The sequence below is a fragment of the Clostridium sp. CAG:221 genome (genome assembly GCA_000435835.1).
Lineage (GTDB): Bacteria > Bacillota > Clostridia > Clostridiales > Clostridiaceae > Clostridium.
On sequence record FR883421.1, the window covers coordinates 1 to 57,671 of the forward strand.

Here is a 57,671-nt window from a genome sequence, read left to right on the forward strand (position 1 = left end):
TTTCATCATTAATTCATAATTCGTAATTCATCATTCATCATTAAAATTGCACAGCAATTTTTAGGGGGTTTTTATGGATGAATTTTATATGGAAAGAGCAATAGAGCTAGCAAAAAGGGGGCAGGGAATGGTTAGTCCCAATCCTATGGTAGGGGCAATTATTGTTAAAGAGGGCAAGATAATAGGTGAAGGATATCATATGTGTTATGGAGAGGCTCATGCAGAAGTTAATGCTTTTAATAATGCTAAAGAAGATACAAAGGGAGCTTGTCTTTATGTAACTTTAGAACCATGTTCACATTATGGCAAGACTCCTCCATGCGTAGATATGGTTATTAAAAAAGGAATAAGTAGAGTAGTTATAGGTTCATTGGATCCTAATCCATTAGTGGCAGGAAGAGGAATAAGAAAGCTTAAAGAAAATGGTATTGAAGTAAAGATAGGAGTTTTAGAAGATAAATGTAAAGAAATGAACAAGGTATTTATGAAATACATAACTAGCCAACGGCCTTATGTAGTATTAAAAAGTGCCATGACCATAGATGGAAAGATATCTACAGCTATTGGAAAGTCTAAGTGGATTACAGGTAAAGAAGCAAGATTAGAAGGCCATAAGCTTAGAAATGAGTTAAAAGGGATAATGGTGGGGGTAAATACTATTATAGCTGATAATCCAGAGCTCACCTGCAGGATAGATAAGGGGAGAAATCCCATAAGGATAGTGGTTGATAGTAAGCTAAGGATTCCATTAGATGCAAAGGTAGTAAATGATCAGTTTAAAAATAAAACCATAATAGCCACCACAGAAATGGCTCATAAGGGAAAGCTTAAGCTTCTTAAGGATAGAGGAATAGATGTGATTATATTAGAAGCCAAGAATAATAAAGTAGATTTAGATAGATTAATGGTATCTTTAGCTGAAAGAAAGATAGATAGCATACTGTTAGAAGGTGGTGCAGAATTAAATTATAGTGCTTTAGCAGAAGGGATTGTTGATGAAGTAAATATATTTATTGCCCCTAAAATTATAGGTGGGAGAGAGGCAAAGTCTGCCATAGCAGGTGATGGTGTTAAAGAATTAAGCCAAGCCTTTAAGTTGGAAAAAATGTCAGTGGAGTTTATTGGAGAAGATATATGGATTAAGGGAAAAGTGAAGAGAGGTGAATAGTGTTTGTTTACAGGCATAATTGAGGAAATAGGAGTAATTAAAAAAATAACTAAGGGAGTTAACTCTGAAAAACTTTTGATACAGTGCAATAAGGTGCTAGAAGAAACTAAATTAGGAGATAGCATATGTACCAATGGTGTATGTTTAACAGTTACAGATATTAATGATCATAGCTTTCAAGCTGATGTAATGACAGAAACATTATTACGTAGCAATTTAGGAAACCTTACTTTAGGAAGTGAAGTTAATTTAGAGAGAGCACTAACTTTAAGTTCAAGGCTAGGAGGGCATATAGTAAGTGGTCATATTGATGGAGTAGGAAAGATAGTTAGTCTTAAAAGGATAGATAATTCCATAGAAGTAACCATTGAGGCAAAACTTTCAATTTTAAAATATATCATTGAAAAAGGTTCAATTACAATTGATGGAATAAGCCTTACAGTAACTTATGTAGATAATAAAGCTTTTAAGGTATGTATAATTCCTCATACTGGAGAGAATACAATATTACTTAAAAAGAAGGTAGGGGAGAGCGTAAATTTAGAATGCGACATTTTAGGAAAATATGTTGAAAGGTTATTAAGCTTTAAGGAAGAGGAGAAGAAAAAAAGTAATATAAGTGAAGACTTTTTAAGGGAAAATGGATTTATTTAAAGGGGGAATAAATATGTTTAAATTTAATGATATAGAAGATGCAGTGGCAGATATTAGAGCGGGAAAGATAATAATTGTCATAGATGATGAGGACAGAGAAAATGAGGGCGATTTAGTGATGGCAGCAGAAAAAGTCACTGGAGAAGCGATAAATTTTATGGCCACTTATGGAAAAGGACTTATATGCACACCTATGGAAGAAGAAATATTAAAGGAATTACAGATAAATTCAATGGTAGAAAACAATACAGATAACCATGAGACAGCTTTTACTGTTTCAGTTGATTATAAAGATACTACTACAGGAATATCAGCTTATGAAAGAGCATTAACTATCTCTAAGCTTCTAGAGAATGGTGTTAAGCCAGAAGATTTTAGAAGACCAGGTCATGTATTTCCATTAGCAGCAAAGAAAAATGGTGTGCTAGAAAGAACTGGACACACAGAAGCAGCTGTGGATTTAGCTAAGTTAGCTGGGTTAAAGGGTGCAGGAGTAATATGTGAAGTCATGAAAGAAGATGGGCACATGGCTAGAACAGAAGATTTAATTAAAATGGCAAAAGAGCATAATTTAAAGATAATAACAGTAAAAAGTTTACTAGAGTATAGAAAAGCCAATGAAAAGATAATAGAAAGAGTAGCAGAAGCAAAAATGCCTACCAGGTATGGAGATTTTATGATGTATGGCTTTGTTAATAAGCTTAATGGTGAGCATCATGTGGCGTTAGTAAAGGGACAGATAAATACAGATGAAGCTGTATTAACAAGAGTTCATTCAGAGTGCCTTACAGGAGATGCCTTAGGTTCAAGAAGATGTGATTGTGGTGAGCAATATGATGCAGCCATGAAGAGAATTTCAGAAGAAGGCCAAGGAGTACTTGTTTATTTAAGACAAGAGGGTAGAGGCATAGGTCTTATAAATAAGATAAAAGCTTATGCTTTGCAGGATCAGGGATATGATACGGTAGAAGCAAATATAAAGTTAGGTTTTCCAGCAGATATGAGGGATTATACTGTAGGAGTTCAAATATTGGAGGATTTAGGTGTTAACAAAATTAGGCTTATGACTAATAATCCAAGTAAGATTGAAGGATTAGAAGAGTATGGCTTAGAAGTAGTGGAAAGAGTGCCAATTCAAATGGCCAGCAATCCAAATGATGAGTTTTATTTAAAGACTAAACAAGAAAAAATGAATCATATGGTAAGTTATTAAAATATTAAGGGGGATTAAGAAATGAAAGTATTAGAAGGAAATTTAGTAGCAGAAGGATTAAAAATAGGAATAGTGGCAGCTAGGTTTAATGAATTCATAGTTTCTAAGTTAATAGGAGGAGCAGAAGATGCTTTAAAGAGACATGGTGTTAGGGAAGATGATATAGAACTTGCTTGGGTACCAGGAGCTTTTGAAATTCCATTAATAGCTCAAAAAATGGCTCATAGTAAAAAATATGATGCAGTAATATGTTTAGGGGCGGTGATAAAGGGGGCAACTTCACATTATGATTATGTATGTGCAGAAGTGTCAAAAGGAATTGCTACAGTATCATTAAATAGTAATATTCCAGTGATGTTTGGTGTTTTAACTACAGATTCAATTGAACAAGCTATAGAAAGAGCAGGCACTAAGGCTGGCAATAAGGGCTTTGATGTAGCTGTAAGTGCCATAGAAATGTGTAATGTTATAAAGACTTTAGAAAACAATTAAATATAAATAAAAACTCTCGGTTAAATAGCCGAGAGTTTTATATTATTGTGTTACAGATTCTTCAATAGGAGCTAGTTCACTATTTTCATCTAATATCTCACCATAAACGTATGGTTCAGATTTACTTAAAGTAAAGTTTGTAACTGTAACTTGATCTACCCTTATAGAGTCTGAATCACTTAGCTCTGTATCTTCAAGCATTAGAAGATTTGGAGATATAAAGGTAGTTGATTTTTCATGACCATTTATAGCAATTCTACTGAAGGTAGTGAAGTTTTCGCCTTCTACAAATACCTGACCATCTTGTTCATAGACATTAGATATTGTTATTGGTACAACACCCATTTGTAGTTTAGTTCTTTCAAATGGATTAATTCCACCATATATATATTGATTACCATAAAGCATATCATATTGAAGAAGCTTTAAGTTAGTTTGATAATCTTCATCTTCTGAATGATTTTGATGGAAGTTTATTAAAGTTCCAGCAGTTAGGTGAAGCCTATCAAGAGTGTATGAAGTTAATTGGTAAGCATATAAGTTTTTATCTTCCTTAGGTAAGTTAAAGTTAGACCACATTACATAAGGAGTTTCAAAGTTATTATCATAAGTAAGGTTCTCATTTTCAATACCTAAGCTTGGTAAGTGATCACCATACATAACTAATACTACATCTTCTTCATAATTAGATAATGCTTCAATTAATTCACCAATGAAGTTATCCATTTCATGAATTTCATTAGTATAGTATTCATATGAGTAACGAATACCTTCATCTTCAATTCCACCAACAGTTATTGCTGGATTTTCAAGGACTTCATATTCAGGATAATCACCATGGCCTTGAACAGAAATAGTGTAAATAAAATCATGTTGATCCACAGTAGAATCAAGTGCTTTAATTATTTCCTCAGTAAGGACGCCATCTTTTGCCCATCCTAAAGGTGTATATTCAAGGTCGTTCATATATTCAATAGATGTAAAAGTATCAAAACCTAATCTTGAAAATACTCTATGTCTTGTATAGAAAGTACCTTTATTATTGTGGATTGCATGAGAGCTATATCCTAAATCCTTTAAAGAATAAGCAGCACTTTCAACTGGCTTTTCTTTTAAGATCGATTTATAAGGATATTCTCCAGGTCCAAAGTAATCTAAGCTCATTCCTGAAATAATTTCAAATTCAGTATTAGCAGTACCAGCTCCAATGGATGGAACTTCTAATAATCCAGAAGAATAATTTTCTGATAAGCTTCTGAAGTTAGCAATTGGATCTTTTGAGAAAGTTAATCCTTTAACTTGAGTAATATCAAAGAATGATTCTAATTGTAAGAAGATAATATTTGGAGTTCCGTATTGTTCATTTGCAAGGGAGCTTGTACTAGCTAATACAGATATGTTATCTTCATCAGCACCAACATGTGTATCTTCTGCAAAGATATTATTGATTGCTTGTTCTGAGTAGTTAACAGGCTTATCTATTCCTGTATTTAATAATGTATTACCAAAGCAATAAGGGAATCCATAATCTAAATAAGCAAAAGCTATATTTCCAAAGTAATCAGTAATAATATTAGCCTTTAAAGCAACCTTTGTTACTCCAAAGAAAGAAAAGAACAGTAATAAAAATGCTGGAATATTTCTGCTATACTTAATTTTACCTTGATATTTTGGTGCAAATATAAAGAATAAAACAAGACCAATTAATGCAAGTATTAATCCACCACCAATTAAAAGTAATTGGAAATTATTAAAATAAGTATGCAATAATGAAAAAGCATTTTTTATCATTGTAAAATCAACAGCTGTAAAAGGGGTAACCCTACTACTTAATATAATACCGTTGGTTATTCCAAAGCCAAGCCATATAGTACAAATTACTGCATAAACGAAAACACGTCTTTTAAATAAGAATATAAGTGCTAATGATATACATATAATGAAAGAGTTATATAAGAACACAAGTGGACTTCCAGTCATGTATTTAAAGCCTTCGACAAATGATCTCCTACTAAAAACTTCTATTGCTAAGTTTAAAAACATTGATGTTAATATACAAATGACAATAGTGTTTTTAAAAGGGTTTTTATTAAAAACTTTCATTTTTACCTCCTATAATTTGCATACAAAGTATTCTAATTTGTTAAATAAAGTTAATACTCCAAGAGTAATTTTAGCACTTTTTTAACATAAGTAAATACTTTAAAGTAAAATGTAATAAATTTGTAATTAGTATACGTTTTCTAAAGTGTTAAGTTTGAATATTTATTTAATAAAAGAAAGGTGATTTTACTCACCTTTCTTAAGAAAATAGTCTAACGATAAATATACATATAGGAATTACATAGAAAATAAAAAGTATTAATGCTAAAAGCATATAATATAAGTAATAAGAAATTGACAGCAACATAGTATTAATTTTATATCCATTTTTAACCCAGTATAAGAAAATAAAAAGGATTATTGTAAGTGTTAATAAGCTTGTTATTGTACCAAACTTAAATCCTTTAGGATAATAAGCCAGCTCAATGTAGTTATAGCCTTCAATTAAGGGAATTCCAATAAATCCATCAAAAATACTTTCTATAGGCTGACGGTTACCATTAATTGTACAAATCCACCCTTCATCATATGGAATAGTTAGAAATAGCATTTGATTATTATCATTGGTACTTGCCTGATAAATTAAATTGTTATCATAAGTAATGAGATCAGAATAGCTAGCTGTTTTAGTAGAAACAAATTGTTCAAATTTATCAATATTCATACTGCCCACAGATAATTCTGTGATATCAAAATCTCTTAAGACTTCAAGTTTTATGGTCACATCTTCAGCAGAGTAACTTCCTAAATCTAAGAGACCATTATTAAATGTTGAAGGAAATGTACCATCAGTATTTTCATAAAATCTATTAGATAATTTACAGTTAAGTAGTTGATCATTAATATAAACCTTAAAGCAATTGAATATTTCAATATTTTTACTATTATCTAAGCTCTTTAAGCAATTTAAGTATAATTGATTGTTAAAGCAATTTACTGTTAGCTCTAAATAAGCAGGAGAAGACTTATCTACTATTTCATAGGAATAAGAGTCTTTTTTGTTTGTAACCCTTAAATTAGTAAGCTTGAAGGAGTTATATTCATTAAAAAGATTTTCTTCATCATTACTTAAAATCTTATAAAGATTGTTTTGTGCTTCAAAAACAGATTTTGAGTTCATTATTACGTCAGTATTAATATCTTTTGATATCATTAATCCATTATTAATGAAATAATTATTTTTATAGATATAAAATGAATCCATAGAATCTAAGTAACTATAGTATTTTGAAGATAACTCTCTATCAGTTATGGCATATTTTATATTAAATAAGCTATCGCTAAATATAGTTCCTCCAACATCAGAAGTCCTCATCCACACAGAACTATAACCTAGTCTTTTCATAATATTCATATGATTCTTATCAGTTAGTGATGAAAAATGAGATAAATTATTCTTATTAGAGATATAGGAACTATTAAAATTAAATAAATTAAAAGTATCTTTTATTCTAAAGTAGCTTTCATCATTAAAATCATATGAGTATAGGGAATTTAATACATCATATTCTTGGCTAATATAAGGGCTATAACTATCTATACCTATATATATTAAGCCGTTAAATAGTACTTGGATAAAGAAACAAATACTTAAGGTAATATATAATAATTTTCCTTTGGCAATAAGGAATAATAGCATATAACAAATAAAGCAAACCATAAACAAGGCAAATAGTATTAAGAAAACTTTCTTATTAGAATGTAATGTAAGTGTTCTTATGGTATCTTGAATTTCAAGATAGTAATTCTTATAAACATAATAAATTGCACTTACAAATATAAAGGTTATAGGAACAATAGAAATACATTTAAGATAATTTTTGTTTTTGTTATCATATTTATTAATATAGTATGCTGCCATTATTATTAAGATAAAAGTTGGTATAAAGGCAAAGCTTAATGAAAAGCTTGAATAGCATCCCATGTACCATAATTTATTAATACCATCAATTATTACTTGTATGGTAGTAAAAGCAACGGTACTTAAAGTTAAGATAATGAACTTTCTATTTTCTTTATATTTAATCAGTAACATTATGATAAAAGGTAATATGGCACCAATTAAAAAGAAATAAGAAATTTTATCTAAAATATATGAAAATGGTGATCCACTTAAAATAGTTGTAATGGATTCAGGAACTCTATTAGATTTTAAAATCTGTATGGTTGATGGCAATGTTAATGGTAGTACTATAAGTTGTGAAAAAAACGTACTACATAATATTTTAAATATCCTATCCTTTATGAATTCCTTAGGATAATAAAGCTTTAAATAAATAAAGGATGCAAAAATTATAAATAAAAATAACATAAAGCCCACATAAAAGTTACAGGCAGCTGATATGGTAAATAGCGTTATATAATAAGCTGGATTACCATCATCGTATAATCTTCTCAAGGCTAAAAGTAGTAAAGGGAAGATTATAAGGAAATCAAGATAACCAATCAGTTGATACATTATAAATGTATAGCTGCATAAGCCATAGCATATTGAAAAGAAGTACATCCACCATTTTGATAGATTCTTAAATGTTTTTTGGAAGAAAAACATAGAAGAAACTGTTATTAAGCATACTTTAAGTACAAGTAATATATTCATAAAGTTGGCAATAAAGTTTCTTGGTATTAAAATAGTTAACAATGAAAAAGGACTTATTAAATAATAAGCAGAGATACCTAGAAAGTTTTGCCCCATACCGCTGGAGAAATCATAAAATATGCTGTGATCAGTACGCAATATATCAGATAATTTATAAAATAAAGGTATCTGCTGCTCATACATATCTGCCCAGGCAATACTGCCATTACCAAAGGGAAATAGCCCTTTTAAATAATAAATTATGCCAAATATAATGAGTACGAAAAAAGACGGTATTAAATATATAATTATGTTTTTAAATTTCGTATTCAAAAGTATCCTCCTTTTTCTTTAAAGATAAAAAGTTTATATAAAAAAGAATATCATTAAATTATTATTATTGGAAATAATTTTTAAAATATACAAAAGAAGTTGCACTAAAATTTATAAGTAGTATAATTTAATTAAGTAATTACTTAATTAAATTATATAAGGAGCATTTAATGAAGGATATAGTTAAAATTTTCAAAGCATTATCAGATGAAAGCAGAATAAAGATATTGAATATAATTTCTAATAATAATGTATGTTCAAAGAGAATTGCTAGAGAAGTTGAAATTAGTGAAGCAGCAGTATCACAGCATATAAAGATATTAAAGGAAGCTCATTTGATAAGCGGATATAAACGAGGCTATCATATGATTTTTCAGATTAATCCACATGCTTTAGAAATATTAAAAAACTATCTTCATTCATTAAGTACACAAAAGGAAATAGTTTCATTTAAATGTACGAAGGAGTGTAAGAATAAAGGGTGTTATTGTAAAAAAGGATTTAAGGAGGATTCAAAAATGAAAATATGTTTTCCAGTAAGTAATAATTTAGGATTAGAAAGTGTGCCTTATGGACATTTTGGTACTGCACCTATGTTTGTGGTATGTGATTTAGTTAGTAATGAAGTTAGAGTAATAAATAATGGTGATTTAAATCATGTTCATGGAAATTGTAGTCCTATTAAAGCCATAAAAGGTGAAGATATTGATATTGTAGTAGTAAATGGCATAGGACAAGGAGCAATAAATGGTTTAAACAATAATGGTATTAAGGTGTTTAAAGCTGTAGAAGGAACTATCGGTGAAAACTTAAAAGCATATAGTGAAGGTAGACTTGTAGAGTTTTCAAGGAAAAATGCATGTAACCATGAAGGATGTAGTCATTAATAGATAGATGATAAAAGATATGGTATTATATTATACTATATCTCTTATTTTTTTATATGGTATAAATAAACTTTTACAAAATCTTAATATAATGTATAATATAAATATAAATAATAAAAGGGGAAGTGTTAATGAAGTATGAAAAAGTAATTAATAAAGAAAATATCAAAAAGCAAACTATAACGTTTGTTTTCATAATAGCTTTTATAATGGGCTTCAAAAGTATTTTTGGTGATAAAAATACATTAATAGGAGTAACCACTATCACAGCTATGTTGATGTTTACAAATGTGGATCTAACTATGTCACCTCTAAAGAATTTGATGCAGCTTATAGCTTTAAATATAATAACAGGTGTTGGAGCTTATATTGCATTATTAAATCCTTGGATAGGTATTCCTATAAATTTTGCCATAATTTTTATAATTAATTATAGACTATATTTTAATTTAAAAGAGCCTTTATATGTTCCGTTTACGTTACAATATGCTTTTATTTTAGCAACACCTGTAACATTGAAGGAAATGCCAATTAGATTAGCTTCGTTACTTGTGGCACCTATAGCTATAATGATTTTTCAAATGCTTTTCAATAGACAAAAAATCTTTAAAAAAGGTAATAGGATCATTGAAAACATATGTAGCAAGATAATAGAAAAAATAGATATTATACTAGATGAAGATATAGCTCCAAAAGACAATTCTAATATTGATAAAGATATCAGAAAATATATAGATGAATTTAGAGCTATTGTTTATGATAATAGGAAAGAAAATTTTTATATAACAGAGGAAGCAAGAATTAAGGTAAATATTTTATCTGCCCTTGAAAAGATATCTATAAATTTAAATAAAATTAATAATGTTGAAGAGCTTAAAGGGATAATAATAGGTCTAAGACAATGTATGAAAAGGCTTAATGTAGTACTAGGTGAAGATAATAATATAAAAGAATTAGAAGATTATATAGATAGTGTTATTGATAATCATAAAGATATACAAGCTAGTAGAATACATGCTATACAAATTTTAAATTCTTTAGAAATACTAAAGGTTGCTCTTACAGAATTGAGAGTGTTAGGTAAAGAAAATTATAATAATATTAAATTTACAGAAACTGATTATCCTACTCAATTGCAATCAATAAATAAGAAGAGATTTATTATGAATTCAGTAAAACTTTCTTTTGCAATAAGATCAGCTATTGGAATTTCTTTAGCAGCTTTTGTTAGTGATTACTTTAATTTATCAGAAGGAAGATGGATTATATTTACTATGGTTTCATTGGTAGTTCCTATATATGAGGCTTCCATAAAGAAGGCTAAGGATAGATTTATAGCTACCATAATAGGAGCAGTTATAATAGTAATAGTATTTAGTATTTTTAAAAGCGTTGCCATAAGAAGTATAATTCTTATTGTTGCTGGATATGTAAACTCATACTTAAGTGAATATAAGCATAAGACAATATGTACTACAGTATCTGCCATAGGAGCTGCAGCTTTATTAGGAAATACTACTGTTTTAACTTTAAGAAGAATAATATTTGTTGCAATTGGTGTTGTATTAGCAATAATTATAAATAGATTTATCTTACCAAGAAAAATTGAAGACTATACCAGAGAGTTAGAAGGTATGTATTTAGAGGCAGTAAAAGCAATGCTTAAGAAGGTATATTTATCACCAACAGAAAACAATATGCATGGTATGAATAATTTATTTATTATTACATCATTAATTGAAAGTAGATTGGAGAATAATAAAGAGTTTCTTAATAAGAGAGCAATAAAGTCTATCAGTCAAAACAGGCTTTTAATATTAAATATTCATGAATTATATATTTTATTTAGTAATGATAAATTTAAAAATATAGATTCAAAATATATAGTGGAAGATATGAAGATGATTACTTCATTTACAGATCAAAATATCAAGGAGCTATTAGACAAAATAGAAGACCATATTAAGAAATCAGACAACATCTACAATAAGATGATGCTTGAAAATATAAGAGAAGTTTATAAAGAAATATACAAAATAAACAAATACGTTTCATAATTATGAATTAATTATGAAATCATTACAGAGTTTATTTATTGTCAGTATTAAAACTATGTAACATAAAGAAAGCCTCCTTCATATATTATAGGGAAAAGATAATATATGAAGGGGGATTTTTAATGAAGAGATAATAGCCTCTATTTTGTATAAATTATTAGATGGACAAGATATAGTATCTGAAATGTCTAAGATAGCAATTATTGCACCAGAGGCAGTAATAAGTGGATTATATTTATTTGAAATAGCAGCTTTATAAATAAGAAAAAAGTAGAGGAATCCAAAACAATAATTTTGGATTCCTTTTACTATTTTATGAATATTGATGCAATTATATTGATAATGTCTTTTATAGTTTCATAGTTTGAAAGAAAGTTATCCTTAGCAACAATAGCCTCAGCAGTTGCTTCTGTAGCTACATCTGTAATTCCCTTTACATTATCAGTTATATCAATTGCATTTTTAGAAATAGTAGGAAGATTACTACAAGCCTTAGTTATATTATTTTTATTGCTATCAATTAATGAGTTTATATTATTAACAAGCTTTAAAACTTTTAATATAAGTATAATAAATAATATAAGTGCAGCTATTCCTAATGAACCTAAGATGACATTTAATAATAGCGATAAGCTTATGTACATATTAATCTCCTATTAAACTTCTTCAGTTAACTCTTCTTCTGTTATTTCTTCATCAACTTCTGTATCAGCTAAAGCTAATTCTTCAACTACATCACAAGCTTCTTGCTTTTGACCTTTTTTAGAAGCTAAGTATTCAGAAATTTTTTCTTTAGCAGTAGAAACATCTTTTTTACCTTCACTAACTTTTTTGCTTATAGCAGCTTTAGTTGCTTTAGTTTTTTCAACTAACTTATCTTTAGTTTCAGAAGATTTATTAGCAATATTTTCTCTAGTTTCTTTTCCAGACTTAGGTGCAAATAACACTCCTGCAGTAGCACCAGCAGTAACTCCTAGAGCAGCAGTTAAAGTAGCTGTTTTTACCATTTTAGCTTTTTGTTTTTTCTTCTTTTTATTTATTAAATCATAGATACTCATAATTTCCCTCCAATAGTTTATTTTTATTAATTATACTGGGCGGTATAAAGAATAACAAGTTAAAAAAAGCAATTTTTTCATAAAAAAGTAATAAAAGGTGGTGGCGTATAAAAATAAATTTTCTTTATAGTAAAATAATTAAAATTTTACTGATGATTAATTCTAAAAATACAATAAAAAAAAACTAAAAATATTTAAAATGTATAGAAAATTACTATGATATCTTAAAGTATATAAATGAAAATAATTATCATTTAAAAGGGAGAAAATTATGACAAGAATAGAAAGAGAAAAACAAACCATAAAGCTTATGGTAGAAATATATTGTAAAAAGAAACATGGCACTAAAGGTGAACTTTGTGTGGAATGTCAGGAGTTCTTAGAATATGCTCATAAGAGATTAAGTTTTTGTAAATTTGGAGAAGAAAAATCAACCTGTTCAAGATGTCCAATTCACTGTTACAAGAAGGATATGAAAGAAAAAGCAAAAGAGGTAATGAAATTTTCAGGACCAAGAATGTTATTATACAAACCTTCAGAAGTAGTAAGACATGCATTAAATAAATAAGGAGATTTGAGATATGAGTAAGGTTAAAAAAGGTATTTATATATGCATTGGTTTGGTAGCGTTTGCTTTAGGTGCAATAGGTGTAATTTTACCAATTCTACCAACAACGCCATTTCTATTATTAGCATCATTTTGTTTTGCTAAGGGATCAGAAAGATTTAATACTTGGTTTATAAACACTAAAGTATATAAAAAGCACTTAGAATCATTTGTTAAGGAAAGAGCAATGACATTAAAGCAAAAGGTGATTTTATTAGCATTTGCAGATACCATGATAGCAATTCCACTAATAACTGTAGATGTATTGCCTATGAGAATAACCTTAATAGCATTAATATTATTTAAGCTATACTATTTTATATTTAAAATCAAAACTATTACACCAGAAGAAAAGGCTGCTAGAGATGCTGCAAGAGCAACAGCTACTAGTTAAATATAGCTAAGGATGAAATAAAAAATGGAAAGAATATCATCATTATTATTTTGCTTATCATTATTAGTTTATTATATACCAAAATTATTTAAGGTTAAGAAAAAAGTTTATGTTAAAGCTCATATGTTTTTAGGTGCAATATCAGTTCTTGCAATGATAGCAGCAGTAGTCTTAAAATTTGGACAGGCTGATTTTATTAAGTACATTGGATTTGCCAGCATAATGATAGCAATAGGTATAACAGGAACTATTATGAAGAAAAATTATAAACTGTACAGAGTACTTCATATAGTATTTACTATTTCATTTTTTGTATATCTTCCTTTAGCAATTAAATTCATGTAATAAATTAATTTAAAAAAGAAATAGATATTATAAAAAGACTGCAAGTTATGAAATTTGCAGTCTTTTTATAATATCTGAAAAAATACAAATACTAAAGTCATGAAAAAATGAGGAAGGAGATTTTTTTATGGCTTATAGGAAAGAAATAGAACAAGTTTTTAAAGAGCTGGACACTAGCAAAAATGGGCTTAGCAGCAGTGATGCAGCTTCAAGGCTAAAGGCTGATGGATATAATGAACTTACAGAAGGTAAAAAGACACCTTTATGGAAGATGTTTTTAGAAAATTTAGCAGATCCATTAGTAATAATTCTTATAGCGGCAGCAGTAGTACAAATTTTTTTAGGTGAATTAGTAGAATCAATAATAATATTGATTGTTGTTATTTTAAATGCAATTTTAGGAGTAACTCAATCTAGGAAAGCAGAAAGTTCATTAGATAGTTTAAAGAAATTATCAGCTCCTAATGCCAAGGTAATAAGGGATGGTAAAAAAGTTACCATTCAAGTAAGAGAACTTGTGGCAGGAGATATAGTTCTTTTAGAAGCTGGAGATTATATTCCTGCAGATGGTAGGCTTATTGAAGCTGAGAGTCTTAAGGTTGTTGAGGGGATGCTTACAGGTGAATCAGAACCAGTACTTAAACATACAGATAAAATTGAGGATGAAGTGGTTATAGGAGATAGAAGGAATTCGGTTTTTAGTGGAGCAACTGTAGTTTATGGTAGAGGCACCATGATAGTAACAGCCACAGGTATGAATACGGAAGTTGGTAAAGTGGCAACGCTTCTTGAAAGTGCAGGTACAAAGCAAACTCCTTTACAGGTTAAACTAGATAATTTTGGAAAGAAATTAGGAATTATAATAATGATAATTGCCGCTGTTATCTTTAGTGTTGAAGTTTTTAGAGGATATAGAGTAGGTGGAAATTTAAAAGATTTAATCTTTAGTTCATTTATGTTTGCAATTGCAGTGGCAGTGGCAGCCATACCAGAAGCATTATCTTCAATAGTAACTATAGTGCTTTCAGTTGGAACAAAGGAAATGGCAGAAAAACAAGCTATCATTAGAAAGCTTCCAGCAGTTGAGACTTTAGGTTCTACCAGTATCATATGTACTGATAAAACAGGAACACTTACTGAAAATAAAATGACAGTGGTAGATTTCTTTATGTATGGTATAAAGAAAAAGAATATAGATACAGATACAACTTTAGAAAGTCAAGATGGAGCAATGAATTTAAGCTCAACTTTATGTAATGATTCAGAAATTGCTGAAGGTGGAGTTGAAATAGGAGATCCAACAGAAGTTGCGTTTTTAAGATATGCAGAAAAGCGAGGTCTTGATTATAAGGAAATAAGAGAAAAATATGATAGGTTAAATGAAATTCCTTTTGATTCAGATAGAAAGCTTATGTCTACTGTAAATTCCATTGGTGGCAATGCAATCATGTTTGTTAAAGGAGCACCAGATATAGTACTACAAAGGTCAACTAAGGCATTAAATGATGGTGATGAAGTTCCAATGACAGAAGAAATATTAAATAAGTATAAGCAAATTAATGAAGAATTTTCTGACAGAGCATTGAGGGTATTAGCTTTTTCTATTAAAGATGTTCCAGATGAAAATTTTGTGCCTGCCATAGAAGATGAAGTAGATCTTACTTTTGTAGGACTTATGGCAATGATTAATCCACCAAGAAAAGAAGTCTTTGGAGCTGTGAAAGAAGCTATTAGTGCTGGTATAAAGACAATTATGATAACAGGTGATCATAAGACTACAGCAGCAGCCATTGCTAAAGAACTTGGCATAATGTCTAAAGGTGATAAGGCATTAACAGGTCAAGAATTAGATGCTTTAAGCGAAAAGGAATTAAGTGAACAGTTAGAACATATTACTGTGTATGCAAGAGTTTCACCAGAAAATAAGATAAGGATAGTGAAGGCATGGCAGGAAAAAGGTAAGGTTACAGCCATGACTGGTGATGGAGTTAATGATGCGCCAGCACTTAAACAGGCCAATATAGGTATTGGTATGGGAAGTGGAACTGATGTTGCCAAGGATGCAGCAGCGATGGTATTAACTGATGATAACTTTGCAACCATTGTCAATGCTATAGAAATAGGAAGAACAGTATATAGTAATATAAAAAAATCTATTACCTATCTTTTAGCAGGAAACCTTGCAGCCATTATAGCAATAGTATTTGCTGTAGTGATGAATTGGGAAAATCCATTTACTACTTTACAGCTTTTATTCATTAATCTTATTAATGACTCTTTACCAGCTATTGCATTAGCTTTTGAAGCTGCAGAGCCTGATACTATGAATAAACCACCAAGAGATATTAATGAAGGAATATTGCAGGGAGGAACTAGTGCAGTTATTTTGATAAGAGGAATAATAATAAGCATTGCTGTTATTTTCTCACAATACTTAGGTAATAAAGTTTCACCTGCATTAGGTGCAGCTATGGCATTTTCAACTATTACCTTAAGTAGAATATTTCAAACATTACCAGCAAGATCAGATAATGTTTCAATCTTTAAGATTGGTGTAGTAAAGAATAAACATGTTTTAGGAGCAATATTCATATGTCTTGTATTATATTTCATAGTACTGCTTCCAGGATTAAGAGAAATCTTTTCAATACCTAATTATTTTGGACTAAGGGAATTTGCTATATGTATATTACTTGCTTTAATATCGACAGTATTGATGGAGTTGGTAAAAATATTTAAAAAATAATATTTAAGATGATATAATATAAAATGTCTTATAGAATAAGGATGGAGGGCAAAAATGAAAGATATTGTATCGTTAGAAAGGATGTTAGAAAAACTATATGAATGGGTAATCACTAGAGGGGTAAATGTGTTTTTTGGAATTATATTTCTATCCATAGGATGGAAGGTTATTAATAAAACATTAAAAAGAATTAGAAGGATACTGGAAAGTAAAAATGCAGATCAAACAATTACTAGATTCCTTGATAATGTAATGAATGTTACCTTAAAAACAGTGCTTATTATAATAATACTTCAATACATTGGAGTGAACTTAACTGGGCTTACTACTATAGTAGCATCAGCAGGAGTAGCTCTGAGTCTTGCTTTAAAAGGAAGTTTAGCAAACTTGGCTGGAGGAGTTATCATTCTTGTAGCTAGACCTTTTAATGTAGGAGATTTTATAGAGACAACAGAGCATTCAGGTGTTGTTGAAAAAATAAGCATATTTTATACATATTTAGTTACCTTTGATAATAAGCAAATATTAATTCCTAATGGAACATTAACAGATGGAAGTATAGTAAACTATTCTTCAAAAGAAACAAGAAGAGTAGACCTTACTTTTAGTGTGGCTTATGAAGAAGATGTAATTAGAGTAAAAAATGTACTTATAAATATATTGAAAAAGAATGAATTAGTACTAGAAGAACCAGAATTTTTTGTTGGAATATCAATGCATGGTGATAGTGCTATAAATTTTATTGTTAAAGCGTGGTGTAAAACAGAAGATTATTGGACTGTATATTATGATCTTCTTGAAACAGTAAAAATTAAGTTTGATGAAGAGGGAATATCAATACCATATCCTCAAATGGATCTTCATGTAAAGAAAAATATAATTATAGATTAATATGTATGAGCCTTAAGTAACTTTCCTAAGTAACTGAGAATAAATTAATAATATAGGAAAGGATATAAGGTGATTTAATTATGGATAAGGGAATTAATATTAGAAGTGTACTATTGCTGAAAAAAGCAGTTGAAATATTAGACTACTTAGGTACTAAATATGATATTGAGAAATTAAGAAAGAGACCGGATATATGCAAAGAAATAATCAATAAATTTAAAGATGAATATATATTATAAATTGTATAAAAAAAGGCTGTCATTTAATATGACAGCCTTATATTTTAAAGTGAGTTGTTATTTACATGAGTTGTTGACAATTTTATTTTAATAAAATATATCCAATTACTCTCCAAGAATTGAATTTATTTCGTTCTTGTAGCCGTCTGCTTTTGCTCCGAAAATAGCTTGAATTCCGTTTCCTACTTCCACAACACCAGCAGCACCTAATGCTTTAAGTTCATCTTTTTGAACTTTAGCCTTATCCTTAACTTCTACTCTTAATCTAGTGATACAAGCATCAACACTTACTATGTTTTCAGCTCCACCTAAAGCAGCTAATACAGCAGGTGCTTTTTCAGCTATTTCACCTTTTCCAGAAGTAGCAGCAGGTTGTTCTTTATCATTTCCATTTTTAGCTTGGAAATCAGCTTTTGTGAATAACTTAGTTTCACCTTCGTTTTCATCTCTACCTGGTGTCTTTAAGTTGAACTTAGTAATTAAGAAGTAGAATAAGAAGTAGTAAACTACTGCATAAACTAAACCTACTAAGATAACGTATAACCAGTTAGTTTTAACACCAGCACCAGCAGGTAATAAACCAAATAAAGCAAAGTCAATTACACCACCAGAGAATGTCATACCAATGAATACTTTAAGCATTGCCATAATCATATAAGAGAAACCAGCAAGTACACAGTGAACTGCATATAAAGCAGGTGCTACGAATAAAAATGTAAATTCTAATGGTTCAGTTATACCAGTTAAGAATGAAGTAACGGCAGCTGAAACTAATAATGAACCTACAACTTTCTTTTTGCTTGGAGCAGCAGCTTTATACATAGCAAATGCAGCAGCAGGTAAACCAAACATCATGAATGGGAATTTACCAGTCATGAAAGCAGTTGTACTGTTTACTATAGTACCCATAGTTGATGCAGAAGCTCCAACTAATGCTCCCATATTAGATAATTGTACGAAGTATGCAGTGTTAGCACCAGCAACTGTAGTGAATGTTCCAACAGAACCATTTAGAAGAACTTGACCTTCAACAAATGAACTATACCAGAATGGTGTATAGAATACGTGGTGTAATCCAAATGGAATTAAAGCTCTTTCAATTAATCCGTATAAGAATACCCCAATTGATCCTGAAGTTCTAACTAAGTTTGCAACTATTGAAATACCATCTTGAACAACTGGCCAAGCAAAAGCAAGTACTCCACCAACTAAAGCCATAACTAATGAAGTTATTATTGGTACAAATCTTGATCCTGAGAAGAATCCAAGTACCGGTGGCATTTGAATTGTATGGAATTTATTGTGTAATGCAGCAGTAACTAAACCAGTGATAATTCCACCGAAAACTGACATATTTAATGTGAATATACCTAAGTTTGTTGTAACATAAGTTCCGTATTTACCAACGTTATCAGGTGTTAATACGCCTAATTGAGTAGCTCCTAAAGCTAAAAGTGAAGAAATTGTTTGGTTCATTACTAAGAAACCAAATACAGCAGCTAAAGCAGCAGTACCTTTATCTTTCTTAGCAAGACCTACAGCAACACCAACAGCAAATAATACTGGTAGGTTACCAAAAACAATATCTCCTATGTTTTTCATAACTGTTAATACAGCATGAACAGCAGGAATAGATATAAAAGCAAGTAATGGTTGATAAATAGCAGGCGCATTTTCTAACCCTGCGATTCCTAAGAATGCACCACCAACACCAAGTAATATACCTGCAATTGGAAGAGCAGCTATTGGAAGCATTACAGCTTTACCAATTCTTTGTAAAAATTGTAGCATAATATTAATCCTCCTAAAACTATTTTTAATTCTTAAGTTAATTATTGTATTTACATAGCGTAAAAATTTTTGAAGCTGGCCAGCTTATTTAAGTTAAACAAAAAAGGCTTAAATATCTACAAATTATATAATTCCACCAAGGTGAAGGAATTATTACAATTCACACATATTTAAGCCTTGCCTGCATAACCAGTAACACGCTAAAGTATTTAATTTATGTTTAAATGTTATCATAAAAATGTTTACATGTAAAGATTCATTTTTAAAAATTTTTAAAATTTAAACATTTATAAAAATTTTTAGAATTTTTGTTGTATAGTTGTATATAATATATGAAAAATGGTGAAAATAATAGTTTAACTTATCCACAAAATGTGGATAAGTTAAAAACAGATATAAGTGTAAAGAAAAAAAGTTGACACAATATATTTGGTGATGGAAAATAGATTCAACAATATAATGTGTTTTGGATAAAAAAGTAAATAAACAACTAAGTAAAATATTACCATAATATAGTTAGTAACAAAGTTATCAACAAAATCAACATACCTGTGGATAACTTCTGTGGATAACTCTAAAAAGTGTGAATTATTTAAGTGAAAATGGGCTGAAAAAATATAGCCTGTGGATAACTTTTGAATGGTATAAAAAAGTGAAGATATAAATTATAAAATATAAAGTGTAAGAAAAGAGGATAAGAAAATGATATATGACAAAAGAATAGTAAAAGCAGAATTTATTAATAGACCCAACAGATTTTATTCAAATGTTAAACTAGAAGGAAAAGAAATAAAAGTTCATGTGCCAAATACAGGAAGATGTAAGGAACTTTTAATACCTGGATGTACAGTATATTTAAGAGAAGAAAATAATCCAGCAAGGAAGACCCCCTATGATTTAATAGCTGTTGAAAAAGGCCATAGTTTAGTTAGTATTGATTCACATATTCCTAATAAGGTTGTGGAAGAAGCTCTGCAAAAAGGAAAAATAGAAAAGTTAAAGGGGTATAAGAATATTTTAAGAGAGAAAATGTTTGAAAAAAGTAGATTTGATTTTAAGCTATCAAATGATGAAAGTGATGAATATTACTTAGAAATAAAAGGTGTAACCTTGGAAGATAAAGGATATGCTAGATTTCCTGATGCACCAACAGAAAGAGGAGCACGTCATTTAATGGAATTAATCGAAGCTAAAAGAAGGGGATATGGAGCAGGAGTTTTATTTTTGATTCAACTTGAGAAAGTTTACAAGTTTTCGCCAAATGATGAAACTGATTATAAATTTGGAGAAGCTTTGAGAGCTGCCAAAGTCGCTGGAGTGGATATATTTGCCTATAATTGCCTAGTTACAGAAGAAAGTATTGAAATTAATAAAGAAGTTGAAATAATACTATAGAAATATATTTTCTTTATGATATAATTTTTATTTAATAATAATGTAATAATATTTTTATAGCTAAGATTTTTTATAAGAATATATATATAAATTGTAATAGGAGTATGCTTATGGAAATTAAGAGAAAGAAGAATGTACCGGAAATAAAAGGTATATTGAGAAGTAATGTTATTGAAGTGCCATCATGTATTAGAGATTGTTCTGGAATAAAGATATTTGGTAAGAGATTAAAGTCATTTTTATTCACCACAGATGTAGCCTTAATAAGAAATACTAATGCTGATGCAATAATAGCAGTATATCCGTTTACTCCACAGCCTTTAATAACAGAAGCGTTAGTAATGGCTGCAGATGTGCCTATATTCTGTGGAGTCGGAGGTGGAATTACTCAAGGTAAGAGAGTGGTTAATCTTGGATTAGATGCAGAATTTAAAGGGGCAATGGGAGTTGTAGTTAATGCCCCAACAAGTAATGAAATAGTTAAAAACCTTAGAGAAACTATAGATATACCTATAATAGTTACAGTGGTATCTGAAGATGAGGACATAAAAGCTAGAATTGAATCAGGAGCAACAATACTAAATGTTTCTGGTGGAAAGAACACTGCAGCTATTGTAAGAAAGATTAAATCCCTATACCCAGATTTCCCTGTATTGGCAACTGGTGGTCCAACAGAAGAAACAATAAGAGAAACAATAGAAGCAGGGGCAAATGCTATAACTTATACACCTCCATACAATGGGGAAATAATGAGTGCTCTTATGGACAGATATAGAGATAAATGAAAAAGTAGCAGCAAGCTGCTTTTTTATTTAAATGACGAACTTAGATAATGATGAGTGATGAATGATGAATGATGAATGATGAATTTAGGAATAAACTCACAGAGTTTATAAAAATATAATTTTCAGAAATTCTGTAAGAATTTCATCATTAATTCATAATTCATAATTCATCATTCATAATTAGCAATATTTTGTTTACAAAATATTGTTATAGTGTTATCATTTACTAAAAAGTTATAATATACTAATATATATGAAAAAATAATTGAAGAATAAAAGAAAGCTAAATTGAATAAAATATTACCTGGTAGAGGTGCTGTTTATAATCAGTAAGAAAAGGGAGTTTTTGCAGGACATAGATCTTTTCTGAAAGGTATGATGGCCGAAGGAATAAGGAAAGCAAAACCTTATTTCTGGGTATGTATAAAATATATACATAACTGTCACAGTAGTGGAGCGCTACAGGGTTTAAATGAAATTATGAAATAAATTTTAAAAGAAAATTTCGTATATCATGTATAATCTTAAAAAGTGAACTACCATCATAGAATTTCTATGATGGTTTTTTTTATAATTTATTAGAGTATATTAGGAGTTGGGGATATGAAGTTATTTGGAACAATGGAAATAAGAGAAAATGAACTATTTATAGGTGGAGTTAGTACCGTAGAGTTAGTGAAAAAATATAAATCACCTTTATATGTTATGGATGAACAATTATTAAGAGATACATGTAGAAATTATTATAAGAGTTTTAAATGTAATGAAGATAATAGAGTTGCTTTTGCAGGAAAAGCATTTTTAACTTTAGAAATGTGTAGGCTTATTCATGAGGAAGGTCTTAACTTGGATGTAGTTTCTGGTGGTGAGCTATATACAGCGTATAAAGCAGGTTTTCCAATGGAAAAGATATATTTTCATGGAAATAATAAAACCTTAGACGAAATTCAGTTAGGGGTAGAAAAAAGAGTTGGTAGATTTGTTGTAGATAATCTAGAAGAAATGGAAATGATTAATGAAATAGCAGCAAAGCATGGAGTGATACAAGATATATATTTAAGACTTACTCCAGGAATTGAAGCTCATACTCATGAGTATATTCAAACGGGACAAATAGATTCAAAATTTGGATTTGCACCAGTAGGTAATACTATAATGGAAGCGGTAAAACATGCGTTATCTTTAGCTAATTTAAGATTAATAGGTCTTCACTGTCATATAGGATCACAAATATTTGAAATAAAGCCATATGAAGACGCAGCTGAAATTATGTTAAATCATATTGCTGAAATCAAAAGAGAAACAGGTCATGAAATTAAAGAGCTAGATTTAGGTGGTGGCTTTGGAGTGTATTATACAGAAGCTGATAAGCCAAGAAGCATAGAAGAGTATTGTAGTGCTATATTAAATAAGGTTGATGAAACTTGTGAAAGATTAGGATTAGCTAAGCCAGTACTTACTATTGAACCAGGTAGATCAATTGTAGGAAATGCAGGTACTACTTTATATACCATTGGAGCTATAAAGAATATTGAAAATGTAAGAAAATATGTTTCTGTTGATGGTGGAATGACTGATAATATAAGACCAGCTTTATATGAAGCAAAATATGATATGTCAATAGTTAACAAGCTACATGAGCCAGCAGATGAAAAAGTAACTATAGCAGGTAAGTGCTGTGAATCTGGAGATATATTAATGAAGGATATATATATCCAAAAACCTGAAAGAGGAGATATTTTAGCTGTATTTACTACAGGTGCATATGGTTTCTCAATGTTTAGTAATTATAATAAAAATGTAAGACCAGCGGTGGTATTTGTTGGTAATGGACAGGAGAAAATAGTATCTAAAAGACAAGACTATAAAGATTTACTAGGATTAGAAATATAGAATAGTGGTAAAAATTAAGGTGAGATGAATTATCATAAATTCTTCTTGCCTTTTAATATATAAATTTTTAATGAATGTTTTATATATTGTAATAAAATTGACATATTGCTGTAGTATAATATAATGGTAAAATTAGATTAAATAAAAGAAATATGATATACTTGTGTTTCAAGTAAAGTGAGAGGGAGGAAGTTCTAGCAAAATTTTGCTAAAAATATTAAGTTATGAAGGAAAGTCATTTTATAGTCGATAGGATAGAAGGCAGATCGTTAGTATTACAAAATCGTAATGCAGAAATAATAATAATAGATAAGACAAATGTTGAAGATGAAGTAAGAGAAGGAGATATATTAGTTAAGGTTCATAAAAACAGATATATTGTAAATAAAGAAGAGACTGACAATAGAAAGACTGAAATTGATAATTTGATGAAAGGCATGTGGGAAGAATGAAGGAAAGTAATAAAGAAATTAAAAACCAAAAGACGGGATTCTTTTACGAATGGGTTGTACCAATTGTAATTGCAGTTATATTGGCTTTTTTAATAAATAAATTTGTTATTTATAAGGTAAAAATACCTTCAGAATCAATGGTTCCAACATTAAATGTTAATGATAGGCTATTTGTTACAAGGGTATATAATCCAGAAAAACTTGATAGAGGCGATATTGTTGTATTTAGTTATGACCAAGAAGGCGAAGAAATCAAGATGATAAAAAGGCTTATAGGCTTACCAGGAGATGTGGTGCAAATAGTAAATGGGGTAGTATCCGTTAATGGAGAAGTTCTAGAAGAAGACTATATTGGAGCTGAAGATACTTTTAATGGTACATATACCGTGCCAGAAGGAAAATACTTTTTCTTAGGAGATAATAGAAAATGGTCTAAAGATTCAAGATATTGGCCTGTAACACCTTTTGTTGATGCAGATGATATAGAAGGAAAAGCAGTAATAAAAGTTTATCCATTTAGTGATTTTGGATTAATTGAATAAAGAGATGGACAGATAGGAGATGATTTGAATGGAAGAAAACAAAAATAATCTTAATGGACCACAAAAAAAGAATAATAACAATAATAAAAAATATTTAATTATATACGTAATTGTGGCATTTATGTTTATATACTCTTTCAACTATGCAAAAAATATGCTAACAACACAAGAAATATCATATAACAAGTTTATGCAACTTGTAAAAAATGGTGAAATTTCAGAAGTTAGAACTGAAGGTGACTCACTTGTAATAACACCTAAAGAAGGAAGTTCAGAAAGCGGAAAAATGCTTTATACAGGTGAAGTTTTAGATCCTAATTTAGTAGAAACATTACAAAATAATGGTGTTGAATATTATGGAAATATAACAGAGCAACAATCAATGATTATGGAGTTATTGGTTTATTACATAGTACCAATATTACTAATGTTCTTCTTATTTAAGTTCCTATTTAGAAAAATGGGTGGAAAATTTGGTGCTGGTCCAATGAACATGGGAAAAAGCAATGCAAAAATGTATGTTGAAACAGATGTAAAAGTTACTTTTGATGATGTTGCAGGACAAGATGAAGCAAAAGAAAGTTTAACAGAAATAATAGATTTCTTAAATAATCCAGCAAAATATGCAAGCATAGGTGCTAAATTACCTAAGGGTGCATTATTAGTTGGGCCTCCAGGTACAGGTAAAACTCTTATAGCTAAAGCTGTTGCTGGAGAAGCAAAAGTACCATTCTTCTCAATGTCAGGTTCAAACTTTGTTGAAATGTTTGTTGGGATGGGTGCTGCTAAAGTTAGAGACTTATTTAAAGAAGCAGAAAAACATGCACCATGTATTATCTTTATCGATGAAATAGATTCAATAGGTAAGAGTAGAGATAACCAAATGCAATCTAACGATGAAAGAGAACAAACTTTAAATCAGTTATTAACTGAAATGGATGGATTTGATGCAACAAAAGGAATAGTAATTCTAGGAGCAACAAATAGACCAGAAATATTAGATAAAGCATTACTTAGACCAGGTAGATTCGATAGAAGAGTTATTGTTGATAGACCTGACCTTATTGGTAGAAAAGCTATTTTAAAAGTTCATAGTAAGGACGTTAAATTAGCAGATGATGTTGATTTAGATTCAATTGCTAAAGGTACACCAGGTGCAGTAGGGGCAGATCTTGCTAATATGATAAATGAAGCAGCTATAAGAGCTGTTAAACATGGTAGAGATGAAGTAATTCAAGAGGACTTAGAAGAAGCTGTAGAAGTAATTATAGCTGGTAAGGAAAAGAAAGATAGAATTCTTTCTAAGCAAGAAAGAAAAATTGTTGCATTCCATGAAGTTGGTCATGCTCTTGTAGCAGGATTGTTAGAAGGTACTGATCCAGTTCATAAGATTACAATAGTACCAAGAACCATGGGAGCTTTAGGATATACAATGCAGCTACCAGAAGAAGAAAAATATCTTGTTTCTAAAGAAGAAATGTTAAATCAAATTACTGTAATGCTTGGTGGAAGAGCTGCAGAAGAAGTTGTTTTCAACATGGTTTCTACAGGAGCTTCAAATGATATTGAAAGAGCTACTCAATCAGCAAGAAGTATGGTAACTGTATATGGTATGACTGAAAGATTTGATATGATGGCTTTAGAATCTATTCAAAATAGATATTTAGATGGTAGAGCAGTAAGAAACTGTAGTGAAGAAACTTCAACTTTAGTTGATGAAGAAATCTTAAAGATAATTAGACAATGTCATAATAAGGCCATTGAATTATTAACTGAAAATAGAGATCTTCTAGATGAAATATCAGAATACCTTTTAGAAAAAGAAACTATTTTTGGTACAGACTTTGAAAGATTTATTTACAACAAGTATCCTGAACTTAAGAAGATTAAAGAAAAGGAAAAAGAAGAAAATAAATTAGATTTAGAAAAAGAAGAAAATAATGATGATCATGAGGCTAAGGAAGAAAACCATGAAAATCATGAAGATAAAGAAAATGAAGTAGCTAGTACAATTGATATGATAATTGAATAGCATTTATATTTAAGGAGTTAGGATAAATATATCTTAACTCCTTAAGTTACTATTGTAAGGAGGTATTACTTTGGATAAATATCAATTTCTAAAGGAAGAAGAAAGATTAGATTATACTTTACAGACGTTAAATGAGGAAATTTTAAACTACATAGAAAAAAGAAAAGAGATAGCTAATTACATATTAGATTATAGAAAAAACTTCATAGAGGAACATAAAGATGATGAAGATGCTTTAATGGAGTATTTTGATCATGAGAGATATGTTAAGGAAGAATCTTATAAACAAATTGATAAAAAGCTAATGGAGCTTACTAAGCTTAAGGAAACTCCATACTTTGGGAAGGTAATTTTCAGTGATGAAGATGAATGTCAAGAAGAAATATATGTAGGAAGATATGGACTTACTAAAGACGCTACTTTTGAAAATGTAATAATAGATTGGAGAGCTCCAATAGCTTCATTATTTTATAAGGGGTCATTAGGGCCAGCCACATATAAGACACCAGATGGAGAACTACCAGCTGACATATTAGCTAGAAGACAGTTTGTTATCAAAAAAGGTTCTCTACAAGGATATTTTGATTCAGAAGTTGATGTTAAAGATGAAATTCTTCAAATGATTCTTTCTTCTAACTCAGGAGAAAAACTAAAAGATATAGTAATGACAATTCAACAAGAACAAGATGATATCATTAGAGAAGAGAGAATGAAGGTTGTAGTGGTAAATGGAGTTGCTGGTTCAGGAAAAACTACCATAGCCCTTCATAGAGTAGCTTATCTTTTATATAACTACAGACAACAATTAGGTAATAAGGTATTAGTCTTAGGACCAAATGATATATTTGTTGATTACATCAGTGAAATACTTCCTACTTTAGGTGAAAGTGATGTGGATGAAGAGACTTTTGCTGGTTTTGCCATGAAAGAAATAGGTTTAACTGAAGATGTCCTTGATTTTACAGCTTATTTAGAAGAAGTATTAAAAGGAAATGAAGAAGTAGTAAAAGAAATCAGGTATAAATCAAGTGAAGAATTCATTAAGTTCCTTGATGAAAAATGCATAGAGTTTGAAAATGAATACTTTAAGCTACAAGCACTTAATGCCTTTGGTGAAGAAGTAGTACCATTAAATGAAGTAGAAGATTTATTTGAAAAACACTATAAATATATGCCTTTATTTAGAAGAAGCCAAAAAGTTAAAAGAGTTCTTATATCAAAATTAAAAGATAAGAGAGATGAAAAGGTAAGAGAAATAAATGCTGCATTTAAAGCTAAGCTTGAAGCAATGTCAGATGAGGAAAAGAATATTGAACAAAACAATTTAGAATTCCAAAGACGCAATGACATAAGAGATGTTGTAAGAGAAGTGATGAATGTAAAAGCAGAGCTAGAAAACTGGATAGATAATGAAAGTATAGTTGATATTTATAAGAAGTTTATGAACATAGATATGTTATCATACTTAGATCTTCCAGCAATACTATACTTAATGATTAAGCTTGATGGAAAGAAATCTAAGTCAGAAATCAAACATATAGTTATTGATGAAGCACAAGATTATAGCATGCTTCAATTCTTAGTGCTTCAAGGATTAACTGGCTGTAGAAGCTATACTGTTGTAGGTGATGTTAACCAAAGACTTGTAAAGATTGATGAAGTACCTGCCATGTTAAGATTAGAAGAGCTTTATGGAAAATTTGTTAAGAGATTTGATTTAAATAAGAGCTATAGATCAACACAACAAATTATGGAATATGCAAGTAAATTATTAGATGAAAATGCTATAGTTCCATTTGTAAGAAAAGGTAAATATGATGTGGAAGAAGTTGAAATTAATGATAAAGAAGATTTAATTGATACTATTTTAGAAACCTTAGAAGAATATGATGATGAAAACTATGAAAATATAGCTGTTATAACAAAAGATAAAGATGAACTTCAAAGAATAGCACCAGAACTTAAAAAGTTCACTAAAATTATGGCCTTTGATAAAGCAGATATAATTTATAGAGGTGGAAAAGTTATCGTTCCATCATACTATGCTAAAGGTCTTGAGTTTGATGGAGTTATAGTTGTAAATTTTGATGATAATACTGATGATTTAGTTAAATACATTATGGCAACTAGAGCTTTACATCAACTTAAAATTATAAATTATAAGGGAAAATAACTTATATTTAATATGGTTTTACCTGTTAGAATAATATAGAAACGGTGTGAATTTAAAAGATTTATTGGCGAAATATAACATAAAAACACGAAAAATTTATAATTATGCAGAAAATATACTTTACATTTAAAAAAAAAAACTGTATATTAATAAGTGACAATTAGATATGAAGTAGATAGAGGTTGCGATATTTAAGAGTAGATTTACGGAGGTAAGCACAAAGATGTAAATTGAAAGGAAGTTTCGCCGAAACATATGGTTGATGCTTTGAAACTATAGTGTTGGGGTTATGTAAAATATACATAACACTGTCACAAATTCATTTGTGAAGAGCTATTACTTAACGGTTATATTATTGATAATAATACTTTTATTATAACATTTGGTATTTTAGTGATTATATAGTCTTGAGTGAGAAGCTCAAGGCTTTTTTTATTATTTAATAGATTATCTCCTTCAAGCTATTATGTCAAAATATTAGAAATAGGAGGATTTTAAACTAATGCAAAATGTAGCAGATAACGGAAGACAAAGCTTCTGGAAAAAAGTTAGTAATGGAATAAAAGTTCCACATACATTAGTTATTATTTTTTCAATAATAATTTTAATGGCAATAGCAACATATATAGTACCAGGTGGTGCATATGAGAGAGTAGCTACTGAAGTTAATGGACAAACTAGAACTGTAGTTTTAAATGATTCATTTACATATGTTGAAAATGAGGCACAAGGATTGTTCCAAGTAATGCAAGCACCAGTAAAAGGTATTGAACAGTCAGCGGAAATTATAGCATTCTTATTCGTAGTTGGAGGTGCATTTAGTTTAATAACTAGAACAAAAGCAATAGATTCAGCTATAGCTAAGGTTGTTAATGTTTTTAAGGGAAATGAGTTATTAATAATTCCTATTATATTCACATTATTTTCTCTTGGTGGAGCAACATTTGGTATGACTGAAGAAGCTATACCATTTATAACAATATTAGTTCCATTAATGCTTGCCTTAGGGTTTGATAGTATATTAGCAGTGGGAATAAGTTATTTAGGATGTATTGTAGGATTTGCAACAGCTATGCTTAATCCATTTACAGTGGGAATAGCACAATCTATAGCTGAAATCCCATTATTCTCAGGGATAACATACCGTACTATTACATGGGTTATAACAACAACTGTAGGAATTATATTCTTAATGTTTTATGCAAGAAAAATTAAGAAGAATCCTGAATTTAGCCCAATGTATAAATTAGATCAAGAAAAACGTGAAAAATTAAAAGAAACTCAAAGTGAAGAAATTAAATTTACACTTGCACATAAAATAATAATTGCTTCAATTGGTGTTTGTTTAGCAGTTATTATATGGGGAGTATTAAAAGAAGGATTCTGGATTCCAGAGATAGCAGCAGTATTCTTAATAACAGGAGTATTTGCAGGAATAGTTGGTGGATTAAAGGCTGATGAAATGGCAGAAGCATTTATATCTGGAGCTAAAGATATGATTGGAGCTGCAATGGTAGTTGGATTTGCAAGAGCTATAGTAATAATAGCAGAAAATGCTCAAATCATAGATACAATATTATTTGGTTTATCATCATTTATAGGTAAATTACCATCATTATTAGCTGCATGCGTAATGTTACCAGTTCAAATGTTTATAAACTTCTTTGTTATTTCAGGTTCAGGGCAAGCAGCATTAACTATGCCAATATTAGCACCGTTAGGTGATTTACTTGAAATATCAAGACAAACAACAGTATTAATATTCCAATTAGGAGATGGGTTCTCAAATGCTATTTTCCCAACATCAGGAGTATTAATGGCATGTTTAGGAATGGCTGGAGTACCATATTCAAAATGGTTCAAGTGGATAATGCCATTACAAATTATCTTATTTGCACTAGGTATTATATTCATAACTTGTGCTATGATGATGGGCTGGGCGTAAGAAGTTAAGAAGTTAAGAGGTTAAGAGTTAAGAGTGAAGAGTGAAGAGTTAAGGAATAAATTCAGTAACTTTTATCTTTTCACTCTTACCTTTTACTTAAATAAATGGCTTGATAATTTATTTAAATATGGGAGGAAAGAAGAAATGAAGACAAGAATATATAACGAAGGTCAATTAATTAAAGAAAGATTAGCTGAAATAAGTGATTATATATATAATAATCCAGAATTAGGAAATGAAGAATATAAGGCAGTTGAAGCATTAACTACATTTTTAAAAGAACATAATTTTCAAGTAGAGTGTCCAATAGCAGATATGGATACAGCATTTAAAGCAACTTTTGATAGTGGAAAACCTGGAATGACCATAGGATATTTATGTGAATATGATGCATTACCTAAAATAGGACATGGATGTGGACATAATATGATAGGTGTTATGTCATCAGGTGCAGCAGTAGCTTTAAGTAAAGTTTTAGATGAAATTGGTGGAAAGATTATAGTATACGGAACTCCAGCAGAAGAAACTAATGGGGGAAAAGTTATTTTAGCAGAAGCTGGTGTATTTGATGAATTAGATGCAGCAATGATAGTTCATCCAGATGGAGAAACTAGAGCAAGTGGATCAAGCAGTGCTTTATATCCAATAAGATTTATATATAAAGGTAAAACAGCTCATGCAGCATCTTGTCCAGAGAAAGGAATCAATGCATTAAATAGCGTTATTCAATTATTTAATGGAATAGATGCACTTCGTCAACATGTAACACCAGATGTTAAAATGCATGGAATAATAACAAAAGGTGGAGTTGCAGCTAATATAGTTCCAGATGAAGCAGTTGCTGATTTTTACTTTAGAGCTTCTACTAAGGAAAGAGTAACTGAAGTTATAGAAAAAGTTAAAAAGATTGCAGAAGGTGCAGCTTTAATGACTGGGGCAACTCTTGAAATGGAAAGATATGAATTACCTTATGATGATTTAAAGACTAATGAAAAATTATCAGAGATGTTTAATGAGAACTTAAGAGCATTAGGTATTACAGATATAAATCCAGCTAAAGCTACAGGTGGTTCAAGTGATATAGGAAATGTAAGTCATGTTGCACCAACTATACATCCCTATATAGGAATAACAGATTGTCCTATGGTAGGTCATAGTGTTGAAATGGCAAAGGCTACTACAACAAATAAAGCACATGATAGATTATTAATAGCTGCTTTAGCAATGGCATATACAGGTTATGATGTAATAGTTAGAAATGAAAGCTTAAGAAGCTAAAATAAATGATGAATTATGAATGATGAGTGATGAATTAAGGATAAAACTCGCAGAGTTTTTATATAATATATATTTTAAGAAACTCCCTAAGGAGTTTCTACTTTAATTCATAATTCATCATTAATTATTTATACTAATTTATTAGTATAAATAATTAAAAAGGTTTTCTATTTTCCTTAAAAGTGAACACTCTTCTGCTGTATAGCGGCAGTCATTACATATTCCTAAAAACATAAACCAAGAAGCTGGTGTTATGTTTTTATCTTTTGCTTCATAAGCATATTTGCTTTTCATAAACAAGCTTCCCTTCATTAACTTTAATTTATTTTCTTATATAATAATATATTAAAGAGAAATGTAAATGATTACAAAAAATTTGTTATACGTAATATTTTTCTAATTTTTTAATTACTTTGTCATAAATACCATCAACAACTGAAAAATCCATTGCTGAGATGTAATAAGTTTCCAGTTCATCATGAAGTGAATGAGCCTTGTTGATAAGTTTTACAGATTTATCTATCAAATCATAAAATAGCTTTGAATTATAATCTATTTCAGATAATTTATCGCCACTTATGGCATATTTAGAGTAGTCAGATAAGTTATAATCTATTTGTGAAAAGTTACATTTGCTTATTTCATTATTGGTTAATATGCAGGTATTTAGCTCAGGAATAAGTAAGTGTTCAATTCTTTCAGGAATAAAAGGATCATGCATATATTCAATATAATATCCTTTCTTTTGTCCACGAGAACCAATATATTTTAATATTTCAGTCTTACCATATCCTGGTCCGCCAATTAAGACATATTTAGTTTTATAATCTTCCACTATGTTTTCGGTATAAGTAGTTATTCCACTAGGAGTTATGGCTGTTGCAAATAGATGTCGTTCATCACCATATCCACTTTTATCACGTTTAAAAATATTATTCTTTAAGTTTTGAATAAGATTAGATATCTTTGTTGAATCCAGAGATTCATAATTGATGTTACTCCAATCATCGTGTATATATTTTGCTGAACCTAAAAATCTATAAGCTCTTTTGAAATTCTTACTTATTTCTCTATTGAGAGCAATGATTTCTTTTTTATGCGGTGTTAATTTGTCTATATCTAATGCATCGCCTAAATTAATTATTTCATCTACTGCACCAGGAGTTATTGGATCCACAATATGAGGAGATGTACCATCTAGTATTGCTACATTTAATTCTTTAACAACTATTCCATCCAATGAATTAGAGTCAGATGAACAATGGTGATATTCTATATTGTAGCCTTTATCAAAAAAATATTTTCCTACTTTCTTCATAAGTGATGATTTTCCAGTGCCAGGTCCTCCTTTTAAGCAAAGAATGCGATTGGCATTATCTTGAGTAAGTATATACCTATAAAATGAATAAAACCCTTTTGAGGTGTTTGAACCTGGGAATAAATTTATTTCTTTAGGTTTGGACATTATATCACTCCTATAAAAATGTTAATGTTATACATTATAGTGTATTCAAAAATATATAAAAAAGTAACAATTGGAAAATTATTATGAAAATATAAAAAAAATTATTGCATAAATATTAATACTTGATGTATAATTATGCGTGTGAAAAAGATAAATATGCATAAGTTTATGGGGGTATTTAATATGAAAAAAGGTATAATTAAAAATGTTATTGTAACAGGTTTAATTTCAATTATGGCTGTAGGCCTTGCAGGATGCGGAAATAGTGCGACGAAAAAAGAAGACACTGGTGTGTTAGACTCAATAAAAGAAAGTGGTAAGCTTGTAGTAGGTTTAAGTGCAGATTATGCACCATATGAATTTCATATAATTGAAAATGGACAAGATAAGATAGTTGGTTTTGATGTGAGCTTAGCGAAAGAAATTGCTGATGAACTTGATGTAGAATTAGAAATTAAAGAAATGGATTTTGATGCTTTAATAACTGCATTACCAGCTGGAAAAGTAGATATGGTTATTTCAGGGATGAATCCTACAGAGAAAAGAAAAAAAGCAGTAGATTTTTCAGATATATACTATACAGCTAACCATGGGATTTTAGTAAGAGCTGAAGATGCAGATAAATATACTAATTTCTCGGATTTAGATGGTTTAAAAGTTGGAGCTCAGCTTGGTTCAACTCAAGCAGAATTAGCATCTACGTTAATTAAAGATGCAAATCTTCAATTATTATCTAATGTAAATAATTTAATCTTAGAATTAAAATCAGGTAAAGTAGATGCAGTAGTTATGGAAGTAGGCGTGGCACAAATGGCTGTTAAAAATAATCCTGAGTTAGCAGTAGGAAAGCCAGTTTATGAAGAAACAGATAGTGGTAATGCTATAGCTATAGCAAAAGGAAATGAAGACTTAGTTAAAATAGTTAATGGAGTTATTTCAAGAATTACGGAAGATGGAACTATGAATAAATATATAGAAGAAGCTACTATATTATCATCGGAAGCAGTAGAAGAATAGTAGGTGGTTTAAAATATGAATTTAGATTTTAGCTTTATAGCAGAATATATGCCATATTATTTTAAAGGCATTAAATATACATTATTAATTTCTTTTGTAGCAGTATTATTTGGTGCTGTTTTTGGTTCGCTATTATTTTATATGAAGAGTTCTAATTTTCACATATGGAAGATCAAACCTTTAAAAATAATTGCTGTAGCTTATATAGAAATTATCAGAGGGACACCAATGATATTACAAATATTTATAGTTTATGCAGGGGCAGAGCCTTTCTTCGGTATGGATTTAAGTGCTTTGCAAGCAGCATTTGTAGCTATAGCTTTAAATTCAGCAGCTTATGTTTCTGAAATTGTCAGAGCTGGTATTGATGCTGTTGATAAAGGGCAGATGGAAGCAGCAAGAAGTTTAGGAATGAAAAAGAGTACTGCAATGATGCTTATTGTAGTACCACAAGCAGTAAGAAATATACTTCCAGCCATAGGAAATGAATTTGTTGCAGTAATTAAGGAATCATCAATGGCTTCAGTTGTTGGTGTTGGGGAGCTTATGTATGCAGCAAAAATAGTACAAGGATCTACATATAGATCTTTAGAGCCTTTAATAGTGGCAGCAGGATTTTACTTTATATTAACTTTTACTTTAGGTAGGGTTATTTCTTTAATTGAAAGGAGGATGAAGGTAAGTGATATACGTTAATAATCTTGAAAAGAGCTTTGGCAAAAATAAGGTCCTTAAAGGTGTTAATGAGCATATAAAAAAAGGTGAAGTTGTAGTGGTAATAGGGCCATCTGGTTCAGGAAAAAGTACATTTTTAAGATGTTTAAATTTACTGGAGGAGCCTACAGGTGGAGAAATAATTTTTGAAGGTAAAAACATAACTGATAAGAAAGTGAATATAAATAAATTAAGGGAAAAAATGGGGATGGTTTTTCAGCAATTTAATTTATTTCCACATAAAACAGTATTAGAAAATATAACTATAGCACCAATTAAAGTGAAAAAAATGAAGAAAAGTGATGCAGAAGCAAAAGCAATAAGATTATTAGAAAAGGTAGGGCTTGAAAATAAAAAGGATGCATATCCAGCACAACTTTCAGGGGGACAAAAGCAAAGAATTGCCATAGCAAGAGCGTTAGCTATGGAACCAGATGTGATGTTATTTGATGAACCGACATCAGCGTTAGATCCAGAAATGGTTGGGGAAGTTTTAAATGTAATGAAGGATTTAGCTAGTGAAGGAATGACAATGGTGGTAGTAACTCATGAAATGGGCTTTGCTAAAGAAGTTGGTGATAGGATTGTATTTATGGATGGAGGAAATATCCTAGAAAGCGGAAAGCCAGAGGAGTTTTTTGCAAATCCAAAAAATGAAAGAACAAAAGAATTCTTATCAAAGGTACTATAAACTTTCTATGGTGAGGGAGTATATAGTATCAATAAAAGAGCACTTATATTTTATAAGTGTTCTTTTTTATATGTTTTATAATAGAATAATAGTAGGATTAATGGCAGGCAGGGTAATATGTCTAAGAAAACTGTATATAATTTTTTAGAGTTAGAATTTAAAAAATTATATGATGATATGAAGATTTTTATTGAAAATAAGGAACTAAGGAATGTATTTAATAATCATAAAAAATTATTAAAAGATATAGTTTATTATATTTATTTTAATAATGAAATTTATTATGAAAAGGGCTTAAGCATTTATGATAATATAAAGCTTTTAAGGGAAGCAAGGCTTGTAGATGAATATGTGGAAGAAATGTTACTTAAGGCATTAAAAAATGCTGAGCTATATGAAGAGAGAATTGATGCTAAAGAAGATTGTTTTTATGATGACATAGAGATAGAAAGATTGGCAGATGAAAACTTTGAGAAAATTTATGAACTAATAATTTGGCTTGTATTAACTTATGGACAGGAAAATTATCAGTTTTTAAAAGAAAATTTAAGTGATGAATATAAAGAAGTATTTGATAAGTATAGCAATGAAAAAAATGATGTTGAAAATTTAATAAATAGTATTAATAATTTTGAAGACGAAGATATAAAGATACGTGCAGCAGCTTTAGTAGAAGAAGGAGAAAAATATTATTTTGGTAAGGATGTGCCACAAGACTATAAAAAAGCTATGCGGTATTTCCTTAAGGCAGCAGAATGTGGAGATGAATATGGTGAGGCATATTTAGGATTATTTTATGAAAAAGGTTATTCTATAGAAAAAAATTATCTAGCAGCTTTTGGTTGGTACTATAAAGCAGCATTAAAAGGTAATGCTTTTTCACAAAATGCTTTAGGATTATTATATATCAATGGTAGAGGCGTTAAAAAAAATAATACTGCTGCTATGATATGGTTTCAAAAAAGTGCAGAAAATGAATATTCACCAGCCTTTTATCAGCTTGGAAGAATATACTACTTAGGATTAGGTGTAGATAAAAACTATGAGAAGGCTTTTTATTGGTATAAGAAGAGTGCTGAAATGGATTTAGGTGCAGCACAATATGCCATTTCATTTATGTATAAAAATGGTGAAGGGTGTGATAAGGATAATTTTAAGGCATATTACTGGATTGAAAGAGCTGCAGAAAATGGATATGAAGATGCTTATTATATAGTAGGAAAATCATATTTAGAAGGTATATGCTATGAGGTGGATTATGAAAAGGCCTTTAAATATTTAACCAAAGGATATGAAGCTTGTGATTTAAATTGTATTGAGTCATTGGCAGATATGTATTTGAAGGGCTTGTATGTAGAAAAGGATAAGAAAAAGGCTTTGGAACTGTATTCTATAAGCATTGATTATGGAAGTTTTCAGCTATATTTTAAAGTTGGAAAGATATATGAAGAAGAAAATTTAGTTGAACAAGCCATAAACTTTTATGAGCAAGGCCATGAATTGGGAGATTTAAGATGCACTCAAAAGTTAGGAGTAATTTATTATAATGGTGAAGGAGTCAGTCGTGATTTAAATAAAGCCATTGAATATATGGAAATTGCTGCAGAAAATAATGCTCCACATGCTATGTATGTTTTAGGTGTAGCATATTTAAGACTTAATAGATTTAAGGAAAAGACTGAAGAAATCGCCAAGGAACTTCTTTTAGGTGCATATGAATTGAAATCACCTTATGCTGCAGAATATTTAGCCTTTATTAGTCTTAATGAATTTAATGAAGGAAAAACTATAGATAAGCAAAAGCTCCTTGAATATATAAACTTTGGAGCTGAACATGGTCTTACAGAATCTATTTTTCAGTATGGATATATTTATGAAAAAGGTATAGCTGTAAGGAAGGATAATGAAAAGGCATATTATTATTATAGCTTATCAGCAGAAAGTGAATATATAAAGGCCATGAATAAGCTTGGTGAATGGCATTTAAGAGGTTATTTTGTTAAACAAGATATAGATTTAGCAATTAAGTGGTATGAAAAGAGTGCAGAAAAAAATGATATAGAGTCAATAGAAAAGCTCATAGAGATTTATGAAAAGGGTATTGGAGGAAAAGATGAAGAGATAAAAGCACTTTATTATGTGTTTAAGCTTATTGATGTTGATGCATTAAAAGGAAAGTGCAAGCTTGCTTACTATTGCTTTAAAGGGATTGGTATTGAATCTGATAGTAAAAAGGCTTATGAAATACTAAATGAAGTAGAAGAAATAGATAAAGGTACTGCCTATAATTTTAAAGGGTTATTAGGCTGTGAAGGGATTATAAAGTTTAATAAGGAAGAAATAGTACAGCTATTTTTAAGTGGAATAGAATGTGGTAATTCAGAATGCTATGGTAATTTAGCATACTATCTTTATAATAGTAATCTATATAAGGAACCTACTTATGAAGAGGCCTTTAAAACTTCTCTTGCAGGTAGGAAAATAGGAGTTACTAAGTGTAAATATATTTATTTAAAAAAGAAATTAGATGAAGTAATCAATGATAATGTAATATCATTGGAGGAAATTGCTTTAATAAATAAGTTAAAGGAATTAATAAATAATGGTTTTGTTTTAGCATTGCCAGCAGTTATTAATTGGTATGAAAAAAGAAATATGAAAGATAATATTGCCTATTTAAAATATAAACAACAGCAATATTTCTATAATTTAAAAGAGAATTGAAAAAAGAAGCTAGTATAAGTTTAAAGATTAAACTTATACCAGCTTTTTATTATGCTTATTTAATGAAGCTGTAGGTCAATAGTTACTATGCAATTATAAGTTGGATGTCCCGTCTTTACTGAGTTTTCTATGGACTCCTTTAAGTCATTAGATTGAAATTTATTAGTAAATTCATTGGAATCTACAACCACATCGAAGATAATATTTTTATGTCTTTCATCACCAATAACTCTAAAATCGTGATAAGACTTAACCATTGAGTATGATTTTAATACCTCTTCAATATATTTTCTTGTGGATGATATTTCATCTGTATCAACAGAGACAGGGTCCATATGCACCACCAAGTATACTCCAAGCTTTTCAGATATTTCCCTTTCAGCACGATCAATAATATTATGGATTGTCATAATATTTATATCAGCTGGAATTTCTGCATGAATTGAAGCCATAATCCTTCCTGGTCCGTAATTGTGAATTATTAAATCATGTACTCCAGAAATATGTTCATAAGATAAAACCATATCATTTATCTGCTGAACTAATTCAGCATCAGGTGCTTCACCTAGAAGAGGACTGATAGTTTCCTTTATCAAGCTGAAGCCTGAATAAATAATTATAATAGCAACTAAAACACCAATATATCCATCGATAGGGAAGCTAGTAAAGTTTGAAGCAAAGAAGGAAATCACAACAGTGGTAGAAGTAAATACATCGCCTAAAGCATCGGTTCCAGCAGCTTTAAGGGCTGATGAATTAATCTTGTTGCCTAAATCCTTATTAAACTTTGAAAGCCATATTTTAAATCCTATGGATATTAATAAAAGTATAAAAGGCACAATTTCAAATGTTACTGCTTCTGGATTTAATATTTTAGAAAAAGAAGTTTTCACAAATTGAAATCCTACCAGCATAACCATGAAGGAAACTACAAGAGCTGAAAGATACTCAATTCTTCCATGACCAAAAGGATGCTCGGCATCAGCAGGCTTATTGGCCATCTTAAATCCTATAATAGTTATTATAGATGAAGCTGCATCTGATAAGTTGTTAAATGCATCAGCAATGATAGCAATAGATCCTGCAAATAGTCCCACGAATAATTTAATAAGGAACAGTAATGTATTTATAATGATTCCTACTGTTCCACCTAAGTTTCCGTAGGCAATTCTAACTTTGTTATCATTAATATCATCATTGTTCTTAATAAATTTTTTGATTAGAAAATTTGATAACATAAATCACACTCCACTTTTAGATTTATTATTAATATAATATTAAACTACATTAAATGGTTAAAAAGTACAAGCTTTATTATAATTTCCTATATTGTGGAATAAATTAAAATGGTTTATATTATAAAGTATATCCAAGTAAATAAAAAAAGGGGTTCGAAATATATGGAAAGAAAACAAGCAAAAGATTTACTAGATTTTATATATGACAGTCCAACAGCATTTCATGCCGTAGAAACTGTTAAAAAGATCTTAGATGAAAATCGGTTTAAAGAAATTAAAGAAAGTGATAAGTGGGATTTAAAAAGTAGAGATAAATACTATGTGATAAAAAATGATTCTTCTATTATGGCTTTTGTAGTAGGTGATGAAAACATAGAAGAAACAGGATTAAGATTAATAGGAGCACATACAGATGCACCTGGCTTTAGAGTTAAACCAAATCCTCAAATGATATCAGAAGGAAAATATGTTAAGCTTAACACTGAAATGTATGGAGGTCCAATAATCAGTACTTGGTATGATAGACCTTTAGCTTTAGCTGGAAAGGTTGCTATAAAAGGAGTATCTCCATTAAAACCAGAAACAAGATTAGTTAATATAAATAAACCAATAATGATAATACCGAATATAGCTATTCATATGAATAGAGAAGTAAATGATGGTTATAAGTATAACAAGCAAGTTGATACATTACCATTATTAGGTTTAATCAATGAAAAATTAGAAAACAAAGATTACTTAATGGATATATTAGCAGCAGAGCTTAATGTAAATAAAGAAGATATATTACATTTCGAACTTATGCCATATGAATATGAAAAAGGATCATTAATAGGAATTAATGAAGAAATGATTTCTTCAGGAAGACTTGATGATTTATGGATGGTATATGCAGGTTTAGTAGCATTACTAGATAGCAGAGATAATTCAGCAACTAAAGTATTAGTATGTGTAGATAATGAAGAAATAGGAAGTTTAAGTGCTCAAGGTGCTAATTCAACATTATTAAATAACTTATTAGAAAGACTTACTATGGGACTTGGTAAGAGTAGAGAAGAGTATTACAGAGCATTATCAAACTCAATAATGATTTCTGCTGATTTAGCTCATGCTGTTCATCCAAACCTTGGAGATAAAGCAGATCCAACAAATAGACCTGTATTAGAAGGTGGTCCTGTGTTAAAGATAGCAGCATCAGGAAGCTATAGCACAGATAGCTTTAACGGAGCTGTATTTGCCGAAGTATGTAAGTCAGCTAACGTTCCATTCCAAAAGTTTGTTAATAGATCAGATTTAAGAGGAGGAACTACAATAGGTCCTGTTACAGCAGCAAACTTAACAATACCAGTAATAGATATGGGAGCACCACTTATTGGAATGCACTCAATAAGAGAACTGGCAACAGTAAAAGACAATGCGTACACAATAAAAGCATTTACTGAGTTCTTCTCGCTATAAGAATTTATAAAAAGGAATCCCTAGATTTTTGAGGGGTTCCTTTTTTTATATGAAATTATTCAGCAGAAGAAGTAGACGTAGGGAGTTCAGTTGGAGAACTAACCAACATATTATCATCACTTAATTTAAAAGTATATTTATCACTATCTATAGCTTTAAAGCAATCATCTACAGTAATATTACTAATATCAATATTCTTTAAATCTTTAGCAGTAATTAAATCTCCACCATAAGAGGAGATAAAAGATGAAACAGATTGATCTTTAGAAATATTGCTAGTAGTTTTAGCGTTAACTGATTCATAGGCAGTAACGACATTTTTTGCTTGATTAATTACAGCAACTTTCCTAGATTCCTTTATGTAGCCTGTAAAAGAAGGTGTTAAAGCAGCGGCTAATATGGCAATGATAGCAATAACCACTATAAGCTCAATTAAAGTAAAAGCAGACTTCTTTTTATTATGTTTAGTAGTCATTAGTTTTGGATCAAGATTTTTTTCAATATTAATCATAAATATGTATTCTCCTTATTTAACATATAAATTTAATTTGCTGTACAACATATTTCAAAGTATTACGTAAATTTTAAAAATTATACCTACGGACAAGATAAAAAAATTCCAAAACTTTCGACAAAGTTTTATTTAAAATCTGCTTTCAAAAATAATAATTTACATGTACATATCTGTTTTCAATAAATGTTGTTAAGATAACATTTTATAGTCATTATTAACATATTTTTTAAGTATATTTATATAAAGGAGTGTGAGTCAGATGTGTATGAGTGCAAGAGATTATAATTACAATAAGAAAGAAATATCAATAATTAGTCCTATTATGCCTTATAAGATAATCATGAGGATAAGTGAAAAAGAATATTCTTTTGAATGCTTTAATGGAAAAAATATTATTGTCACCCCACCAATGAACAATTATTACGATTTAAGTGAAGACTTTAGACGAAGTGAATTTGAATATAACATGACCAATAAGACAATTGACGATTTTATTACAACATGTGAAAAAATATATATGTATTATGTCTTAGATTTAAATATAAATATAATATAAGGATTAGGTTTATCGCCTAATATAACGGTCTGTTTTTATAAAATGTTGTTAAGCATCAATTGTTTAACAGCATTTTTTATATAGAGAAAATAGCTACAACATTAGATTTTATATTTAGATATCTCTATCTTTAAATTATTCCATACCTATATCAATTTAAACAACATTTTCTCAAAACAGAATTTTTCAGTTCAATATGCATAAACTAATAACTTTGTTATCAAAAACAACATTTTCAAGGAACAGAATTTTCAGTTTAATCTTTAAATATATTTAAGCTAAAAAAATTATAATCTACAGCAATATTTTCAAAGAACAGAAACACTCCAATAAATGAATTAGATAAAGCACGATCTTACTTATAATAACAACATTTTCTAATAACAGAAAAGCAGGAGCTGATTCAGTGAAAGTTTATAGTTTAAGAAATTCTAGCAACATTTATTAAAAACAGAAGCAGAGAGTTAAAAGGAGATATAAGAAGACAAGACCATAAGAAAAAATTTAAAAAATAATGAATAAATAATAAAAAGTTAGTCAAGAATTCAAAAGAACATAAGTTCTAACAAAGAGGAGTGATATTTTATGAATAGCATTATTGAATTAGAGAATGAAATAGAAATAAAGGAATGCCCATATTGCAAAAGTAATCATTTTATTAAATATGGCAAGTTTAATGGTATTCAAAGATATAAATGTAAAAATCATAATTGTTTAAGGACATTTTCTAATAGAACTGAATCACCTTGGAGATATTCTAAAAAAGGTATGGAGCATTGGCATAAATACATGAGGCTTATGGATTTAAATAGCAATTTAAGACAATGTGCAGATAAAGTTAATATCAGTCTCAGCACATCATTTTATTGGAGACATAAGATTTTAAAAGCCATACATAAAATAAATGAAGCTATAAGGCTAGATGGTAATGTGGAAATAATAAAGACCATGTTTAATGAAAATAATAAAGGGGTTAGGGTAAGGCAGAGAACTCATAAAGGAAAAATAGTAATAATGTCAGCACTAGATAATAACAATAAATCCTTTTCTCAGATTATAGGCAATGTTCCATGCGATCAAAGAGATGTAGAAAAGGTAATTAAAAATAAGATAAGTGATGATGCGCATATAGATGCTTATTTAGATAGAGGATTTTTAGCAGCAGCTAGAAAACATAATAAAGCCAATAAAGAGAGAAATACAATAACTAAAAGTAATAATATTATTACATATTATATGAAACAGCTTAATTGGATACATAGATTTAGAGGGATTTCAACAAAGTATATTAATAGATATTTAACTTGGTTTTCAGTAGGCTTTAATTATAAGAATTAATATCAAATAAAAGGGAATAATAACATCATTGCTTAGGTTTAACTATTTTTAACTTAGGAGGAAAAGGAAATGGAAAAAACAAGCCATGTTGAAAGTAGAAAGGTAATATATCAAGAATTAAAAGATGCCTTTAAAGGAATTTTAAATAATCATAAATATATTAATTCTTTATCAAAGAAGAGAGAAGAAATAATACCTTCAGCTGAATGGTTATTGGATAATATATATCTTATAGAAAAAGAATATAAAAATATTAAGTTTAATATTCCAAATGGCTATTTAGATAATATTGATATAACAACTTATGAAATGGCTAAGAAATATGTATATGAAAATTCATTGATAATAGATGAAGAAAGTATGGAGCGATATATAAGGAAAAGTAACATCAATTTAACCATGGGTGAATTATGGGCCTTTCCATTAATGGTAAGAGTAGCATTAATTATCTTATTGGCACAAGTCACTAACAATGTGGTGGTAATACAAAAGCAGAGAAATGCAGCTAAGAAATTAGCTTATGAATTTATTGATGCAGAAAATAATAATAATGTTAATGAATTTTTAAATAAATTATCAAAGAAATATACAGTAAAAAGAGAATATAAGAATATAGATGATAAGTATAATGGAGATGATATTTCATTACATGATGGGCTTTTTTCCATAGAATTTGTAGATAGGATTTTTACAATATTAAAGGATAATTCCATAGATAATAAGGATATATATGATTTTATTTTAGATAGAATGGAAAGAAAAACAGAGGATATAAGTCTTGATAAACTTATATTAAAGGAGAACTTAAGGCAAGGTACCATTGAAAATTCCATAGGAAGCATCATAAGTTCATTACGAAATATAGATGCAATAGATTGGAGGAAGTTCTTTGATAGGACTTCTGTAATAGAACAATTCTTAAAAAGGGATCCTGCAGAAGTATATGCTAATATGAGCTATTCCACTAAGGATAGCTATAGGCATAAGATTGAAGAAATATCTCGTAAGTTTGATTTAAGAGAAATTGATATTGTAAAAAAAGCATTATTTCTTGCTGCACGAGAAGAAATTCAAGAAAGTTATAAAACACATGTTGGCTATTATTTAGTAGATGAAGGTGTTTATGAATTATTAAGTCAATTAAAAGGAAAAGAAGTATGCCATGGTGAAATTAGTAGTAAGCAATATATAACTTATATTGCAATTGTAACTATAAGCATAAGTGCTATATTTATAGCTTTAAATATAGCATTAGGAGGAAAGAGAAATATACTTATGTTAATACTTCAAAGTATAATATTGCTCATTCCATCTAGTGAAATAAGTACTCTTATAGCTAATAGAAGTATAAGTAACGGTAAAAGTGTAAAAGTGGTGCCTGAAATGGACTTATCCTTAGGTGTTGGTGAAGAAAATAGAACTGTGGTAATAATTGCAGCCATAGCAAGTGGTAAAAAGAAGGTTAAAAAACTTATTGAGGATTTGGAGATATACTATTTAGCTAATAGAGATGACAATATATTTTTTGCTGTATTAGGTGATTTAAAAGATAGTGATAAGGAAAGTAATGAAGATGATAACGCTATAAATGAGTATGCTTTAAAAGAAATAAAAACACTTAATAAAAAGTATTTTAGAAATAGCAATGAGCATTTTTTCTTTTTCAATAGGAAAAGGCTATATAACGAAAAGGAAAAAGTATATATGGGTCGTGAGAGAAAAAGGGGAAAGATTGAAGAGTTCATTAATTTACTAAGAGATGATGTTAATACATATAACGTAATTAGCAGTGATATAAGTGAGTTAAAGAAATCAAAATATATAATAACTTTAGATGAAGACACTGTGTTACCAATGGGAGCTGCAAAAGAGCTCATAGGTAAGATGTGCCATATATTAAATTCACCAATAATAAAAGATGAAAGAGTTATTAGAGGATATGGTGTAATGCAGCCTAAAATAGGCATAAAGATGGATATAAAGCAAAGAAGTCAATTTGTTAATATTTTTGCAGATAAAGCTGGAATTGATGGTTATTCTACAGCTACTTTTGATCTCTACCAAGATGTATTTAATGAAGGAGTTTTTGTAGGAAAAGGTATATTAAATATAGATGTTTTTCACAATTTAGTTAATAAAGAAATTCCGGAAAATAGAATACTTTCCCATGATTTATTGGAAGGTGCTTTTGGTAGAACAGCATTAGTATCAGATATTGAAGTTATGGAAGGCTATCCATCTTCTTATGAAGCAAGTTGTCAAAGACTACATAGATGGGTAAGGGGCGATTGGCAAATTGCTTCTTGGATTAACTGTAAAAAAATATCATTATTATCAAGGTGGAAGATATTTGATAACTTAAGGAGAAGCTTATTAGCACCAAGTTTGCTTATAGCAATCTTATTAACGCCAATTATCTTTAAGATACAATGTCAAGTAATGGTGCTTATATATATTGCCTTATTATTACCGTTTATCTTTATAGTAGTAGATTTTGTAGTTACACCTAAAAATAAAATAAATGGTACCATAAAGAATTTAAAGCAGGTATTATTAATTTTCAGCTTTATACCTTATCAGTCATATATAATGATTAATGCCATAAGTAAAGCTTTGTATAGGCTTTTTATATCTAAGAAAAATCTTCTTCAATGGAAGACAGCAGAGCAAGTGGAAAATGAAGTTGAAAATTCACTTTCAGCTTATTATAAGAGAATGTGGATTTCACCATTGATGGCAGTTTTATTATTAATAATCACCATAACATATGGCAGAGGAATTATCCTTTTTAATCTAGTTCCTATAGCTTTATGGGCAATAGCTCCATTATTAGCATTTAAAATATCAATTATTTTACATGAAGATGAAGAAGAATTTACAGATGAAGAAGAAGCAGAGCTAAGAATTTTAAGCAGACGTATATGGAGTTATTATGAAGACTTCGTCAATAAACAAAATAATTATCTAGCGCCAGATAACTTTCAAGAAGTGCCATATAAAGGAGTGGCATTTAGAACATCTCCCACTAATATGGGGATGGCATTAATATCTAATATAATTGCTTATCACTTATCATATATAACATTAGGTGAAACTATAAAGCGTATAAAGGATTCATTGGATTCAATGGAAACCTTAGAAAAGTATAAGGGACATTATTTAAATTGGTATAATACCCTTACTAAAGCACCTTTATGGCCTAGATATGTATCAACTGTTGATTCAGGTAATCTTTTAGGATATCTATGGATAGTAAAAAAGGAAATTGAGGATATAAAGAATAAATCAATCATTAGAATTGATGAAGTAATAAGTTTAAATGATATATATGGAATTCTTGAAGAAGAGGGATATGCTTTAAAGACTGTAAAAAGTGATGATGTGAAAATAAGTAATTATAAATCCATATTAGAGGAACAATTATTACTGATAAATAAAAGTTTAGATGAGGTAATGTTAAACAAAGAAAATAATGAAGAAATAATATATTGGCTTAAAAAGCAAAGGAATAATATAGAAAATAAATTAGCTTTTTATAATTATACTTATGATGGAATAGAAAAACTGTTAGTCACTATAGGTAATGATAAAAGAGCTCTTTCTCTCAATGAGTTGATATCATTTTTAAAAGATTTAAAGAGCTCATCTGGTGATGAATATAGTGAAATATTAAATGGGAAGATAAATAAATTTATAGAAATTAAAAATACCATTAATGATTTAATTAAAAAGATAGATAAAATAATGAATGAAATGGACTTTAAACCATTATATAACGAAGATAGAGGACTTTTTTCCATTGGATATAACATAGAAGAACAATCATTGGGAAATTCATATTATGATTTATTAGCATCTGAATCAAGGGCAACTTCATTTATAGCAATAGCAAGAGGGATAGTGCCAAAGGAGCATTGGTATAAGTTAAGCAGAAATTTAACTAATGCATTTAATAGTAAGGCATTGGCATCTTGGAGTGGAACTATGTTTGAGTATTTTATGCCTTATCAGATAATGAAATGCTATAAGGATACTATTTGGAATTTAACTTATGATGGAGTTATAAATGCACAAATAAATTATGCAAAGGAAAAACATGTACCATGGGGAATATCTGAATCAGCTTATTATTTCTTTGATGTGGATAAGAACTATCAGTATAAGGCCTTTGGAGTTCCTGGAATAGGTTTAAAAAGAGGATTGGAAGATGAAGTAGTTATTTCACCATATTCTACAATTATGACTTTGCCATATATAAAGCACAAATCAATAGAAAACTTAAAGGCTATAAAGAATAAAAACACTTACGGCAGATATGGTTTTATAGAAGCTATAGATTATATAAAAGAAAATGTAGTAGATGGCTTTAGTGGTGAATATGTAAGATGCTATATGGTACATCATCTAGGGATGTCTTTTATGGCTTTAGATAATGCCTTAAATAATAAAATACTACAAAATATATTTCATAGTATTCCTGAAGTTAAGGCAACAGAATTATTGCTACAAGAAAAAGTACCTGAAAGAGTAACCTTTGAAAGATTAGTAGATCTTACAGCTAAGAAGGTATCAATGGAACATGAAAACTTCATACCAAGAATTATTGAAGGTAATGAATACGAAAATAAAGATGTATTGCTTTTATCAAATGGTAGTTATTCCACAATGATAAGTAGTTTAGGCACAGGATATTCTAAAAAAGAAAATATGATGATGTATAGATGGAAAGGTGAAAGTACAACAGATAATAATGGAATGTTCTTTTATATAAAGAATCTTAATTCCAATGAATTCTGGAGTGCAACCTATGAACCAACAAAGACCCCTTATGTGGAAGATATAGAATTTTATTTGGATAGAGCATGCTTTCATGGTGTAAATGCAAGTATTGATAGTAGATATGAAGTAACATTATCACCGGAAGATGATGTTGAAATAAGAAAGATTATATTAAAAAATATAGGAAACAAAGGTAGAAGTATAGAAATAACAAGCTATATGGAAGTAACATTAACATCATTTGAAGCAGATATGGTTCATCCTAGTTTTTCAAACTTATTTATAAGTACAGATTATGATGAAGATAGTAAGACATTATTAGCCAATAGAAGAGCAAGAGCCAAAGGAGATTCATCACCATGGATATTTCAAAGAGTTACATGTGAAGATGAGTTTGAAGGTGCAATAACTTATGAGACATCACGGTTGAATTTTATAGGAAGAAACAGAAACTTAAGATTTCCTAAGGTAATGGATGACGATGCTCCATTAATTAATACTGTAGGAACAGTACTAGATCCAATATTATCTTTAAGATGTTCATTGAGAATTGAACCAGGTGAAGAAAAAGCAGTATACTTTGTTACTGGTTATGGAGGAAGTAAAAAAGATGTTCTTTTATTAAGTGAAAAATACTCAAAAGTTAAATATATTCAAAGGTGTAGAGGTGAATTTACCCATTATACTGCTTTAGAGATAAAATATATAGGCATAAAGTCATTACAAGCTAATTTATATCAAAGTTTTAGCAACCTTATCTTATACTTAAATGAAGAAAGAAAAGATAGGGAAGAATATATCAAAAATATACACCATAGCCAAGAGGATTTATGGCCCTTTGGCATTTCAGGAGATTTACCAATAGTGCTTTTGGTCATAGATAAAGATGAGGATATGAATATATTACGACAAGTGGTTAATATGCACTATTATTGGAAGGTGCTTGGACTTAAAAGTGATTTAATTATTTATAATGAAGAGGCAAGTTCTTATGAAGAGCCTTTACAAAAATCTATTATTACATATTTAAAAAATTCTTTACAAAAAGACAATCTAAATAAAAATGGTGGGGTATTCATTCATAATAAATCTACAATGAATGAGGATATACTTAACTTTTTAAAGGGAATAGCATCACTATATATTAATAGTAATAATGGTGCTCTTATGGAGCAATTCTCTAATAATATTAATGATAGAAGAAAAAATTATATAAGACATAAGGAACTAATGGATGAAGAAATTTCCTTTTATAAAAATAAAGATAAAAAATATATAAAAAATTTAAATAGCATGAATAATTTCAAGTATAATATGGGAAAAACATTAATAGGAGATGATGTTACTGAAGAAGATTTATACTTCTTTAATGGATATGGAGGTTTTGATAATAATTCCATGAGCTATAAGATTAAGCTAAAGAATTTTCTTACCACTCCAGCTCCATGGATTAACGTCATTTCCAACGAGGATTTTGGGTTCCATGTTTCCGAGAGTGGTTCAGCTTATACTTGGTGTAAAAACAGCAGAGAAAACAAGCTAACTTCTTGGAGTAATGATTGGGTTGTAGATCCTTTGAGTGAAGCTTTATATATAAGAGATGATGGTGCAGGAAAGTATTTCAGTATCACACCAGAACCTGTTAGAGATGAAGATGAATATGATATTGAGCATGGCTTCGGATATTCTATTTTCAAACATACTGCAAATAATATAACGGGTCAACTTAAAATGTTCTGCCCTAAAAATAAGAAATTAAAGCTATGTAAAGTACTTCTTGAGAACAAATCATCGGAGGGTAAAGGACTGACTCTATTTTACTACAGCTCAATGGTACTTGGAGTTTATAGCTATAAAAGTACCAAATATATTAGCACTGATATAGAAGAAAACTTCATTTATGCCCAAAATCCTTTTAATAAGTATTTTTATAAAGATAAAACCTATTTAACTATTTTAGGTGGTGAAGGTCTAACATTTACTGGTGATAAAAATGAGTTTATTGGAAAGGGAAGAGATTTAAGTACTCCTAAAGCTTTAAGTAATGACAATTTATCTAATACATGTGGAGGAATTTATGACCCTTGTCTAGCTGCATGTACAAAAGTATATTTAGAGCCAGGTGAGCAAAAGAGCTTGATAATAATGTTAGGATGTGAGGAAGAATTAAGCACTGTTAAAGGCTTTATAAATTACTATAGCGATATTAATAAATGCGATGAAGAGCTTAATAATGTTAAAAAGTATTGGAATGATTTTTTAGGTAAAGTAAAAGTTAAAACTCCAGATTCATCCATGAATTATTTATTAAATGGATGGCTTATTTATCAAACTTTAAGTTGTAGATATTTAGCAAGAACAGCTTTTTATCAAAGTGGTGGAGCATATGGCTTTAGAGATCAGCTTCAAGACTCTATGTCATTAGGAATTTTAGATTCAGAAATTACTAGAAAACAAATACTAAGAAGTGCCAGCAGGCAGTATAAGGAAGGCGATGTCCAACATTGGTGGCATCCAGTAATAATGAGTGGTATAAGAACTAAATTCAGTGATGATTTATTATGGCTTCCTTATGTGACTATTGATTACATAAAATCCACTGGAGATTATTCCATCTTAAATGAAAAAGTGCCATACCTTGAAGATGAACCTTTAAGAGAAGGTGAAGATGAAAGGTATACTATAGTTAATAGTAGTAATAGTGAGGGAACAATTTATCAGCATTGCATTAAAGCAATTGATAGGGCATTAAAATTCGGAGAAAACAATTTACCTCTAATGGGTAGTGGTGATTGGAATGATGGAATGAATACCGTAGGAAATGGCGGAAAAGGTGAAAGTGTATGGTTGGCTTATTTCTTATATAAGATTCTAGATGATTTTATCTTGTTGTGTGAATATGTAAAGGATGATAAAAAAAGTATAGAATATGGCAAGTATAAAGAGTTTATTCAAGAAAACATTGAAAAGAATGCTTGGGATGGAGGCTGGTATAAAAGAGCCTTTTTTGATGATGGCACCGCTTTAGGTAGTAGAGAAAATGATGAATGTAAAATTGATTCATTACCACAAAGCTGGTCTGTTATTTCTGGAGCCGCTAAAAAAAGCAGAGCATTAGAAGCTATGAGGTCAGTTGATAGGTATTTATTAAATGAAGAAAAGGGTATTATTTTACTGTTAGCACCTCCATTTAATAATAGTAAACTGGAACCAGGATATATAAAAGGATATGTTCCAGGTGTGAGAGAAAATGGTGGTCAATATACCCATGCAGCTACTTGGGTTATACTTGCATGGACATTACTTGGCGATGGAAATAAAGCATGGAAATATTATAATATGATTAATCCTATTAATCATTCTAGTAATAAAATTAGTGCTAATAATTATAAAATTGAACCTTATGTAATGGCAGCAGATATATACTTAAGAGAGCCACATGGAGGAAGAGGGGGATGGAGTTGGTATACTGGCGCTTCTGGATGGATGTATAAAGTAGGATTAGAAAATATTCTAGGATTAAAAAGAATTCAAAATAAAGGATATAAAATTACACCATGTGTACCTGATTCATGGAATGAATATGAAATAAATATAAAAGATGATGTTGGCGAATATCATATTGTTGTTAAAAGAAAAAATAATAATATTGAAAATAAAGATAGAAGTAAAATAGAAATTATATTAAATAATAATTTGTTAGATGATGATATAATTCCAAAAACTCCTGGTAAAAATGAAATAAAAGTTTTCTTTTAAGAAAGACCACTAATTATTTAGTGGCCTTTTTCTTATGGAAGGTAAAATATTTCTTTATAATACTTAATATTTATTATTTTGTTTAGATTCTCTTTCTATTTTTTCTAAGTCAGTAAATTTATAATCACTTAGTGGTGTATTTCTACTGGTTTGTGGTACAGCATAAGTTTCATTATTAGAATTAAATACACCATCAGTTCTATGTTGCTTTTTATTATTTTTACTCATAACAGTCTCCTTTCAACTATTGCCTATTCTAGTTCATCATCATAATCATCTAACATAGGGCTATTAGTATAATCAAATTCCATGTATGAAATATTATTTGCTACGATAGGATCTTCCACTGGATTAGGCAAAATAGTATCTATTCCTTCAGGAGATTTACTTATTAAGCTTTCCTTAGAAGGTTCATACCAACTTCTTAAATGAGGTAAATAAGGTTTGTTTTTTTCTGTCATAAAATTAATCACCCTTTCAATTATTGATAATATTATTAGTATTTGGAGTGAAGAAAAATATATACTTTATAAAAAGTAGTAATAAATGTAATAATACTTTAATGTCATAAATAGCAAGGCATTAGTATATTTTAATTTTGAAAGGATATATATTGAGAGGTGTATAAATATTTACCCAATAAAATTTAAAAATTTATATTATGAAAAAATATGGGGCGGAAGAGATTTTACAGCCTTTAGAGATAATCTTCCACAAGGAAATATTGGAGAGAGCTGGGATATAGCTTGTCATAAAAATGGCATCAGTATTGTTGAAAACGGTGAATTTAAAGGTAGAAGATTTGATGAAATAATTAATGAATATGGACATGCTATTATAGGCAGTAAAATCAGTGAAGAGAGATTTCCTTTATTAGTTAAGCTTATTAATTCAAGAGAAAATCTATCAGTTCAAGTACATCCTGATGATAAATATGCGCTAGAAAATGAAAATGATTATGGAAAGACAGAAGTTTGGTATGTTATTGATGCAAAGCCTGGAGCTAAACTTGTAGCAGGCACTAAACCTTGTAATAAAGAAAGATTTTACAAGGCTGTGATGGAAAATAAATGTGAGGAACTTTTAAATTATATAGAGGTGAAAAAAGGCGATGTTTTCTTAATTAATAGTGGAATGATACATGCCATTGGTAGTGGAATGATAATTTTGGAAATACAGCAAAACAGTGATATTACTTATAGAGTTTATGATTATGGTAGGCCAAGAAAACTCCATATAGCAAAGGCCATGGATGTTATAAATTTTTCATTACAAGCAGAAAATTTAAGTAATACTAGATTTACGAATTGTAACGGTTATAGTATATCAAAACTATGTGAAAATAAGTATTTTGCTGCTGTTAAAATTAAAGTAGAAAGTGAATATAAAGATATTGGTGAAAAAGAAAGATTTCACATTATTACTTGTGTGGAAGGAAAGGGCATTATAATTGGAAATGGTGTAGTAAGTGAAATAAAATGTGGAGATAGCTTTTTTATTCCAGCCAATTTAGAGGAATATAAGATACAGGGGAATATGTCTGTGCTTAAAAGTTATGTTGTTATATAGAAAATATTAACGGATAAATGAAAATCTTCATAGTATAGAGATATATAAAAGGTGTAATAAAGTGCAGGTGCTATAAAATGAAGATAAAAGATAAACTTATCATAATAATTGCAATTATAGCAGTTATTATATTATGCATATTGTATCCTTAAGTTATTGTAATAGCAGTGGAGTCATTATTAAAGAAATAATATTAAATATAAATGTAAAGTAATAAAAGGTAGTATATGAGTTCTGATTAAGAAATATGTTAAAAGCTTTTAATATATTTCTTATTTTTTATTAGGAGATTATCATTGGTTATTATATACAGTAAATGGTAATAATTAAAATGCAATACAAATATATTTATAAAGAAATAAGGGGTGAATAAAATGAATTTGGAGTTAAAAACAAATGTAAGTGTTAAAAGTGTATTTAGTAGAGTTGGATTAGCGGCAGCTGTACTTGGTGTTGTGGTTAATTTGGCTCAAATGATTATAATTACAATATTTAATAAAGTGAATCCTGTATTTGAAACTAATGGTTGGTTTAGATATTTACTTATAGCGGTAAGTTTTTACTTAATAGGATTTCCTATATGCTGTTTAATACTTAAAAGTATTCCAGATGGACAGAAGAGAGAGGAAGAAAATTTAACCTTTGGTGGCTTTATTAAGTTCTTTTTAATTTCATATTTTATAATGGTATTATTAAATTTATTTACTACGGGATTTCTATGGATAGTAGGAAATTTTAAAGAAGCAGATGTGGTAAACCCATTAGAAAGTGTTCTTTCTAATAGCAGTATTTGGGCTACCATAATTTTTGCTGGAATATTATCACCAATAATTGAAGAAGTTCTATTTAGAGGGGTAATGCTTAATAAGCTTAGGACTTATGGAGATAAAATAGCAATAATAACTACTGCTTTATTATTTGGTTTGTTCCATGAGAATTTTTCACAGTTTTTTTATGCTGTAGGCCTTGGAATGATATTTGCTTATGTTACTTTAAAGACAGGAACAATTAAATATTCCATTGGACTTCATATTATGATTAATATGATGGGAAGCGTCATAGGTACACAAGTGCTTAATAGTACTATTGCTACAATGATTTTTGGTATAGTAGTATGGGTATTTGTAATAGCTGGATTAATTTTATTTATTAAAGATTTTAAAAAGACATCGCTACTGCCTGGTGAAGTGACCATTGAAAAAGGTCATATATTAAGTGAAACTTGGTTAAATGTAGGTATGATAATAAATCTTATAATAAGTTTAGCGTTAATGATTTATGTACTAATTGCGTAAGGGTATTTTTAAATAAATCTTAAAAGTAAGTGAGGCTGAATTTAACAGACCTCACTTATCTTATATGGAATTTTTCAATAATTTAACTAGGAAAAATCTTTAAATTTTAAATCACTTGAAAAAATATATAAAAAATGATACAATAAAAACTCCTTTGAAAGTACGAATGAAAAGTAGATATTTAATAGAAATATTTGGAGGGTTACCAATGCCGACAAGAATTGCAATTCTAGGGGGACCTAGATGTGGTAAGACAACTTTAATACAACAATTATATGTAGATTTAAAAATTAGAGATTTAGATGTAGGTGTTGCTACAGAGTATAGTACAGATTACTTAAGAGATAAAGGTATGATAGAAAGTATTTCTGAGCAATATGGAATATATTTAGGACAATTACATTTAGAAAAGAGTTTAGATTGTCACCAATACGCTATTACAGATTATGCAACTTTCGTTCCATATATATATGGAAGATTAATGCTTGGAGATAAGAAAAGAAGCAAAAAAGAAATCGAAATTTTAAATGACTTATATAGTTTAGCAATAAGAGATTTACCTCAATATGATTACATATTCTTTGTACCAAGAGAATTTGGTTATAAGAAAGATGGAGTTAGATGGCAAGATGAAGAAGTTGCTAAGGCAGTAGATAAAGCTATCTTAGGATTCTTAGATGCTGAAAATGTTAAGTATTCAGTAATTACTGGTTCAACTAAAGAAAGATCTGAAGCTATCATGAAAATAGTTGGAATCAACAATCCAGTTGTTCAGCCAGTAAAGAGTGAAGAAGTTAAAAACGCTAAGTAATATTTTAAAATATTATAAATACATATATTATAAGGGAAGTAGGTTTAGCTTGATAAATGGACAGGCTACTCCTACTTTATTTTAATGAAGAATTAAGAATGAAGAATGCAGAATGAATGATGGAACTCCTTAGGGAGTTCCTTTAATTTTATTTATTTTTTAAGAAAATCCCTTAGGATTTTCCTCCACAATTCATAACTCATAATTCATAATTCATAATTAATTTAATATTGTGCTTAAGTTTTTATTGTGTTTAAGTTTTTATTGTTATATAATACATAGTATGCTATGTAATCTGCAGGAGGAAAAGTGATGAAAAAATTTGGGCCAGATGCTCATGTGGGGCTTTTAGTTAAGTTTCTTAATAATGCTATAACTAATGAAGTTAATAGGAATCTTATGAAGTTTAATTTAACAGCAGCACAGCATGAAGTATTAGTATATGTTTTTAAAAATGAAAATAAGAGAGATATATTTCAAAAAGATGTTGAGAAGCATTTAAAGCTGACTAATCCTACTGTTACAGGCATAATAAAGAGATTAGAAGAAAAAAATATGATAGTAAGATGTGCAAATGCTGGAGATGCTAGGTGCAAGTGTTTACATGTTACAGAAGAAGCACATAATGTATTACATAAATGTTTTCATCAAGGTATACTTAGTGTTGAAGCAAAGATTATAAAGAATATGACTGAAGAAGAGCAAGTAATACTGAAAGGACTATTATATAGAGCATTGAAAAATTTAGAGGAGTAATCCTCTTTAATTTTAATATTATACATAGCTAACTATGTACTTACAGAATTTATTTAAAGAGGTGAAGAAAATGATAAAGAAGTTATCCCCTTATATGAAAAAATATAAGAAGTATTTATTTTTAGGGGTTGCCTGCGCTGCTTTAGAAGTTATCTTTGAGCTTTTAATACCATTAGTAATGGCTAAAATAGTAGACGTAGGAATAGCAGCAGGTGATACTGCCTATACCATTAAAATGGGATTATTAATGGTTTGTATGGCAATGATATCATTAAGCTTTGGTCTTTCATTATCAAAATTTGCAGCCATAGCAGGGCAAGGTTTTGGAGCAGAGCTTAGAGAAGCTGAATATATTAAGATTCAAAGCTATTCATTTAAAAATATTGAAAAATTCAGCACTTCATCATTGATTACTCGTTTAACTACGGATATAACAATGATACAAAACTCAATGACAATGGGAATAAAATTATTAGTTAGAGCACCTATGATGCTTATATGTGCATGTGTTTTAGCAATAACAATAAGTCCTAAGCTAGCAATGATATTCTTAGTATCAATTCCTGTCTTAGTAATATCCATAGGACTTATAATTAAGGCTGTTAAACCAAGATTTGATATTATGCAAAAGAAAATTGATAATATCAATACAGTAGTACAGGAAAACTTAATTGGTATAAGAGTAGTTAAGTCATTCGTTAGACAAGCTAAGGAAAAAGAAAAGTTTAAAGCTAGTAATGATGATTTAGTAAATGCATCTACAAGAGCTTTTGGACTAGTTGTTTTAAATATGCCAATCATGCAGTTTGTTGTATTCTCAAGTGTAATAGGAATACTATGGTTTGGTGGAAATATGGTTTATGCAGGAACATTAACTGTTGGTAAGTTAACAAGTTTCATGACATATTCATTCCAAATTCTAATGGCTCTAATGAT

The 57,671-nt window shown here is 29.3% G+C and carries 45 protein-coding genes and 2 riboswitches (1 of these 47 running past the window's edge); of the genes, 34 read left to right on the top strand and 11 right to left on the bottom strand.

The features are described from left to right. The first annotated feature begins 73 nt into the window (after window positions 1-73). From ribD to ribE, 4 genes are read left to right on the top strand one after another with little or no spacing between them, the layout of a single operon-like run. A complete protein-coding gene (gene ribD, locus Q5O44_RS11965; RefSeq protein ID WP_022168662.1) occupies window positions 74-1,168 on the top strand; it encodes a bifunctional diaminohydroxyphosphoribosylaminopyrimidine deaminase/5-amino-6-(5-phosphoribosylamino)uracil reductase RibD in 1,095 nt (364 codons plus the stop codon). 3 nt (window positions 1,169-1,171) lie between these two features. Continuing rightward, complete coding sequence (locus tag Q5O44_RS11970) at window positions 1,172-1,822, top strand: riboflavin synthase (protein WP_022168663.1); 651 nt, start codon at window positions 1,172-1,174, stop codon at window positions 1,820-1,822. Between the two features lie 13 nt (window positions 1,823-1,835). Beyond that, on the top strand, window positions 1,836-3,035 hold the full coding sequence (locus tag Q5O44_RS11975; RefSeq protein WP_302637978.1) for a bifunctional 3,4-dihydroxy-2-butanone-4-phosphate synthase/GTP cyclohydrolase II: 1,200 nt from the start codon (window positions 1,836-1,838) through the stop codon (window positions 3,033-3,035). 21 nt (window positions 3,036-3,056) lie between these two features. Continuing rightward, window positions 3,057-3,527 carry a 6,7-dimethyl-8-ribityllumazine synthase gene (gene ribE / locus Q5O44_RS11980; RefSeq protein ID WP_022168665.1) on the top strand — a complete coding sequence of 157 codons (471 nt, stop codon included), beginning with the start codon at window positions 3,057-3,059 and terminating at the stop codon, window positions 3,525-3,527. A gap of 42 nt (window positions 3,528-3,569) precedes the next feature. Here ribE and Q5O44_RS11985 read toward each other — a convergent pair whose 3' ends face one another. Together Q5O44_RS11985 and Q5O44_RS11990 are read right to left on the bottom strand one after the other, a co-directional pair. After that, window positions 3,570-5,630, bottom strand: coding sequence for an LTA synthase family protein (locus tag Q5O44_RS11985; protein WP_022168666.1), 2,061 nt, complete (start codon window positions 5,628-5,630; stop codon window positions 3,570-3,572). Window positions 5,631-5,829: 199 nt separating this feature from the next. Next, complete coding sequence (locus tag Q5O44_RS11990) at window positions 5,830-8,541, bottom strand: YfhO family protein (RefSeq protein WP_022168667.1); 2,712 nt, start codon at window positions 8,539-8,541, stop codon at window positions 5,830-5,832. A 170-nt stretch (window positions 8,542-8,711) separates the two neighbouring features. Here Q5O44_RS11990 and Q5O44_RS11995 point away from each other — a divergent pair, with 170 nt between their 5' ends. Both Q5O44_RS11995 and Q5O44_RS12000 read left to right on the top strand, forming a co-directional pair. Continuing rightward, complete coding sequence (locus Q5O44_RS11995) at window positions 8,712-9,428, top strand: metalloregulator ArsR/SmtB family transcription factor (protein WP_022168668.1); 717 nt, start codon at window positions 8,712-8,714, stop codon at window positions 9,426-9,428. 131 nt (window positions 9,429-9,559) lie between these two features. Continuing rightward, window positions 9,560-11,485, top strand: a complete 1,926-nt coding sequence (locus Q5O44_RS12000; protein ID WP_022168669.1) for an FUSC family protein — start codon at window positions 9,560-9,562, stop codon at window positions 11,483-11,485. Between the two features lie 308 nt (window positions 11,486-11,793). Here the strand turns inward: Q5O44_RS12000 and Q5O44_RS12005 are convergent, their stop codons facing one another. Beyond that, window positions 11,794-12,129, bottom strand: a complete 336-nt coding sequence (locus Q5O44_RS12005; protein ID WP_022168670.1) for a hypothetical protein — start codon at window positions 12,127-12,129, stop codon at window positions 11,794-11,796. Window positions 12,130-12,141: 12 nt separating this feature from the next. Next, window positions 12,142-12,543, bottom strand: coding sequence for a YtxH domain-containing protein (locus Q5O44_RS12010; protein WP_022168671.1), 402 nt, complete (start codon window positions 12,541-12,543; stop codon window positions 12,142-12,144). A gap of 271 nt (window positions 12,544-12,814) precedes the next feature. Here Q5O44_RS12010 and Q5O44_RS12015 point away from each other — a divergent pair, with 271 nt between their 5' ends. The 6 genes from Q5O44_RS12015 to Q5O44_RS12040 all read left to right on the top strand — a co-directional run bounded on the left by Q5O44_RS12015 (window position 12,815) and on the right by Q5O44_RS12040 (window position 17,765). Further along, window positions 12,815-13,111, top strand: a complete 297-nt coding sequence (locus Q5O44_RS12015) for a nitrous oxide-stimulated promoter family protein (RefSeq protein ID WP_022168672.1) — start codon at window positions 12,815-12,817, stop codon at window positions 13,109-13,111. A 13-nt stretch (window positions 13,112-13,124) separates the two neighbouring features. Next, window positions 13,125-13,544, top strand: coding sequence for a YbaN family protein (locus Q5O44_RS12020; RefSeq protein ID WP_022168673.1), 420 nt, complete (start codon window positions 13,125-13,127; stop codon window positions 13,542-13,544). Window positions 13,545-13,568: 24 nt separating this feature from the next. Beyond that, the gene (locus tag Q5O44_RS12025) at window positions 13,569-13,889 is read left to right on the top strand and encodes a hypothetical protein (protein ID WP_022168674.1); all 321 of its coding nucleotides are present in this window, start codon (window positions 13,569-13,571) and stop codon (window positions 13,887-13,889) included. A 127-nt stretch (window positions 13,890-14,016) separates the two neighbouring features. Then, window positions 14,017-16,635: a cation-translocating P-type ATPase gene (locus Q5O44_RS12030; protein WP_022168675.1), complete on the top strand. Its 2,619-nt coding sequence runs from the start codon at window positions 14,017-14,019 to the stop codon at window positions 16,633-16,635. Window positions 16,636-16,689: 54 nt separating this feature from the next. Next, complete coding sequence (locus Q5O44_RS12035; protein ID WP_022168676.1) at window positions 16,690-17,526, top strand: mechanosensitive ion channel family protein; 837 nt, start codon at window positions 16,690-16,692, stop codon at window positions 17,524-17,526. Between the two features lie 80 nt (window positions 17,527-17,606). Next, window positions 17,607-17,765 carry a hypothetical protein gene (locus Q5O44_RS12040; RefSeq protein ID WP_022168677.1) on the top strand — a complete coding sequence of 53 codons (159 nt, stop codon included), beginning with the start codon at window positions 17,607-17,609 and terminating at the stop codon, window positions 17,763-17,765. Between the two features lie 105 nt (window positions 17,766-17,870). Here Q5O44_RS12040 and Q5O44_RS12045 read toward each other — a convergent pair whose 3' ends face one another. Further along, window positions 17,871-19,556 (bottom strand): PTS transporter subunit EIIC, encoded by a 1,686-nt coding sequence (locus Q5O44_RS12045; RefSeq protein ID WP_022168678.1) that lies wholly within the window; start codon window positions 19,554-19,556, stop codon window positions 17,871-17,873. 702 nt (window positions 19,557-20,258) lie between these two features. Here Q5O44_RS12045 and sfsA point away from each other — a divergent pair. From sfsA to Q5O44_RS12090, 9 genes are all read left to right on the top strand, one after another. Continuing rightward, window positions 20,259-20,951, top strand: coding sequence for a DNA/RNA nuclease SfsA (sfsA, locus tag Q5O44_RS12050; protein ID WP_022168679.1), 693 nt, complete (start codon window positions 20,259-20,261; stop codon window positions 20,949-20,951). 110 nt (window positions 20,952-21,061) lie between these two features. After that, window positions 21,062-21,736: an enzyme with TIM-barrel fold gene (locus tag Q5O44_RS12055; protein ID WP_022168680.1), complete on the top strand. Its 675-nt coding sequence runs from the start codon at window positions 21,062-21,064 to the stop codon at window positions 21,734-21,736. 300 nt (window positions 21,737-22,036) lie between these two features. Beyond that, window positions 22,037-22,206: riboswitch (Lysine riboswitch) on the top strand. 133 nt (window positions 22,207-22,339) lie between these two features. Further along, the gene (gene lysA, locus Q5O44_RS12060; protein ID WP_022168681.1) at window positions 22,340-23,629 is read left to right on the top strand and encodes a diaminopimelate decarboxylase; all 1,290 of its coding nucleotides are present in this window, start codon (window positions 22,340-22,342) and stop codon (window positions 23,627-23,629) included. A gap of 224 nt (window positions 23,630-23,853) precedes the next feature. After that, window positions 23,854-24,081, top strand: coding sequence for a DUF3006 domain-containing protein (locus Q5O44_RS12065; RefSeq protein ID WP_022168682.1), 228 nt, complete (start codon window positions 23,854-23,856; stop codon window positions 24,079-24,081). Then, window positions 24,078-24,623 (top strand): signal peptidase I, encoded by a 546-nt coding sequence (gene lepB / locus Q5O44_RS12070; protein ID WP_022168683.1) that lies wholly within the window; start codon window positions 24,078-24,080, stop codon window positions 24,621-24,623. Before Q5O44_RS12065 ends, lepB begins: the two co-directional genes overlap by 4 nt. A gap of 28 nt (window positions 24,624-24,651) precedes the next feature. Beyond that, window positions 24,652-26,655, top strand: a complete 2,004-nt coding sequence (gene ftsH, locus Q5O44_RS12075; RefSeq protein ID WP_022168684.1) for an ATP-dependent zinc metalloprotease FtsH — start codon at window positions 24,652-24,654, stop codon at window positions 26,653-26,655. A 70-nt stretch (window positions 26,656-26,725) separates the two neighbouring features. Next, window positions 26,726-28,828 (top strand): UvrD-helicase domain-containing protein, encoded by a 2,103-nt coding sequence (locus Q5O44_RS12080; protein ID WP_022168685.1) that lies wholly within the window; start codon window positions 26,726-26,728, stop codon window positions 28,826-28,828. A 168-nt stretch (window positions 28,829-28,996) separates the two neighbouring features. Then, window positions 28,997-29,172, top strand: a riboswitch (Lysine riboswitch). 158 nt (window positions 29,173-29,330) lie between these two features. Next, on the top strand, window positions 29,331-30,773 hold the full coding sequence (locus Q5O44_RS12085) for a YfcC family protein (RefSeq protein ID WP_022168686.1): 1,443 nt from the start codon (window positions 29,331-29,333) through the stop codon (window positions 30,771-30,773). Between the two features lie 144 nt (window positions 30,774-30,917). Further along, complete coding sequence (locus Q5O44_RS12090) at window positions 30,918-32,051, top strand: M20 family metallopeptidase (RefSeq protein ID WP_022168687.1); 1,134 nt, start codon at window positions 30,918-30,920, stop codon at window positions 32,049-32,051. Between the two features lie 141 nt (window positions 32,052-32,192). On the opposite strand, the gene Q5O44_RS12095 is transcribed toward Q5O44_RS12090, so the two are convergent. Both Q5O44_RS12095 and Q5O44_RS12100 read right to left on the bottom strand, forming a co-directional pair. Then, window positions 32,193-32,345 carry a hypothetical protein gene (locus tag Q5O44_RS12095; protein WP_022168688.1) on the bottom strand — a complete coding sequence of 51 codons (153 nt, stop codon included), beginning with the start codon at window positions 32,343-32,345 and terminating at the stop codon, window positions 32,193-32,195. 85 nt (window positions 32,346-32,430) lie between these two features. Further along, window positions 32,431-33,516: a PRK06851 family protein gene (locus Q5O44_RS12100; protein WP_022168689.1), complete on the bottom strand. Its 1,086-nt coding sequence runs from the start codon at window positions 33,514-33,516 to the stop codon at window positions 32,431-32,433. 183 nt (window positions 33,517-33,699) lie between these two features. Here Q5O44_RS12100 and Q5O44_RS12105 point away from each other — a divergent pair, with 183 nt between their 5' ends. The 4 genes from Q5O44_RS12105 (at window position 33,700) to Q5O44_RS12120 (ending at window position 38,662) form a co-directional block, all read left to right on the top strand. After that, on the top strand, window positions 33,700-34,533 hold the full coding sequence (locus tag Q5O44_RS12105) for a transporter substrate-binding domain-containing protein (protein WP_022168690.1): 834 nt from the start codon (window positions 33,700-33,702) through the stop codon (window positions 34,531-34,533). 15 nt (window positions 34,534-34,548) lie between these two features. Beyond that, window positions 34,549-35,229 carry an amino acid ABC transporter permease gene (locus Q5O44_RS12110; protein ID WP_022168691.1) on the top strand — a complete coding sequence of 227 codons (681 nt, stop codon included), beginning with the start codon at window positions 34,549-34,551 and terminating at the stop codon, window positions 35,227-35,229. Then, a complete protein-coding gene (locus tag Q5O44_RS12115; protein ID WP_022168692.1) occupies window positions 35,216-35,938 on the top strand; it encodes an amino acid ABC transporter ATP-binding protein in 723 nt (240 codons plus the stop codon). Before Q5O44_RS12110 ends, Q5O44_RS12115 begins: the two co-directional genes overlap by 14 nt. Before the next feature lie 117 nt (window positions 35,939-36,055). Beyond that, a complete protein-coding gene (locus Q5O44_RS12120) occupies window positions 36,056-38,662 on the top strand; it encodes a tetratricopeptide repeat protein (protein WP_022168693.1) in 2,607 nt (868 codons plus the stop codon). Between the two features lie 59 nt (window positions 38,663-38,721). On the opposite strand, the gene Q5O44_RS12125 is transcribed toward Q5O44_RS12120, so the two are convergent. Continuing rightward, the gene (locus Q5O44_RS12125) at window positions 38,722-39,900 is read right to left on the bottom strand and encodes a cation diffusion facilitator family transporter (RefSeq protein WP_022168694.1); all 1,179 of its coding nucleotides are present in this window, start codon (window positions 39,898-39,900) and stop codon (window positions 38,722-38,724) included. 162 nt (window positions 39,901-40,062) lie between these two features. Here Q5O44_RS12125 and Q5O44_RS12130 point away from each other — a divergent pair, with 162 nt between their 5' ends. Beyond that, entirely contained in the window at window positions 40,063-41,358 is a 1,296-nt protein-coding gene (locus tag Q5O44_RS12130; RefSeq protein ID WP_022168695.1) for a M18 family aminopeptidase, read from the top strand. Between the two features lie 55 nt (window positions 41,359-41,413). Here the strand turns inward: Q5O44_RS12130 and Q5O44_RS12135 are convergent, their stop codons facing one another. Then, window positions 41,414-41,869 (bottom strand): prepilin-type N-terminal cleavage/methylation domain-containing protein, encoded by a 456-nt coding sequence (locus tag Q5O44_RS12135; RefSeq protein ID WP_022168696.1) that lies wholly within the window; start codon window positions 41,867-41,869, stop codon window positions 41,414-41,416. 268 nt (window positions 41,870-42,137) lie between these two features. Between Q5O44_RS12135 and Q5O44_RS12140 the strand changes: the two genes are divergently transcribed. The 3 genes from Q5O44_RS12140 (at window position 42,138) to Q5O44_RS12150 (ending at window position 52,304) form a co-directional block, all read left to right on the top strand. After that, the gene (locus tag Q5O44_RS12140; RefSeq protein ID WP_302637988.1) at window positions 42,138-42,428 is read left to right on the top strand and encodes a hypothetical protein; all 291 of its coding nucleotides are present in this window, start codon (window positions 42,138-42,140) and stop codon (window positions 42,426-42,428) included. Between the two features lie 585 nt (window positions 42,429-43,013). Then, window positions 43,014-43,766: an IS1595 family transposase gene (locus Q5O44_RS12145; RefSeq protein ID WP_022168698.1), complete on the top strand. Its 753-nt coding sequence runs from the start codon at window positions 43,014-43,016 to the stop codon at window positions 43,764-43,766. A gap of 69 nt (window positions 43,767-43,835) precedes the next feature. Then, window positions 43,836-52,304, top strand: a complete 8,469-nt coding sequence (locus tag Q5O44_RS12150; RefSeq protein ID WP_022168699.1) for a GH36-type glycosyl hydrolase domain-containing protein — start codon at window positions 43,836-43,838, stop codon at window positions 52,302-52,304. Between the two features lie 63 nt (window positions 52,305-52,367). Here Q5O44_RS12150 and Q5O44_RS12155 read toward each other — a convergent pair whose 3' ends face one another. Both Q5O44_RS12155 and Q5O44_RS12160 read right to left on the bottom strand, forming a co-directional pair. Then, entirely contained in the window at window positions 52,368-52,532 is a 165-nt protein-coding gene (locus Q5O44_RS12155) for a hypothetical protein (protein ID WP_022168700.1), read from the bottom strand. Between the two features lie 23 nt (window positions 52,533-52,555). Then, entirely contained in the window at window positions 52,556-52,765 is a 210-nt protein-coding gene (locus tag Q5O44_RS12160; protein ID WP_022168701.1) for a hypothetical protein, read from the bottom strand. A gap of 169 nt (window positions 52,766-52,934) precedes the next feature. Between Q5O44_RS12160 and Q5O44_RS12165 the strand changes: the two genes are divergently transcribed. From Q5O44_RS12165 to Q5O44_RS12185, 5 genes are all read left to right on the top strand, one after another. Next, window positions 52,935-53,873 carry a type I phosphomannose isomerase catalytic subunit gene (locus Q5O44_RS12165; protein WP_302638014.1) on the top strand — a complete coding sequence of 313 codons (939 nt, stop codon included), beginning with the start codon at window positions 52,935-52,937 and terminating at the stop codon, window positions 53,871-53,873. A gap of 374 nt (window positions 53,874-54,247) precedes the next feature. Next, a complete protein-coding gene (locus Q5O44_RS12170; RefSeq protein ID WP_022168703.1) occupies window positions 54,248-55,168 on the top strand; it encodes a CPBP family intramembrane glutamic endopeptidase in 921 nt (306 codons plus the stop codon). Between the two features lie 208 nt (window positions 55,169-55,376). Beyond that, window positions 55,377-55,979: an ATP-binding protein gene (locus Q5O44_RS12175; protein WP_022168704.1), complete on the top strand. Its 603-nt coding sequence runs from the start codon at window positions 55,377-55,379 to the stop codon at window positions 55,977-55,979. Window positions 55,980-56,291: 312 nt separating this feature from the next. Further along, window positions 56,292-56,735 carry a MarR family winged helix-turn-helix transcriptional regulator gene (locus tag Q5O44_RS12180; RefSeq protein WP_022168705.1) on the top strand — a complete coding sequence of 148 codons (444 nt, stop codon included), beginning with the start codon at window positions 56,292-56,294 and terminating at the stop codon, window positions 56,733-56,735. A gap of 70 nt (window positions 56,736-56,805) precedes the next feature. Continuing rightward, window positions 56,806-57,671 carry the beginning of an ABC transporter ATP-binding protein gene (locus Q5O44_RS12185; RefSeq protein WP_022168706.1) on the top strand. It continues 868 nt past the right edge of the window, so 866 of the gene's 1,734 nt are visible here — the first part of the coding sequence; the start codon lies at window positions 56,806-56,808; its stop codon lies beyond the right edge, outside the window.

Coding starts and splice junctions, on each gene's coding strand:
- Q5O44_RS12180 (WP_022168705.1), top strand. CDS start 56,292: ATGAAAAAATTTGGGCCAGATGCTCATGTGGGGCTTTTAGTTAAGTTT.
- Q5O44_RS12155 (WP_022168700.1), bottom strand. CDS start 52,532: ATGAGTAAAAATAATAAAAAGCAACATAGAACTGATGGTGTATTTAAT.
- Q5O44_RS12120 (WP_022168693.1), top strand. CDS start 36,056: ATGTCTAAGAAAACTGTATATAATTTTTTAGAGTTAGAATTTAAAAAA.
- ftsH (WP_022168684.1), top strand. CDS start 24,652: ATGGAAGAAAACAAAAATAATCTTAATGGACCACAAAAAAAGAATAAT.
- Q5O44_RS12160 (WP_022168701.1), bottom strand. CDS start 52,765: ATGACAGAAAAAAACAAACCTTATTTACCTCATTTAAGAAGTTGGTAT.
- Q5O44_RS12045 (WP_022168678.1), bottom strand. CDS start 19,556: ATGCTACAATTTTTACAAAGAATTGGTAAAGCTGTAATGCTTCCAATA.
- Q5O44_RS12140 (WP_302637988.1), top strand. CDS start 42,138: ATGAGTGCAAGAGATTATAATTACAATAAGAAAGAAATATCAATAATT.
- sfsA (WP_022168679.1), top strand. CDS start 20,259: ATGATATATGACAAAAGAATAGTAAAAGCAGAATTTATTAATAGACCC.
- Q5O44_RS12105 (WP_022168690.1), top strand. CDS start 33,700: ATGAAAAAAGGTATAATTAAAAATGTTATTGTAACAGGTTTAATTTCA.
- Q5O44_RS12150 (WP_022168699.1), top strand. CDS start 43,836: ATGGAAAAAACAAGCCATGTTGAAAGTAGAAAGGTAATATATCAAGAA.
- Q5O44_RS12000 (WP_022168669.1), top strand. CDS start 9,560: ATGAAGTATGAAAAAGTAATTAATAAAGAAAATATCAAAAAGCAAACT.
- Q5O44_RS12090 (WP_022168687.1), top strand. CDS start 30,918: ATGAAGACAAGAATATATAACGAAGGTCAATTAATTAAAGAAAGATTA.
- Q5O44_RS12020 (WP_022168673.1), top strand. CDS start 13,125: ATGAGTAAGGTTAAAAAAGGTATTTATATATGCATTGGTTTGGTAGCG.
- Q5O44_RS12015 (WP_022168672.1), top strand. CDS start 12,815: ATGACAAGAATAGAAAGAGAAAAACAAACCATAAAGCTTATGGTAGAA.
- Q5O44_RS12170 (WP_022168703.1), top strand. CDS start 54,248: ATGAATTTGGAGTTAAAAACAAATGTAAGTGTTAAAAGTGTATTTAGT.
- Q5O44_RS12135 (WP_022168696.1), bottom strand. CDS start 41,869: ATGATTAATATTGAAAAAAATCTTGATCCAAAACTAATGACTACTAAA.
- ribD (WP_022168662.1), top strand. CDS start 74: ATGGATGAATTTTATATGGAAAGAGCAATAGAGCTAGCAAAAAGGGGG.
- Q5O44_RS12025 (WP_022168674.1), top strand. CDS start 13,569: ATGGAAAGAATATCATCATTATTATTTTGCTTATCATTATTAGTTTAT.
- Q5O44_RS12005 (WP_022168670.1), bottom strand. CDS start 12,129: ATGTACATAAGCTTATCGCTATTATTAAATGTCATCTTAGGTTCATTA.
- Q5O44_RS12040 (WP_022168677.1), top strand. CDS start 17,607: ATGGATAAGGGAATTAATATTAGAAGTGTACTATTGCTGAAAAAAGCA.
- Q5O44_RS12010 (WP_022168671.1), bottom strand. CDS start 12,543: ATGAGTATCTATGATTTAATAAATAAAAAGAAGAAAAAACAAAAAGCT.
- Q5O44_RS12065 (WP_022168682.1), top strand. CDS start 23,854: ATGAAGGAAAGTCATTTTATAGTCGATAGGATAGAAGGCAGATCGTTA.
- Q5O44_RS12030 (WP_022168675.1), top strand. CDS start 14,017: ATGGCTTATAGGAAAGAAATAGAACAAGTTTTTAAAGAGCTGGACACT.
- Q5O44_RS12095 (WP_022168688.1), bottom strand. CDS start 32,345: ATGAAAAGCAAATATGCTTATGAAGCAAAAGATAAAAACATAACACCA.
- Q5O44_RS12110 (WP_022168691.1), top strand. CDS start 34,549: ATGAATTTAGATTTTAGCTTTATAGCAGAATATATGCCATATTATTTT.
- Q5O44_RS12125 (WP_022168694.1), bottom strand. CDS start 39,900: ATGTTATCAAATTTTCTAATCAAAAAATTTATTAAGAACAATGATGAT.
- Q5O44_RS11985 (WP_022168666.1), bottom strand. CDS start 5,630: ATGAAAGTTTTTAATAAAAACCCTTTTAAAAACACTATTGTCATTTGT.
- Q5O44_RS11975 (WP_302637978.1), top strand. CDS start 1,836: ATGTTTAAATTTAATGATATAGAAGATGCAGTGGCAGATATTAGAGCG.
- Q5O44_RS12085 (WP_022168686.1), top strand. CDS start 29,331: ATGCAAAATGTAGCAGATAACGGAAGACAAAGCTTCTGGAAAAAAGTT.
- lysA (WP_022168681.1), top strand. CDS start 22,340: ATGAAGTTATTTGGAACAATGGAAATAAGAGAAAATGAACTATTTATA.
- Q5O44_RS12175 (WP_022168704.1), top strand. CDS start 55,377: ATGCCGACAAGAATTGCAATTCTAGGGGGACCTAGATGTGGTAAGACA.
- Q5O44_RS12035 (WP_022168676.1), top strand. CDS start 16,690: ATGAAAGATATTGTATCGTTAGAAAGGATGTTAGAAAAACTATATGAA.
- Q5O44_RS11995 (WP_022168668.1), top strand. CDS start 8,712: ATGAAGGATATAGTTAAAATTTTCAAAGCATTATCAGATGAAAGCAGA.
- ribE (WP_022168665.1), top strand. CDS start 3,057: ATGAAAGTATTAGAAGGAAATTTAGTAGCAGAAGGATTAAAAATAGGA.
- Q5O44_RS12145 (WP_022168698.1), top strand. CDS start 43,014: ATGAATAGCATTATTGAATTAGAGAATGAAATAGAAATAAAGGAATGC.
- Q5O44_RS12100 (WP_022168689.1), bottom strand. CDS start 33,516: ATGTCCAAACCTAAAGAAATAAATTTATTCCCAGGTTCAAACACCTCA.
- lepB (WP_022168683.1), top strand. CDS start 24,078: ATGAAGGAAAGTAATAAAGAAATTAAAAACCAAAAGACGGGATTCTTT.
- Q5O44_RS12055 (WP_022168680.1), top strand. CDS start 21,062: ATGGAAATTAAGAGAAAGAAGAATGTACCGGAAATAAAAGGTATATTG.
- Q5O44_RS12130 (WP_022168695.1), top strand. CDS start 40,063: ATGGAAAGAAAACAAGCAAAAGATTTACTAGATTTTATATATGACAGT.